The organism is Acidithrix sp. C25, from assembly GCF_904848545.2.
This window is the reverse complement of record NZ_CAJHCI020000001.1, coordinates 346030-403700: the sequence shown is the minus strand read 5'-3', so window position 1 is coordinate 403700 and position 57671 is coordinate 346030. Positions and strand designations below refer to the sequence as shown.

General features: G+C 49.2%; 53 protein-coding genes and 1 pseudogene (2 of these 54 only partly in view). 33 read left to right on the top strand and 21 right to left on the bottom strand.

From position 1 onward, the window contains the following. From ACIDITHRIX25_RS88325 to ACIDITHRIX25_RS88285, 9 genes and pseudogenes are all read left to right on the top strand, one after another. Positions 1-27, top strand: a pseudogene (locus ACIDITHRIX25_RS88325) (transposase) (its annotated part extends 171 nt beyond the left edge of the window); the annotation flags it as partial. Between the two features lie 1100 nt (positions 28-1127). Then, on the top strand, positions 1128-2081 hold the full coding sequence (locus ACIDITHRIX25_RS88320) for a class I SAM-dependent methyltransferase (protein ID WP_201732380.1): 954 nt from the start codon (positions 1128-1130) through the stop codon (positions 2079-2081). Positions 2082-2694: 613 nt separating this feature from the next. After that, on the top strand, positions 2695-2919 hold the full coding sequence (locus tag ACIDITHRIX25_RS88315; RefSeq protein WP_201732379.1) for a hypothetical protein: 225 nt from the start codon (positions 2695-2697) through the stop codon (positions 2917-2919). Positions 2920-3502: 583 nt separating this feature from the next. Beyond that, positions 3503-4096 (top strand): hypothetical protein, encoded by a 594-nt coding sequence (locus ACIDITHRIX25_RS88310; protein WP_201732376.1) that lies wholly within the window; start codon positions 3503-3505, stop codon positions 4094-4096. Positions 4097-4101: 5 nt separating this feature from the next. Then, a complete protein-coding gene (locus ACIDITHRIX25_RS88305; protein ID WP_213333392.1) occupies positions 4102-4593 on the top strand; it encodes a hypothetical protein in 492 nt (163 codons plus the stop codon). Positions 4594-5118: 525 nt separating this feature from the next. Next, a complete protein-coding gene (locus ACIDITHRIX25_RS88300) occupies positions 5119-5436 on the top strand; it encodes a hypothetical protein (protein WP_213333390.1) in 318 nt (105 codons plus the stop codon). A 455-nt stretch (positions 5437-5891) separates the two neighbouring features. Continuing rightward, positions 5892-6485 (top strand): hypothetical protein, encoded by a 594-nt coding sequence (locus ACIDITHRIX25_RS88295; protein ID WP_201732376.1) that lies wholly within the window; start codon positions 5892-5894, stop codon positions 6483-6485. Positions 6486-6642: 157 nt separating this feature from the next. After that, positions 6643-7497, top strand: a complete 855-nt coding sequence (locus tag ACIDITHRIX25_RS88290) for a transposase (RefSeq protein WP_201732375.1) — start codon at positions 6643-6645, stop codon at positions 7495-7497. A gap of 281 nt (positions 7498-7778) precedes the next feature. Continuing rightward, positions 7779-8084: a hypothetical protein gene (locus ACIDITHRIX25_RS88285; RefSeq protein ID WP_201732374.1), complete on the top strand. Its 306-nt coding sequence runs from the start codon at positions 7779-7781 to the stop codon at positions 8082-8084. A gap of 335 nt (positions 8085-8419) precedes the next feature. Here ACIDITHRIX25_RS88285 and ACIDITHRIX25_RS88280 read toward each other — a convergent pair whose 3' ends face one another. The 5 genes from ACIDITHRIX25_RS88280 to ACIDITHRIX25_RS88260 form a co-directional block, all read right to left on the bottom strand. Next, the gene (locus ACIDITHRIX25_RS88280) at positions 8420-8893 is read right to left on the bottom strand and encodes a relaxase domain-containing protein (protein WP_201732941.1); all 474 of its coding nucleotides are present in this window, start codon (positions 8891-8893) and stop codon (positions 8420-8422) included. Positions 8894-9049: 156 nt separating this feature from the next. Beyond that, complete coding sequence (locus tag ACIDITHRIX25_RS88275) at positions 9050-10000, bottom strand: hypothetical protein (protein WP_201732373.1); 951 nt, start codon at positions 9998-10000, stop codon at positions 9050-9052. Between the two features lie 86 nt (positions 10001-10086). Further along, positions 10087-10389, bottom strand: a complete 303-nt coding sequence (locus ACIDITHRIX25_RS88270; protein ID WP_152626215.1) for a hypothetical protein — start codon at positions 10387-10389, stop codon at positions 10087-10089. A 480-nt stretch (positions 10390-10869) separates the two neighbouring features. Further along, on the bottom strand, positions 10870-11460 hold the full coding sequence (locus ACIDITHRIX25_RS88265; RefSeq protein ID WP_201732372.1) for a hypothetical protein: 591 nt from the start codon (positions 11458-11460) through the stop codon (positions 10870-10872). 111 nt (positions 11461-11571) lie between these two features. Further along, positions 11572-12144, bottom strand: coding sequence for a hypothetical protein (locus ACIDITHRIX25_RS88260; RefSeq protein ID WP_201732371.1), 573 nt, complete (start codon positions 12142-12144; stop codon positions 11572-11574). Positions 12145-12627: 483 nt separating this feature from the next. Here ACIDITHRIX25_RS88260 and ACIDITHRIX25_RS88255 point away from each other — a divergent pair, with 483 nt between their 5' ends. From ACIDITHRIX25_RS88255 to ACIDITHRIX25_RS88245, 3 genes are all read left to right on the top strand, one after another. After that, the gene (locus ACIDITHRIX25_RS88255; protein WP_201732370.1) at positions 12628-13158 is read left to right on the top strand and encodes a response regulator; all 531 of its coding nucleotides are present in this window, start codon (positions 12628-12630) and stop codon (positions 13156-13158) included. After that, the gene (locus tag ACIDITHRIX25_RS88250) at positions 13136-13273 is read left to right on the top strand and encodes a LuxR C-terminal-related transcriptional regulator (RefSeq protein WP_201732940.1); all 138 of its coding nucleotides are present in this window, start codon (positions 13136-13138) and stop codon (positions 13271-13273) included. The genes ACIDITHRIX25_RS88255 and ACIDITHRIX25_RS88250 overlap by 23 nt, the downstream gene beginning before the upstream one ends. A 408-nt stretch (positions 13274-13681) precedes the next feature. Further along, entirely contained in the window at positions 13682-13930 is a 249-nt protein-coding gene (locus ACIDITHRIX25_RS88245) for a hypothetical protein (RefSeq protein ID WP_152625949.1), read from the top strand. On the opposite strand, the gene ACIDITHRIX25_RS88240 is transcribed toward ACIDITHRIX25_RS88245, so the two are convergent. Both ACIDITHRIX25_RS88240 and ACIDITHRIX25_RS88235 read right to left on the bottom strand, forming a co-directional pair. Next, positions 13920-14738, bottom strand: coding sequence for a thioesterase family protein (locus ACIDITHRIX25_RS88240; RefSeq protein WP_201732369.1), 819 nt, complete (start codon positions 14736-14738; stop codon positions 13920-13922). The two genes, ACIDITHRIX25_RS88245 and ACIDITHRIX25_RS88240, sit on opposite strands and share 11 nt — an antisense overlap. A gap of 159 nt (positions 14739-14897) precedes the next feature. Next, positions 14898-15719 carry a class I SAM-dependent methyltransferase gene (locus tag ACIDITHRIX25_RS88235; RefSeq protein WP_201732368.1) on the bottom strand — a complete coding sequence of 274 codons (822 nt, stop codon included), beginning with the start codon at positions 15717-15719 and terminating at the stop codon, positions 14898-14900. A 1312-nt stretch (positions 15720-17031) separates the two neighbouring features. Between ACIDITHRIX25_RS88235 and ACIDITHRIX25_RS88230 the strand changes: the two genes are divergently transcribed. The 3 genes from ACIDITHRIX25_RS88230 to ACIDITHRIX25_RS88220 all read left to right on the top strand — a co-directional run bounded on the left by ACIDITHRIX25_RS88230 (position 17032) and on the right by ACIDITHRIX25_RS88220 (position 21383). Next, positions 17032-17337 (top strand): antibiotic biosynthesis monooxygenase family protein, encoded by a 306-nt coding sequence (locus tag ACIDITHRIX25_RS88230; RefSeq protein ID WP_052605373.1) that lies wholly within the window; start codon positions 17032-17034, stop codon positions 17335-17337. A gap of 317 nt (positions 17338-17654) precedes the next feature. Beyond that, entirely contained in the window at positions 17655-20849 is a 3195-nt protein-coding gene (icmF, locus tag ACIDITHRIX25_RS88225) for a fused isobutyryl-CoA mutase/GTPase IcmF (protein WP_201732367.1), read from the top strand. A gap of 48 nt (positions 20850-20897) precedes the next feature. Next, the gene (locus ACIDITHRIX25_RS88220) at positions 20898-21383 is read left to right on the top strand and encodes a MarR family winged helix-turn-helix transcriptional regulator (protein WP_052605375.1); all 486 of its coding nucleotides are present in this window, start codon (positions 20898-20900) and stop codon (positions 21381-21383) included. Positions 21384-21841: 458 nt separating this feature from the next. On the opposite strand, the gene tnpA is transcribed toward ACIDITHRIX25_RS88220, so the two are convergent. Beyond that, positions 21842-22090, bottom strand: coding sequence for an IS200/IS605 family transposase (gene tnpA / locus ACIDITHRIX25_RS88215; RefSeq protein ID WP_502756196.1), 249 nt, complete (start codon positions 22088-22090; stop codon positions 21842-21844). 119 nt (positions 22091-22209) lie between these two features. On the opposite strand from tnpA, the gene ACIDITHRIX25_RS88210 reads away from it, so the two are divergent. Beyond that, positions 22210-22413, top strand: a complete 204-nt coding sequence (locus ACIDITHRIX25_RS88210) for a transposase (RefSeq protein ID WP_502756205.1) — start codon at positions 22210-22212, stop codon at positions 22411-22413. A 360-nt stretch (positions 22414-22773) separates the two neighbouring features. Here ACIDITHRIX25_RS88210 and ACIDITHRIX25_RS88205 read toward each other — a convergent pair whose 3' ends face one another. The 3 genes from ACIDITHRIX25_RS88205 to ACIDITHRIX25_RS88195 are packed head-to-tail and all read right to left on the bottom strand — an operon-like array spanning position 22774 to position 23559. Beyond that, complete coding sequence (locus tag ACIDITHRIX25_RS88205) at positions 22774-23016, bottom strand: hypothetical protein (protein WP_201732363.1); 243 nt, start codon at positions 23014-23016, stop codon at positions 22774-22776. Continuing rightward, positions 23013-23267 carry a hypothetical protein gene (locus ACIDITHRIX25_RS88200; RefSeq protein ID WP_201732362.1) on the bottom strand — a complete coding sequence of 85 codons (255 nt, stop codon included), beginning with the start codon at positions 23265-23267 and terminating at the stop codon, positions 23013-23015. Before ACIDITHRIX25_RS88200 ends, ACIDITHRIX25_RS88205 begins: the two co-directional genes overlap by 4 nt. Beyond that, entirely contained in the window at positions 23260-23559 is a 300-nt protein-coding gene (locus tag ACIDITHRIX25_RS88195) for a hypothetical protein (protein ID WP_201732361.1), read from the bottom strand. Before ACIDITHRIX25_RS88195 ends, ACIDITHRIX25_RS88200 begins: the two co-directional genes overlap by 8 nt. A 763-nt stretch (positions 23560-24322) precedes the next feature. On the opposite strand from ACIDITHRIX25_RS88195, the gene ACIDITHRIX25_RS88190 reads away from it, so the two are divergent. From ACIDITHRIX25_RS88190 to ACIDITHRIX25_RS88175, 4 genes are read left to right on the top strand one after another with little or no spacing between them, the layout of a single operon-like run. After that, a complete protein-coding gene (locus ACIDITHRIX25_RS88190) occupies positions 24323-26314 on the top strand; it encodes an oxidoreductase (RefSeq protein ID WP_201732360.1) in 1992 nt (663 codons plus the stop codon). 2 nt (positions 26315-26316) lie between these two features. Further along, positions 26317-28347: a mycofactocin system FadH/OYE family oxidoreductase 2 gene (locus ACIDITHRIX25_RS88185; RefSeq protein ID WP_201732359.1), complete on the top strand. Its 2031-nt coding sequence runs from the start codon at positions 26317-26319 to the stop codon at positions 28345-28347. Continuing rightward, positions 28344-29660: an electron transfer flavoprotein subunit alpha/FixB family protein gene (locus ACIDITHRIX25_RS88180; RefSeq protein ID WP_201732358.1), complete on the top strand. Its 1317-nt coding sequence runs from the start codon at positions 28344-28346 to the stop codon at positions 29658-29660. Before ACIDITHRIX25_RS88185 ends, ACIDITHRIX25_RS88180 begins: the two co-directional genes overlap by 4 nt. 13 nt (positions 29661-29673) lie before the next feature. Next, a complete protein-coding gene (locus tag ACIDITHRIX25_RS88175; protein ID WP_201732357.1) occupies positions 29674-31002 on the top strand; it encodes an FAD-dependent oxidoreductase in 1329 nt (442 codons plus the stop codon). An 18-nt stretch (positions 31003-31020) separates the two neighbouring features. Here ACIDITHRIX25_RS88175 and ACIDITHRIX25_RS88170 read toward each other — a convergent pair whose 3' ends face one another. Next, entirely contained in the window at positions 31021-31272 is a 252-nt protein-coding gene (locus ACIDITHRIX25_RS88170) for a hypothetical protein (protein WP_249685623.1), read from the bottom strand. On the opposite strand from ACIDITHRIX25_RS88170, the gene ACIDITHRIX25_RS88165 reads away from it, so the two are divergent. Then, positions 31166-31384: a ferredoxin family protein gene (locus ACIDITHRIX25_RS88165; protein ID WP_349632142.1), complete on the top strand. Its 219-nt coding sequence runs from the start codon at positions 31166-31168 to the stop codon at positions 31382-31384. The two genes, ACIDITHRIX25_RS88170 and ACIDITHRIX25_RS88165, sit on opposite strands and share 107 nt — an antisense overlap. An 823-nt stretch (positions 31385-32207) precedes the next feature. Here ACIDITHRIX25_RS88165 and ACIDITHRIX25_RS88160 read toward each other — a convergent pair. Next, positions 32208-33857 (bottom strand): AMP-binding protein, encoded by a 1650-nt coding sequence (locus ACIDITHRIX25_RS88160; RefSeq protein ID WP_052606226.1) that lies wholly within the window; start codon positions 33855-33857, stop codon positions 32208-32210. A 200-nt stretch (positions 33858-34057) separates the two neighbouring features. Between ACIDITHRIX25_RS88160 and ACIDITHRIX25_RS88155 the strand changes: the two genes are divergently transcribed. The 9 genes from ACIDITHRIX25_RS88155 to ACIDITHRIX25_RS88115 all read left to right on the top strand — a co-directional run bounded on the left by ACIDITHRIX25_RS88155 (position 34058) and on the right by ACIDITHRIX25_RS88115 (position 46089). After that, positions 34058-35656: an acyl-CoA carboxylase subunit beta gene (locus ACIDITHRIX25_RS88155; protein WP_052606225.1), complete on the top strand. Its 1599-nt coding sequence runs from the start codon at positions 34058-34060 to the stop codon at positions 35654-35656. An 11-nt stretch (positions 35657-35667) separates the two neighbouring features. Beyond that, positions 35668-37659, top strand: coding sequence for an acetyl/propionyl/methylcrotonyl-CoA carboxylase subunit alpha (locus ACIDITHRIX25_RS88150; protein WP_201732355.1), 1992 nt, complete (start codon positions 35668-35670; stop codon positions 37657-37659). After that, entirely contained in the window at positions 37656-38420 is a 765-nt protein-coding gene (locus tag ACIDITHRIX25_RS88145; RefSeq protein ID WP_052606223.1) for an enoyl-CoA hydratase/isomerase family protein, read from the top strand. Before ACIDITHRIX25_RS88150 ends, ACIDITHRIX25_RS88145 begins: the two co-directional genes overlap by 4 nt. Next, the gene (locus tag ACIDITHRIX25_RS88140; RefSeq protein ID WP_052606222.1) at positions 38420-39235 is read left to right on the top strand and encodes a TIGR03084 family metal-binding protein; all 816 of its coding nucleotides are present in this window, start codon (positions 38420-38422) and stop codon (positions 39233-39235) included. The genes ACIDITHRIX25_RS88145 and ACIDITHRIX25_RS88140 overlap by 1 nt, the downstream gene beginning before the upstream one ends. Further along, entirely contained in the window at positions 39232-41022 is a 1791-nt protein-coding gene (locus ACIDITHRIX25_RS88135) for an acyclic terpene utilization AtuA family protein (protein ID WP_201732354.1), read from the top strand. Before ACIDITHRIX25_RS88140 ends, ACIDITHRIX25_RS88135 begins: the two co-directional genes overlap by 4 nt. Then, the gene (locus ACIDITHRIX25_RS88130) at positions 41015-42568 is read left to right on the top strand and encodes a class I adenylate-forming enzyme family protein (protein ID WP_201732353.1); all 1554 of its coding nucleotides are present in this window, start codon (positions 41015-41017) and stop codon (positions 42566-42568) included. The genes ACIDITHRIX25_RS88135 and ACIDITHRIX25_RS88130 overlap by 8 nt, the downstream gene beginning before the upstream one ends. Before the next feature lie 137 nt (positions 42569-42705). Then, entirely contained in the window at positions 42706-43860 is a 1155-nt protein-coding gene (locus ACIDITHRIX25_RS88125; protein WP_201732352.1) for an acyl-CoA dehydrogenase family protein, read from the top strand. 15 nt (positions 43861-43875) lie between these two features. Then, positions 43876-45480, top strand: a complete 1605-nt coding sequence (locus tag ACIDITHRIX25_RS88120) for an AMP-binding protein (protein WP_201732351.1) — start codon at positions 43876-43878, stop codon at positions 45478-45480. Positions 45481-45498: 18 nt separating this feature from the next. Continuing rightward, positions 45499-46089 (top strand): TetR/AcrR family transcriptional regulator, encoded by a 591-nt coding sequence (locus ACIDITHRIX25_RS88115; protein WP_052606217.1) that lies wholly within the window; start codon positions 45499-45501, stop codon positions 46087-46089. A 2038-nt stretch (positions 46090-48127) separates the two neighbouring features. On the opposite strand, the gene ACIDITHRIX25_RS88110 is transcribed toward ACIDITHRIX25_RS88115, so the two are convergent. The 5 genes from ACIDITHRIX25_RS88110 to ACIDITHRIX25_RS88090 all read right to left on the bottom strand — a co-directional run bounded on the left by ACIDITHRIX25_RS88110 (position 48128) and on the right by ACIDITHRIX25_RS88090 (position 52556). After that, positions 48128-48556, bottom strand: coding sequence for a hypothetical protein (locus tag ACIDITHRIX25_RS88110; RefSeq protein ID WP_201732350.1), 429 nt, complete (start codon positions 48554-48556; stop codon positions 48128-48130). A gap of 162 nt (positions 48557-48718) precedes the next feature. Beyond that, positions 48719-49561 carry a hypothetical protein gene (locus tag ACIDITHRIX25_RS88105; RefSeq protein ID WP_201732349.1) on the bottom strand — a complete coding sequence of 281 codons (843 nt, stop codon included), beginning with the start codon at positions 49559-49561 and terminating at the stop codon, positions 48719-48721. A gap of 904 nt (positions 49562-50465) precedes the next feature. Continuing rightward, positions 50466-51185, bottom strand: coding sequence for a helix-turn-helix transcriptional regulator (locus ACIDITHRIX25_RS88100; protein ID WP_201732348.1), 720 nt, complete (start codon positions 51183-51185; stop codon positions 50466-50468). A gap of 92 nt (positions 51186-51277) precedes the next feature. Continuing rightward, positions 51278-51805, bottom strand: a complete 528-nt coding sequence (locus tag ACIDITHRIX25_RS88095; RefSeq protein ID WP_249685622.1) for a DUF2249 domain-containing protein — start codon at positions 51803-51805, stop codon at positions 51278-51280. Continuing rightward, complete coding sequence (locus ACIDITHRIX25_RS88090) at positions 51798-52556, bottom strand: DUF2249 domain-containing protein (protein ID WP_052606212.1); 759 nt, start codon at positions 52554-52556, stop codon at positions 51798-51800. The genes ACIDITHRIX25_RS88095 and ACIDITHRIX25_RS88090 overlap by 8 nt, the downstream gene beginning before the upstream one ends. A 70-nt stretch (positions 52557-52626) precedes the next feature. On the opposite strand from ACIDITHRIX25_RS88090, the gene ACIDITHRIX25_RS88085 reads away from it, so the two are divergent. After that, positions 52627-53979 carry a hypothetical protein gene (locus tag ACIDITHRIX25_RS88085; RefSeq protein ID WP_201732347.1) on the top strand — a complete coding sequence of 451 codons (1353 nt, stop codon included), beginning with the start codon at positions 52627-52629 and terminating at the stop codon, positions 53977-53979. Between the two features lie 36 nt (positions 53980-54015). On the opposite strand, the gene ACIDITHRIX25_RS88080 is transcribed toward ACIDITHRIX25_RS88085, so the two are convergent. Together ACIDITHRIX25_RS88080 and ACIDITHRIX25_RS88075 are read right to left on the bottom strand one after the other, a co-directional pair. Next, positions 54016-54336 (bottom strand): metal-sulfur cluster assembly factor, encoded by a 321-nt coding sequence (locus ACIDITHRIX25_RS88080; protein ID WP_201732346.1) that lies wholly within the window; start codon positions 54334-54336, stop codon positions 54016-54018. Between the two features lie 75 nt (positions 54337-54411). Further along, positions 54412-54675, bottom strand: a complete 264-nt coding sequence (locus ACIDITHRIX25_RS88075; protein ID WP_201732345.1) for a DUF2249 domain-containing protein — start codon at positions 54673-54675, stop codon at positions 54412-54414. 355 nt (positions 54676-55030) lie between these two features. Here ACIDITHRIX25_RS88075 and ACIDITHRIX25_RS88070 point away from each other — a divergent pair, with 355 nt between their 5' ends. After that, positions 55031-55234 (top strand): IS1634 family transposase N-terminal domain-related protein, encoded by a 204-nt coding sequence (locus ACIDITHRIX25_RS88070; RefSeq protein ID WP_201732276.1) that lies wholly within the window; start codon positions 55031-55033, stop codon positions 55232-55234. Then, positions 55177-57225: an IS1634 family transposase gene (locus ACIDITHRIX25_RS88065; RefSeq protein ID WP_201732344.1), complete on the top strand. Its 2049-nt coding sequence runs from the start codon at positions 55177-55179 to the stop codon at positions 57223-57225. Before ACIDITHRIX25_RS88070 ends, ACIDITHRIX25_RS88065 begins: the two co-directional genes overlap by 58 nt. Positions 57226-57338: 113 nt before the next feature. On the opposite strand, the gene ltrA is transcribed toward ACIDITHRIX25_RS88065, so the two are convergent. Next, on the bottom strand, positions 57339-57671 hold the final stretch of the coding sequence (gene ltrA, locus ACIDITHRIX25_RS88060) for a group II intron reverse transcriptase/maturase (RefSeq protein ID WP_201732343.1). It continues 936 nt past the right edge of the window; only the last 333 of its 1269 coding nucleotides appear in the window; its start codon lies beyond the right edge, outside the window; it ends in the stop codon at positions 57339-57341.

Genomic DNA, 57671 nt, shown 5'->3' with positions numbered 1-57671 from the left:
GTCGGTGAGACTAAAGGAACAACTACTCAACGAGATAGAGCGCACCCGTATTGGAACGGGTCGTCTTTGTCCTCATTGTGACGAACCAGTCGCCCACGTCGATCTCGATAACTAACCTTCCATCGTTAAATCCAGAGCTCCATCAAAGTTCCCGTAAGTATTTTGATGTACCCAGCATTTTAAGTCAACAATCACCACAAATGCTTCTGTTGTGATTGTGGATTTGTTTGTTACAAAGTTGGTGGTAGTGAGAGATGTCCTAAATAGTAAAGAACCAGCCATATTTTAAAGATTTAATCTAAACAACTAGTTGGCCAGACAGCTCAAATTCCATCAAATATCGTGCTTTTAGGGGTATTGACATCCGTCTCTGCTACGCTAATGCGTACCCAAGAGAACCGATTGGTTCTGCGATAATGGAGTCTCCATTAAACCCGGGGCGTATCAATTTTTGAGCGCTCTTTGTTTTACGGACGCCAAGTGGGGTTGGTCCGCCAAACCATTTTTCATCGGAGATGTCTTTGTTTGTGAACCAAACACACTTGCGAGAAGGATTGCCGAAGGTGAAATCCTTTCTGGCGAGGAGATTCAAGAGATTGCACTTCGGCTCTCACGACTCCTTCCTCCTAAACCCGGCTGGACAGAAAATTCAGGCGATCGAGCGTGACTTGCCAATAAAAAGTGTCCGCAAACGACCAGGAGAGTTTCGAGGGTGCTGCTATCTCCCATTTGACGAAAATCTTTTTGAAACAAGCACCCGGTTCTACTTTGGAGCGACTGCGAATTGCTTTCCAGGATTCAAAGGCATCTTCTAACGGGTGGATCAATGCCTCCTTCAAGACTAATCAAGACTAATAGAGAAGCTGGGTAGGAAGTTATAATCAAAAATCGATTTACCCATATTCCTCGATCACGACAAAGAAGACCTCGGAAAAAAAACCGCCTGGAAGCACTTTTAGAACAAGATCGTCCAGAACTCCAAAAGATTCCGGCGAGCTTCCGACCGATCAAGGCATGGAGACTAACTCTAAAGCGGACTTAAACATCCTTGCTTCTCATTGTCTAAAGTTGATCCAGCCACTGTAGTTTTGTGGCTGGCCATTTCTTGACTCTGCTAGGATTGGGGAATGCATTTGACCAGCTCACTTCGTCGATTACGCTCCGTCTACGAGAAAGGTCTGCTTTTTCTTCCAGACGAACTCTATGACCGCCTTACACCTAAGCGCGAGTTGACTACAATAAACTCTGTTGCGGACCTCGACTGGGTCTTCGACCGTGCAGCCACTCTCTTCGAGCGCTCCGAAGACGAGGCTAGGCTTTTTCTTGACGGAATCCAACTTGCTGCGCCGCCAATGCCAGATGATCCATTCTCCAATGCCTACAAAAATGCTCAGTGGAAGCTTTACGAACAGGTATCTGGTAAGGAGAGATACGGTGTCGAAAATGAACATTCGGACTTTGATCTAGGTATTGCGCTCAGGCGCCCCTTCCCCTACTCAACAGGGTCATCAGGATTGATAGGAGATCAACTAATTGCCTATGGCTTCATAATCAAGACACTCGGAATAAAGCCTGGTGACCGCGTAGTGGAATTCGGTGCAGGCTGGGGGAACCTTTCGCAACAGCTCGCTCTGCTCGGTTGCGACGTGACCGTAGTTGAGATAGACCCGTCCTTTGTCAAGTTGATAGAAGCTTCCTGTCGCGCTGGGTCACCAATTCGAGTTCTTCAAGGAGATATGCTGACGTGCGATCCCGGAAATGACTATGATATCGCTATCTTCTTTGAGTCCTTTCATCACTGTTCGGACCATCTGGATATGCTGCGTCGTTTGCACAATGTCATTCGCCCGGGAGGCCGCGTCGCTTTCGCCAGTGAGCCGATAGGTGCTCTATCGTATCCTTGGGGTCTTCGTCTTGATGGTCTATCGCTTTGGAGTACTCGAAAATACGGATGGCTCGAGCTTGGCTTCACCAGAGATTATTTCTTCGAAGCACTCCGAAAAACGAGGTGGACACCACAAAGAGCAAGAAGTAGAACTATATCGCCAATGGCGGACATCATCATTGCAACCCAGGGCTGAGCCAAGTTAAATCAATTTAATGTGGTTTTGATGAACTCTCCTAGCCAACAGATTCGGGCGACTAGGAGAGTGGTCTGTTGTAACGTCTCGAATTTCAGAGCTTTTGCTGATCGCTCCGCTCCAGTGCAATCCAGTTCGAGACAGTCGATTTTGATAAACCGCCTTAGACCATCTCCTATAGCTCGGATGTGATAAACAATCACAGCGAGCTTTCAGGTAGCAAATAACTGATCCACTAAATCGTCAATTGAATCGATACGGAGTCTGTGGAGGATTTTCTAGACGGAGGATATGAAACAGCTCAAGTGAAAAGGATGCCAAATATTGGACCTGCAACGGCACCTTCGCTGACCTGACACGAACCAAGAAAATCTTTGAATTGCCGGAGGCCCTTATTGGCGACCTCGAGCAACGTTGTGTCGATGAGCGCCGAGAAAAGCGGAGATGCGTCACATAAACCGAGATTGTGGAGAAGGCCATCTCAAATTATCTGTATGAAAACCAATATTTCGATATTACAAGCTGTTTAGATGTAAACGTTCGGTGAACCCATACCACCCCTGACGAAAACAGGGGCTGAACACGAAGCGCTAGATAGTGTTAACTGGTAGTCATGGACAGTTTGCATACAACCGAGTCAGCGTACTGGAAGGCGGAGGCAGAACGCCTCGCTGGCGATAATGCCCGTCTTCAGGCTGAGAACGCCGAGCTTCAAGCACGGGTTAGTGAACTCGAAGGCCAGATTGGCGCGCTCACCGAGAAGGTGACGACTCTCGCAAAGCTCGTCTTTCTGAAAGCGCAACAGAATATCAGATTGGCCCGGGAGGTCACTCTCTAACGGGTTGGCCGAATGTTTACGATTAGATGGCCGCTTTTGTATGGTCTACTGTAAGCGCATGCTTTCTATAGAGAAAGCGATTTACAGGAAGATAGACCGCTAGACATCCAATCAGTTTATGTATGTGAATCAACTAAGTGATGTTTGACGTGAATCGGATTTGATCTGTTGCCGGGTCGCACTGTCGGATCCTACGGGTTTACATTCGAATGGAAACCTGAGATAGCTGCTCTAGGGGCTTTTAGATCCGCCAACCCTAGAATATGTCAGTTTGTTTCAACTTGCTTTGCAAGCCAGAAAAACCACGGCCTAGGTATCTTTTGAGGGTAATCCGCCAGGAATTTAAACCCGAAAAACCCAAAATCATCTTTTAAGCAGATGCGACGCGCAAAATAAATAGTTAGCGTTACTACCAGTGTTCTATGACTACGGAGGTTGGCTTCGAATGTAGTAATGGCCATGGAATTATTTATAGCAGAACCAATAAATCAAGGCCTTATCCACGATAGGCGAACTCGTTTAACGCGCCGTATCGACGAACGCTATCAGCGTGATAGCTAATAAGCAAGAGGGGATGTTCACGGTGGATATTAGAAGAATAACAGGAAGGATCGCAGTTGGATTGGGGGCATTGGCTGTTAGTGCGGCAGCCATTGGCGTTAGTGCAACCACTGCATCTGCGCAAAGCGCGAATATCTCGACAGTCTCTGGGAAGAGTGTGATTTCCAAAAAACCCATACCTATGAATGAGAATTATTATTACCAATATCGAAGTATTGAAAATGTTTACCAGGGAATGCACGCTGGCGACTGGGGGACCTGTAATTACGTCCAACCTGAACCGTTCCCAGCTAGTTATCAATGTAACAAAATTATTACGACTAGCGCGAGCATTGGCGGAGGCATAGGCAATATCCCCGTCGGGGAGATCTCGGCGTTAATTGGGTTTAACATCAATTGGTCATATACGGAGGGGCTTGGAAGCGGCTTCAGTCTCACACTACCCGCAGGCGGCTACGGACCTATCTTGGCGGGGTCAGAGTACTCGCAATATTACGTAGTCAGCCAATTCCGTTTGTGCACTGCACAGGGAAATTGCAACGCATGGGGCGGCAACCAAGCAAATAACGTACAGCGTTACGATTCGCCCACCTATAAATTTGCAGGAGTCTACTGAGTCTGATGGGAGCTAATAATTTGCAGCTTTTGTTTAAGCATCGTCTTTCGAAAAAATTAACGAATCTTGCGATTTGTGTTATGGCAGCTGGCTTGCTGGCGAGCTGTGGAAATACATCGGACGTGTCAAGCGTAAAATTGATCCCTGCTGTTGCTGACAAGGTGGTGTTTTATGTTGGAACTGGTACCGGACCAAAGATAATCAACCTTAATCAGGTTTACCTTGGCCCTAAGAATCCTAAGAATCTCCCTGGCGGCCTACTTGCTATTGTTGCGAACTGCAAGGGGAAGGGGTCCCTGCTCGTTAGAGTGCTACCTGGCGGAGAAGCTGACGATCCAACGTGTAATTGGCCCAATGGAGGTGGAGGGTCAATGGAAACCCTTCCCGCCAAACAGCCATGGCCAACCAAGATTGTGATCAAAGCAGCCAAGAGGACACGTTGGAGCATAGCCGTAGTGGACCCACAGGGTTCAACCGGCGTGGCAGAACCTGGATGACTTGGATCTAGTTTCGACTAAAGACATTGGGGCGTCAGTCGCTTCAGTTTTTAACTCATCGGAGGACACATGTTAGTTCGCCGGCTTATGATCTCACAACTTGTGCAGCGATGGGTGCTGGCGTCCTTCTGATAGCTTGGGGTCGAAGTCCGGGCCAAAGAACACTTGTGGGGGCACCCCTCCGCCACTGTCGTGGCGCAAGCGTCCCACAAGTGTTCACGCGATCCGGATAAAGGAGCCACCTGTTCAAACGCCCGTTGTCTTGGTTGATGGCCTTGGTGTCGCCCCCGAACTCTCCAAGGAGTGGTAATCCACATTTTCACGCTCGATCCAAAGACACTGTCCAGCCAACTAGAACCTTATCAAGAGTCTTGTATCCGTCGCAATTAGCGGTCGCGCAATACCGGTATCGGTCCGTACTTCTGTGAAGTCTAGTGAAGGTGAGCTACCATAGCATGAAACACAATCTACTGCGCGCATTCCCAGTGATCCTTATTTGGAGCACTGGGTGCGGTCGACTTATATTTGAATAGGGATCAATTGGGATTCGGAGCTTCAGGTTCCACTTCTCTCCTAGTGAAGCTCCTGATTTTGGGGGCCGTAACTTTCGTGGCCCTCCCGACGGTATTGTCGGTAGGCTTGAGGCGACTCGGCGAGGATCCAGAGTTTCGGCGACTCCTTAAGTATTCGATGGTCCTGGTAAGCCTTTTGACCGTCGGTCAGATGTTTATACACCGTAATCCACTTTCCTCCGGCATTTTGGTTCCGTCCTTGTTATTTGCGCTTCTATTGGTCGAACTGTGGTCCAGTAGAGCGTTTCGAAGGAGAAGTGTAGGTGTGTGAATCAACTAAGTGATGTTTGACGTGAATCGGATTTGATCTGTTGCCGGGTCGCACTGTCGGATCCTACGGGTTTACATTCGAATGGAAACCTGAGATAGCTGCTCTAGGGGCTTTTAGATCCGCCAACCCTAGAATATGTCAGTTTGTTTCAACTTGCTTTGCAAGCCAGAAAAACCACGGCCTAGGTATCTTTTGAGGGTAATCCGCCAGGAATTTAAACCCGAAAAACCCAAAATCATCTTTTAAGCAGATGCGACGCGCAAAATAAATAGTTAGCGTTACTACCAGTGTTCTATGACTACGGAGGTTGGCTTCGAATGTAGTAATGGCCATGGAATTATTTATAGCAGAACCAATAAATCAAGGCCTTATCCACGATAGGCGAACTCGTTTAACGCGCCGTATCGACGAACGCTATCAGCGTGATAGCTAATAAGCAAGAGGGGATGTTCACGGTGGATATTAGAAGAATAACAGGAAGGATCGCAGTTGGATTGGGGGCATTGGCTGTTAGTGCGGCAGCCATTGGCGTTAGTGCAACCACTGCATCTGCGCAAAGCGCGAATATCTCGACAGTCTCTGGGAAGAGTGTGATTTCCAAAAAACCCATACCTATGAATGAGAATTATTATTACCAATATCGAAGTATTGAAAATGTTTACCAGGGAATGCACGCTGGCGACTGGGGGACCTGTAATTACGTCCAACCTGAACCGTTCCCAGCTAGTTATCAATGTAACAAAATTATTACGACTAGCGCGAGCATTGGCGGAGGCATAGGCAATATCCCCGTCGGGGAGATCTCGGCGTTAATTGGGTTTAACATCAATTGGTCATATACGGAGGGGCTTGGAAGCGGCTTCAGTCTCACACTACCCGCAGGCGGCTACGGACCTATCTTGGCGGGGTCAGAGTACTCGCAATATTACGTAGTCAGCCAATTCCGTTTGTGCACTGCACAGGGAAATTGCAACGCATGGGGCGGCAACCAAGCAAATAACGTACAGCGTTACGATTCGCCCACCTATAAATTTGCAGGAGTCTACTGAGTCTGATGGGAGCTAATAATTTGCAGCTTTTGTTTAACCTGGATCCACCGAAAATTTAGCCGCTCAACTTTGATTTTGGCATAGAAAAGGTGCTCTGAACTGGTAGAATGATGTTTGAACACACTTCAAATCTATCAGTTCAAGGAGCACCTTTTAGATGCGAGCATCTACTAGTGCTTTAGAGTGTTTGATAGTCACCTTTGACGATTCGAACGCAGTTTCCAACAGTGGGTTAATACTCCCTATCACCCTTGCTGAGAGACTTGGCCTTAGGGATCTCTTTGATTTACACATTGACCTAGAGGATCGTCCTGGACGAGCAAATGTTGGCAGAAAAGCTATGGCTATCGTCGCATCTATCTTGGCCGGTGGTGATTGCATTGATGACACTGCAATCCTTGAAAGCCCAAATGCGCAAGTTATCCTTGGTCAGATAATGCCAGCACCATCCACTCTTGGTGTCTTCTTGCGTAGTTTTGAGACCAGTGACATCGCAGATGTTGAACGAGTTGCAGCTTTGTTGCTAGAACGAGCCTGGCTAGCTGGAGCAGGTCCAGGTGATGAGCCGTTCACCATTGATGTTGATTCCACAATATGTCAGGCATATGGAAACAAAAAAGAAGGAGCTGGATTTGGTTATACCAACCTAAGGGGGTATCACCCACACCTAGCAGCAGTTGGTAAAACAGGTGACATTCTTGGAATAGTGACTCGTGAAGGCAACGCCAATACCGCCCGTGGTGCCGGGGAGTTTGTAACCCAGGTAATCAACAATGCCAGAGCCGCTGGAGCAACTGGTGAAATAACCATGCGTTTTGACTCTGGGTTCTTCTCAAGAGCCGTTAGAGACGCAGCTAGTGCGGGTGATGCTCGCTTTTCTATTACAACACGGATGTCCAAGAGACTAAAAGGTATCATCTCCGATATACAAGAGGATGCCTGGACTTCAATTCCTTATTGGCTTGAAGGTGGAGCTGATGTAGCAGAAGTGAAATACCGTCAAATACAGTAAATATTGCGCATTTGCAAGAGATAGACAAGACGTTCGTCTTATCGTAGGAAGGGTCAAGCCTACTCCAGGGTCTCAGCTGGCACTATTTAGTGACTATGACTATCACGCATTTATTACCGATCGACAAGGCGAAACGCTTTTCCTTGAGGCTGATCACCGAGCACATGCCCAGATCGAACTAGTCATCAAGGATCTCAAAGGAGGTTCTAGGTGGAATCATGTTCCATCCCGATACAAGAACGCTAATGCCGTTTGGTTGGCTCTGGTCTGGTTAGCCATTGGTGCAATTGCACACAACCTGGCACGGTGCAACTGCACACAACCTGGCGCGGTGCAACTGCACAACCTGGCGCGGTGCAACTGCACAACCTGGCGCGGTGCAACTGCACAACCTGGCGCGAATAGGTGCTATTACAGAAACTGTTATCACCACACCAAAGCTTCGACGGTGTTACTTTCAGATCGCAGGACATATCACTCGTTCAGCTAGAAAAGTAATACTGCATCTTGAAGAACACTGGCACTATAAGGATAAGTTCTTAGAGGCTCTTGATCGGATCAGAAAGTTTGAGATCGCCATCACCTGAACATCTGGTTACCTAACACACTGAATATTACTTGAAGGAACTGCTCTAGAAGACAAGGGATTAGGTCACTATACCCAAAATGAGATTTCAGAATCTCAAAAATGACCAAACAGGCTCAACCACAAAGGGAATAGGTTATATTTGGCACTCTGAAACCAGATTTAAACCATAGACCCTCCGTCAAACCTAAATCAGTTCCAAAAAACCGACTCAGAGTCACACCGAAGGGCTCAAGCTGGTCCAATTCTGTGGATTCAGGTTAATCCACGCCAAGTACCATCCATTGCGCGTACTCTACAGTTGACCATGAGGTGTAGATGGCGATGAGGATCACCCTAACGACTTGTCATATGTCGTGCACGGGCTACCGATAAGACCAGACCTCCTACTTGTTCTTGTGCTCCTCGTTTGCCTATACGAGTTACTGAAGTACGCGAGAGATAGCTAGAGATTGCATCGGCTTGGCGATCCAAGACTTCATCAAGAGCATCGGCGATCTCGCGATTCTGAGATGCAACAATAGATAGAGATTTGGGATTGTTCACGTTGAATTCGACAAAGCGCACACCTTGTCGCTCTTGGCCTCCACCTCTTCCTCCGCGGTGCTCACCTGTTATTGGATCGATCCCCTCAACCCAAGCTTTGAAGGCGGCTTCATCTAGACCAAGGCTTGATACGATTTTGCCGTTTTGCCAAGTGTGTTCGGCAATTAATTGCGATCCGCCTTCGGAGTAATAGCCACCTGTCGTCTCTATGCCTAGCCCATCTGAAAAATAGGTGGCAGCACCTCTCCCGTCGCCTTGATAGATGTGTGCTGTCTTGTTTTTCGGGGGTTGGAGTAGGTGGCTCGCAACAGATTGGGTTGGAACAGGTGGTTAGCACAACTCGAACCTGCCATCGTCAACGCCAAATCAAGCGACTCATAGTGAAATGTGTGGAAGCTGGACCCACAAGAGATAAAGGTTTTACTCCCCTCGAAAGTTAGCCCAAATATGGCGCATGTCCTCACTCCTTACATACAGATATCGAGGCATCGCGTGACTTTTATTCGGAAGAGATTGATAGAGCATTCCACGGCGACTGAGTAGATTCGACAGACGTAAAATCTCCGCTGAATCATCACTAAGAACTACTGGACGCCATTTCCCAGGCTCCCAACCCCCAGGAGCCAAACCCTGTTCAACCAATAACCTTGACAAGGGGATAAAGCCAGTCGGAAATTGAAACTCCGGTATGGATCCGTCGAACAAAGCGCTTACAATTGCTTCCACATCGGTCGCATACCGAGCCGACAATGGGGTCTCAGAAGCGAGAAACTCTTCCAAGGGAACTTGGCAAAATCTTCGTTGAAAATCGTCGTAAGTGCTATTCGTCGAAAATAATCTGCCCTCATCAATCACTAGGGCACGTTGTCCTAGGCGATTGACCATGGATGATGACAAGGCTAACGTTAGGAAAAAGAGGGCCGACGGCACAACCTCCAGCTCCTCGTATGCTGCAAGCAGGGTCGCTTGATAGAGAGCAGAACGACAAGCAGAACTCATAACCGCTTGCCCATCGCGATGGGACTGTACCAAAGCTTTAGGCTCTCCTATGGTCAACTCCCATGCTCCACTCCGCTCACCAATAAAACCAAGTTCGTCGACTACTGACAGTCCCAACTCATGGAGTCCGAGAGCACCGTCCAGCTGAAAGTAGGAGAGCGCCTCTTTGACCGAGGGTCCGAGATTTAGCTGATAAGCCCAGTCTGCACAGATGAGTACCTCGCCCCCAAACAATGCGCCAGCGCCTAATCGTCTCGGAAGCCAACGTACGGTGTCGGAAAAGTCACGAACCAGAAGGCTACTTAGGTATTCGACAAGCTCGGCGGAGGGAAGAGGCGAAGTTTCAACTTTGATCGATCGCAATGCATGCACCTTTCCCTATGAGCACCATACTGAATTGAGGGCTATAGTACATGTCCCAGTCGAAGCTGAGTTTCAAGTTATTCCCAGACATATCCTCAAGCCTCAACCCAGATAAAGATCGGACTGCCATACGCGTCAGTCCCGACGTAATGACACTCAAGCGGTGTGCCATAAGGGTCGAGCGCATAATCACCGGGATTATCGCATTCCTCGCCTGCCCAGTATGCTACAGATCCGCAGGTACCTCCTGGCTTGCATATTAATGCGGGTTTGGGGGTTTGGGGGCGAGGTGCGCCACTCGCCCATGCTGCAGACCCAGTTAATCCGACCGCCACACTCGATAACGCCAATGCCCCCAATCCAACTCCGATCCTTTCTGTTATTCTTTTAATTCCCATTGTGAACATCCCCTCTTATTAATGGTTATCATGCTGATAGCGTTCGTCGATACGGCTCGTTAAACGAGTTCGCCTATCGTGGATAAGACCTTGATTTATTGATTCTGCTATAAAGCATCCCCATGGCCACCACCACATTCGAAGCCAACCTCCGTAGTCATAGAACACTGGTAGTAACGCTAACTATTTATTTTGCGCGTCGCATCTGCTTAAAAGATGATTTTGGGTTTTTCGGGTTTAAATTCCTGGCGGATTACCCTCAAAAGATACCTAGGCCGTGGTTTTTCTGGCTTGCAAAGCAAGTTGAAACGGCTTTGCATAATGAATTGTTGAAACCAGCTGCTTTTTTCTGGAATAGGTAGATCTAAAAGCAGGCAAGTGCGATAGCTATTCTGATATTCACTGGAAAAGTATTTCAAATTTATCAACTAATCGATAATAAAGTTAAATATTGATTTTGGATTGGCTTGAAACGCTCGATCAAATACGTCCTCCAGCCCAAAAGGCTGAGGAGATCCCAATCATTATGTATATTGCGACCGGGAGACTAAGTGTCAATGAGATAACCAACCGTTCTAGCTTTAAGCTTCGACGAATTACGACTACCACCGGGAGCACGACCGCCGCAATAATATCAATGCTGGTAACCACAGTTTGCACCGACAGACTCGAAATTGACCATCCGAGAAGCGATGCGTTCAACAGCAAGTCCAGAAAGAGCCCTGCCAAACTAGCGTATACAATCCAGCCGTTTCGATCTAATGCAAGTCGCACTGCGAAAAACGGCACAACAACGGCGACCAAGAAGATGAGAACAACTGTCATGGCGCCGCCGATTTCCCTAGATGCAGAGGCGGAGAACAGCATCGATGAAAGCAAGCCAAGATTAGCCAGCAGCGAGATCGCTGCTCCTACCGCCGCGGCCACAATCAATTCAAAACGACGCCACGGGCGAGTTGCAATTCCAACACACGCCGATAAGACGGGAACTGCCGAAGCAACGAAAGTGAAGGTTGCTCCGAGCACCCCTCCTCTAAATAGGCTGTGGGCCCCTTGAATCTCTGCGTACACACTGTTCCTCCTTGTAATTCCTGCCCTAATTTAAGTATCGCCACTCAAGGATTGAATACGGAGCCCTATCGATTACCTATAACCAAATAGCAATAGCTACGACTGTAGCTTTCAGCCAATGGTCTCGCACGACATGGGCGTAGATGAGCCGCCATTCCATTGGAACGGAGTGGTACCATCCTCCCCAACATAGCGAACGCACAACTTATCGCCTACGTGGAACCAAGAGTTGCTGTAAAAGCTGAACGTTACGCAAAGCATGGTTCCAGCTTGTCCACAACCGTATCCGAAGCAGTATGTATTCGGATTGCCGTAACACACAATTGGCGCCTGCTTTATAACCGCTCCATTGCGGATGAGCTGCGCAGCACTGCAGCCACTGTAGCTCGCATAGGCACTTTTTACCACGTTCGATACGTAGGTGCCGTAACCGGTTACTCTGATGAACACTCCAAACTGACCCAACCCTGGAGGTGCTCCTGTGCATCCGCTGGCCGTCAGTGGCGTGAGCAAACTATTGTGCGTTAGCTGGGGAGGAATTTGAATCGCAACATTTTCGCTTACAACGATGTTCGACAAATATACGTGCGTAACGGCAACTAGATCAGCACCTTGAGCTGCTGTAGCAGATGCGCCGGTCGCACTAACGCCAATGGCGGCCGCGCTAACAGCCAATGCCCCCAAACCAACTGCGATCCTTCCTGTTATTCTTTAATACCCACTGTGAACACCCCCTCTTGCTTATTAGCTATCATGCTGATAGCGTTCGTCGATACGGCTCGTTAAACAAGTTCGCCTATCGTGGATAAGGCCTTGATTTATTGGTTCTGCTATAAATAATTCCATGGCCATCACCACATTCGAAGCCAACCTCCGTAGTCATAGAACACTGGTAGTAACGCTAACTATTTATTTTGCGCGTCGCATCTGCTTAAAAGATGATTTTTGGGTTCTTCGGCCTTTATTTTCTTGATGAAAGCTTTTCAATAAACACTTGGATAATGGTCCTATTGATGATCGTAACCAAAGAAGCCGCCATGGGACTGGACTTATTAATTGTCAAACAAGAGCCCAATTTCTAGGTGGGTGCGCCGGCTAAGCATTAGTTACGGGTTCGAATAGAGGTAGCTTCACAGCCTTTATTCCTTGGAACAATACGAAAATTCAATGATTCGTATCCTAATTATCGATGACGAGCGTGAGGTCATAGAGTCGATTGAGGTTCTAATTTCCTCAAGAGATGATATGAAAGTTGTGGGCAGCTTACAAAATGGTCATGGAGTGATCTCATATATTGAAACTTTGCGGCGTGACGTAGTCCTTATGAATATTTCAATGCCCGGACTCTCTGGAGTAGAGACGACAAAACAAATCAAGGATCATTTTGTTGGGGCTCCAGAGATTGTGATCCTAACTACCTTCGATCTCAATCAAATGGTACTTTCAGCCCTTCACGCTGGAGCCCAAGGTTTTATCCTTAAGTCCGACCCACCCCAAGATCTCTATAGCGCGATCATTACTACGCACAGAGGAGATGCTCTTATTTCTCCAAAGATGTTGCGAAACCTTGTCACCAGTCTTACTGCGAAACAGCCTCAAAAACTGCACGTCGAAGTGCTGAGTTCTAAGTGCTCATCTAGAGAGCTTGATATATTGAAATTAGTAGTACAGCAGGCTGGCGAACGCAGATATAGCTAGCCTGCTGTACATCTCAGAAAACACTATCCGGTCACACGTCGCTCATCTTCACGATAGGTTAACTGTAAGGTCAAGGGCAGCCCTAGTTGCAAAAGGTGGGGAATTGGTAGAATAACTTGTGATCTCATATTGCACAGGGAGAAGCGTTGACGTTGCTCTTTAGGTGGATAGCTAGAAATCTCGATACCAAGATCAAGCAAGGATACTTTCATACCGAGGCAACACCTAGCGGTGAGTTTCAGGATAGTTCTCGAATTTGCCCGCGTTAATATCTACCATTTCCAGAATATGGCAGCTTCTTTTAGAAATATATTACACAAATCCGTTTGAACTGATTCGCTAACCAGGAAGAGCAGAGCCTAGGCATTTTTTAAGTTAATCGCCGAGAAATCTACAGCCCAAAAGATGATTTCGAGGTTTTTTGAGCTTTAAATTCCTGGAAGATTACCCTCAAAAGACACCTAGGGTATGGTCTTTCTGGCTTGCAAAGCAAGTTGGAACAAACTGCCATACTCTAGAGTCAATGGATCTAAAAGTAGGCAAATGCAACAACTGTCCTGAAACTCACCGCTTACCTTACAGGAAGATTGACAACCTATCTGCAACCGTTGTTGGACCATCTCTCACAATCGCCGATGGACTAGCCACTGCTGTCTTCATCGCAGGTTTAGAGATCTTTGATGCAGTTGCGGCACTCGATGGAAACGAGTGTGCTCTTACAAAAGGAGATAGAAGGCTATATGCCACTAAGAACTTTCCATTTATCCGATAGCGTACTCGCCCAGGCGAACTCCTGCTATTTGAGTAGCTTGGCCAACTAATGCCCCACTAGAGTCCCATGCGTAACATCTTTCGTCGACCAATTGACCCTGAATTAGGTTGGCACGCTGCATTATCCACAGCGACCCAGGTGCTGGCCTCGTACGAACGTAGGTATTTAGCGCTAGTGTCGGCACCCAGCCAGACCGTTCGATCTCAAAGGTTGCTGGCGGAAAAGAGTCCAGGGCATACTGAAGCGAAACCGAGTCAAAGTCTTCACCCTCTGGAAGTCTCAACCATCCCCGTAACTCGCCACTGCCCGATGGAAAGTTTTCGCTATATATCTTGACGTTGGGATCAAGTCGAATATCAACCTGTTCCATAATCGCAGCTTTGAAACCTCCAGGGGATTGAACTGGAATGCTAAGACACTGATCCCATGGAGTAACCGATTGGAATTGCTCATCTCGCTCCCAATAAGGCTTTGCCAATGGATCAAAAGTGGTGACAACTGTTGTCACCACAAGACAAAGTTGGCCCCCTTGAGTCATTTGCCCACCGAGTTGAGCAAAGTTGCGCCCGCTGCGATATAAAGTAACATCTATCTCGACGGGTCCTGGATCAGGAGATATCAGATATGTGCAGTTTGAGGATAAGACATCGCCAAAGCTTGTCTCGCTAAGGATTGCTCGGTCGACCAAAGCCAAGAGGTAACCGCCATTTGGCTTACCAGCGATGGTGAAATCCTCATCTATGATCGCACCATAATGACCCTCACCTATCTTTTCCAACTTAGATACACCCGAAAATAACTTCTTCAAAACCACTCCCTGCACCGCATCTCAACTAAGAGATAGATCCTAACTTCCTAGAGCCAACTACTACTTAGATGAAAAACATGTGGAAGATTTGGCCTTAGCTCGCCAACAAATTCCACTCCGAGCACCAGCCCAGGAATATAGAATAAATTTGCTCGAGCGCTAGCGCTTCGTAGCCATAAGGGTAAAGCTCAAAGGCAATTGGACCCAGCCATCGGGTTGGACGAAGTGTTCATTTGTGCTCTTGGTCATTCCTTCAGCATTCAAAAACGAGGTCCAAGAATGTTCTTCAAGATGCGTGATAACAAAGCCCCGAGACGTTAGCGCCGTGACTATCTCGCCGATGGAATGATTCCAGATGTAGGTTTTAAATGTGCCTAGATCATCTGAACCATCCACATAGCTTCCTTCGGACTCGTCTATCATTGGTGAATCCTTCTCGAAGTAGTCACCCGAGAGGGACCAATTTCCATCCACCCGCTCAACCATTTGCGCCAAAGGGTGGACCTCATGCATAAAAAGCACTCCGCCCTGCCTTAGAAGATGATCGACAGCCTTAGCCCAAGAATCAATCTTTGCTATCCAGCAGATAGCACCTAAGCTCAAATAGACAAGATCAGCCAAATCTTTAACGAAGGTTACTGCAACCTCTTCAACTGAACATATTTCAAAGCTGCATCGCTCAAAAAGGCCAACTCTACGAGCTAACTCTCTCGCCTTTTCAATTGCAGTCTGCGAATAGTCGATTCCGATCACCCTCGCGCCTGCTGCAGCGATCGACAAAGAGTCCTTGCCGAAGTGGCATTGCAAATGCACAACGTCTTTATCGGTTAGATCCCCAAGAAGATCTTCTTCTCGCTCTCGCATCGAAAGACCAGTCGAGAGCCACTTGTCGACCTCGTAAAAGTCAGAGTCAAAGTGCGACTCAACCACCGCCTCCCAATAACCTCTATTGGCGGCAATCATCTCATCTTCACCCAGCACGTCTACCCCTATTCTCAAATCGCCTCGAGATCTTATATCCGCGCCAGAAAGCCATGACACACAAATGCTAGATACAACTAGCCAATAGCCCCTGTACTTGCAAGGCCAAAGAGCCACATCCAACACCAACTACCAAGATAATCCTAGCCAGGGTTACTTCTTCGACATTGTTTGACTGCGTCAATCAAATTTCATATCTAAATTCAGCCCATGGAAGCTCCAGCTCCAACCGGTGAATCGAAAGTTGATTCAAAGCAGCAATCGTCGCATCTCTGACACAATGCATTTCGGAACGGAAAAATCCAATTTTACAAATTGCAATTTACTAAATATGCAACTCTACGCGCAAGAAAGAGTGACCGTGCCCTGGTGAATTTCAATTGAGCCACAAAATCACTACTACCCTGTTCAGCTCTATATTGGCGTAGCTTCTGACACCTGAAGTTAGTAGTCTATTATTGCTGCCCATGCGTAGGTTCGACAAACCTAATCCTTCGATTTCATCTTTATGGAGCCAGATCTACATTGATTCATTTCTGTGATCAGATACGTTCGCGAGCCTCTTGGTCCACTTCACCTAGAGAAGACCTTTTGTAAAGGCTGGAGTTGTCAAGGCTGGGGCATCCTAAGTTTTCTCAGCTACCCCATCGAAAAACGCTCGCTCTGCGGCAATAGAAAACCGTCCCATTTTGAGGCTATCCGGTTCATGATCCTAGATTAATGCCAGGTTTGGCGAAGTTGTCCTAAAAGCTAGTCAATAGCTAAACGAGATTCACCAAGGCAATCAAACACTCTTTCTTGGGTAATAATGGCTTCAAACGTCTAGGCAAATTACCATTTATAGATGAGAGGTTCTAACGGGCCGAGCTTGTCTGAATAAGGCAACCTCTACTAGAAAAAAGCGACAGAAAAGGCCAACCCGACCACACAACTAGCTGGGGTATCTCCTTGTTTTGTACCATCTGGAGAAGAGATAAGAGCAGTAGGACAACTTCATTGGCTAATGGCAAGGAGTTCCGTCTTCCATTGTTGAACAGGGTATAACAGAGGCCTCACTCCTATGTAATCTTGTAATCTGGTGTCATCTTCGACGACGATCAAACGATTACCACCCAGCCCAAGCGAGATCTAAACGATGGGTTTTAAATCTATCTCCAAAGATTCCCTCCATGGCTGCTTAATCTATAATATTCCACTCCGATACAACCTCGCTAGCACCACCAAGATGACTTCCACTCCCCGGATGACTTCATAAAAAAGATCTCGTGATCCTTGCCAGCGTTAAAGCCTTAGCGGCTCTAAAATCGCATCCATGTTTGCTCAAACTCCCCAACCACCATATACCGCTGTGATATTTACCTCGATTCTCTCTCGGGACACCGAAGGCTACATGGAGGCTGCCAAGGAAATGGAACACCTAGCCAAAATCCAAGATGGATATTTAGGGATTGAAAGTGCTCGCGACGACCTTGGTATTACGGTTTCATATTGGCGCGACGAAGATTGTGCACAAAGGTGGAAGCATGTGATGGAACATGAGGCGGTGCAGCAGATAGGAAGGCAAAGGTGGTATCAGGCCTATAAGGTTCGCATTGCAACAGTTAACCGCGCTTATTGAGTTCTATTTTGAGTTGATTCCGAACTGATCGAGGCAACTTTTACCTATCAGAAAGAGATCTGTTCTACCCTGAATACGCCACATTGAAACGACAGGCCTTAGCTTGGATCAATGCAGACCCAAAACTGATTTCTATCTGCGCCGCCAAATCGAAACGACTGCAAGGAATAAACCTTCACCTTCATCAAAAAGAGCGACCTACAGGTCCGAGTTCACTTATCGAATAACTTAACAGAGTCAATTAAATAGTTAACTCGACTGTTGACTCGTTTGACTTGCAAATAGTAGGAAGTCCGACTATCTTATATCATATGAATATGAATGACCTACATCTCCCAGATGGTCCAATAAGGTTCGTAACTGCCGCTTCACTCTTTGATGGCCACGATGCTTCGATAAACATAATGCGCAGACTTTTGATGTCCCAGGGCGCCGAGGTCATTCATCTAGGTCACAATCGTTCAGTCAAGGAGATAGTCGAGACTGCTATCGAAGAGGACGTTCAAGGCATCGCCCTTAGCTCATACCAGGGCGGACACGTAGAGTTTTTCAAATATCTTGTAGATCGTCTCAAGGAAGAGGGCTCCGACATCAAGGTCTTTGGTGGTGGAGGTGGCGTTATCGTCCCTCATGAAATCGCCGAACTGGAGCAATATGGGGTAGCAAAGATATTCTCACCAGAAGATGGACAAAAATTAGGCTTAGTAAAGATGATCAACCTGCTGATAAAAGCCGCCGATCACCGAATTCCCATCATAACCTCAGATAATGTCGCACGAATTCCACTTCGCGACCCCAGGGCAATCGCGAGGGCGATAACAAATATCGAAGATGGGACTCTTGATGAATCATCCAAAAACGCGATCAGCCAATACGCCAGCGCCGGGCACAAAGGCGTCATCCTTGGAATAACCGGAACTGGAGGTGCCGGTAAGTCATCACTCACCGATGAACTTATTCGTCGCTTTAGAATTGATCACTCGGACAAGATCTCAATCGCAGTACTTGCTATCGATCCAACGAGGCGCCGTGGTGGTGGCGCTCTGCTTGGAGATCGTATCCGGATGAATGCGATCGATTCCCCAAATATCTTCTTTAGGTCAATTGCAACCCGCGGTGCTTCTAGTGAAATTCCAAGTTACACCGCGCAGATACTCGAAGTACTCCAAGCGGGAGGCTTCGACGTAATTATCGTAGAGACCCCTGGAATCGGACAAGGAGACACTGCAATAACTGCGATTGCGGATCTTTCACTCTATGTAATGACACCCGAGTTTGGAGCTGCATCCCAACTCGAAAAGATCGACATGATCGACTTCGCAGATGTCATCGCCATCAACAAATTTGATCGCCGCGGTGGCGAAGATGCACTTCGCCTAGTCGCACGTCAGTGGGTTAGAGAGCACTTTTCAAGTGGCCTAAATGTTAGCGACGCCCCGGTCTTTGGCACGATTGCATCAAGGTTTAACGACGACGGCACAACCGCCCTCTATAAATACATTTCAAGTCTCATTGCACAAAGAAGAAGCGATCTAGTTGGAACACAGATCAAGGGGACCCAAACCCGTCATTCAACCCACGAGCGACAGATAATTCCAAACGATCGTGTTCGTTACCTCTTTGATGTAGCTTCGACAATTCGTGGATATCACCAATTCACCCTCAAAACTGCGGAACTGATCAGGAAACTAGAAGCACTTCAATATACACAAACGCTACTTGAAATCCCCCAACTCGCTAACGAGATATCGTCGCTGGAAGATGCGATCGGCCAAAACGAACTTCAAGTCGTAAAGCATTATCAAGAGACCAAAGAGCAAATTTTAGCCAAGAACCATAGTGAAAGCTACAACAGAATTTCGCTATCCGGCAATGAAATTCCTGCTATCAGCTTTCCCCGATATAGCTCAAAGGCTGATATCTATCGCTTTGTCAAGAGCGAAAATCTCCCTGGCCACTTTCCTTATGTAGCGGGAGTATTTGCCTATCGTCGTCGCAATGAAGACCCAGCCAGAATGTTTGCAGGAGAAGGTGACGCCTTTCGAACAAACCGCCGCTTTCACCTCTTGGCAAAGGGGCAAAGTGCAACTCGTCTCTCAACCGCCTTCGACTCTGTCACCCTCTATGGCCGTGACCCAGATCTGCCCCCAGACATCTATGGCAAAATTGGCACCTCTGGAGTGTCAATAGCAACCCTTGACGATATGAAAGTTCTCTATAGCGGCTTCGACCTCTGCGACCCCAAGACCTCAGTCTCGATGACCATCAATGGCCCCGCCCCAACGATCCTTGCCATGTTCTTCAATACGGCAATCGATCAGCAGTTAGAGATCTTTGAAGCAAATCTGGGACGAAAACCAACCACCGCGGAACAAAGCGAGATCGAAGCCCATGTTCTATCGACAGTCCGAGGAACAGTTCAAGCCGATATCCTAAAGGAAGACCAAGGCCAAAATACCTGCATTTTTTCAACAGAATTCTCGCTCAAGGTAATGGGTGATATACAAGAGTTCTTCGTTGAGAACGCCGTGTCCAACTTCTACTCAGTCTCTATATCTGGATATCACATCGCTGAAGCAGGTGCCAACCCCATAACGCAGTTAGCTTTTACCCTTGCTAACGCCTTCACTTACGTGGAGGCATACCTTGCGCGTGGTATGAACATAGATGCATTCGCTCCCAACCTCTCATTCTTCTTCTCGAATGGAATGGACCCTGAGTACAACGTCATTGGTAGGGTGGCCAGACGAATTTGGGCGATAGCGATCAAGAACATCTACGGCGGAAACGACCGTTCACAACGCCTCAAATATCATATTCAAACGTCAGGTCGATCTCTTCACGCCCAAGAGATCTCATTCAACGACATTAGAACGACGCTTCAAGCACTTTGTGCAATCTACGATAACGCCAACTCGCTCCATACAAATGCCTACGACGAAGCGATTACGACGCCAACCGATGAATCCGTACGGCGTGCCCTAGCTATTCAGATGATCATCAATCGAGAGTGGGGGCTGACAATGAATGAAAATCCGCTGCAGGGAAGCTTTGTCATCGACGAATTGACTGATCTTGTAGAGGAGGCAGTCCTCAAGGAATTAGAGCGGATCTCGGAACGCGGTGGCGTGCTAGGTGCCATGGAAATGGGCTACCAACGAAGCAAAATCCAAGACGACTCAATGTATTACGAGGAGCGAAAGCACTCAGGTGAGCTACCAATCATCGGGGTCAATACCTTTTTAGCTCCTGAAGACTCCAATCAACCACAGATTGAACTCAAGCTAGCCCGTGCTACCGAGGAAGAAAAGATGGGACAAGTTCAAAGAGTCGCCCAATTCAAAGAAAAAAACAAATCCGAAGCAGAATTAGCTCTAGAGCGGCTCCAAGCCGTAGCATTGGAACACGGGAATATCTTTGGGGAGCTGATGAAGACGACTCGAGTAGCTACCTTGGGTCAAATCACAAATGCGCTCTTTGAAGTTGGCGGGATCTACCGCCGTAATGTGTAGCTTAAAATGATGTAGATTCCATGCAACTGAAAGTGAATCTGAATACACATGGACGATGACTTCGATCCGATCGCCGAGGCTAAGGCTAATTGGGACAAACGATGGCCCGAACATTCTACCTACATGGCTGCAGCAACTTCAATCATGAGAGCCCAGCAGCTGATACTGAAGGCTGCCGACGACTCCCTAAAGCCCTATGGACTCACCTTTGCTAGGTACGAGGCGTTGATGCTTCTCTCTTTCACCAAGAAAGGGGAACTTCCGCTAAGCAAATTAGGACAGCGCCTCATGATCCACCCAACATCTGTCACCAATATCATTGACAAACTTACAAGTGATGGACTGGTAGAGCGAATATCTCACCCTACCGACAGGCGAACGACGCTAGCCCGCATTACAGATCTTGGAACGAAATTGGCGCAAGAAGCAACAAAAGCAATTCATGACGTAGATTTTGGAATAGGACATCTCAAAGAAAATCAAAATCTCGAACTCATCAAACTGATTAACGCTGTTAGGGGTTTAAGCAAATAATCCGCAAGATCACCTGCAAAGAAATCCCCCACACCTCTCGACCACAATACAACTAAGCGACAGGGTTCAGTCAGCACTTGTTGCCGAAGAGGTTTTTTGACAAACTTCCCCTAATTCAGCCGCCATTACCGTGGGAAACCCAGTCCAAGTCGCTCAACTATCGCAATTACCCGTTGATATCGCCCAGTCAAATTATTTGACTAAGTTATTAGGATCATTTTTTAGCCAAGCTATCTCGCTAAGCGATCTAGTTGAAGTATCCAGTCAAGGCCTATGGGATTCAAATTCGTTGATGAAATGGAGCCATTGAACCAACGGGAGCGCAATCGGTTTCCGTAAGGGAGGGGTCAAGCGACCTCATCCTTTCTTGGTCTCCCTGATTTACGTCTAGGGAGTTTCTGATTTTCTATGTACTTCTTCACCGTCTCTAATGGTGCTCCACCACAAAACACTATCGGCTATGAGGGCGACCAGAAGCGACTTCCCCACAAAGCATCTTGGATCTCCGGCCAGTTCTTTGCCCTCACCCTCATGGCGGAGAGCGTCTTCATAGACATCACCAGCCTTGATAAAGCAACTTTCGGTGGATAGGTAATTAGCAGGTGTACATGATCACCGTCTGTCTCAAAAGCATCAAGGGTGACATCAAAACGAGTACACACCTCAAGAATCGCAGACTTTATCTCGTCACTTACTGTGTGCGTCATCACATTACGTCGATATTTAGGTGCTAATACGATGTGTGCATGTAATTAATAGACAACATGCCTTTCATTGCGCCAATCATCATTCATGTAATGGAATATAGTGCTTAGTAAATAATGCTATAAGAGGTATATCCGGTAGTGGATTATCCAATGACGAAGTAGCTGAGTTCTTGGATTCCTGGTGTGCTCGTGCTTCACGATCACAGATACCTAGCTTTGTCAGATTGTCAAAGACAATTCGAACCCATAAAGATGGAATTATGGCTGCTATTGAGCCCCCTAGCTTGAAAAGGGTGTCTCCAACGGAAGAGTGGAGTGTCTAAACAATAAAATTAGATCCGCCATTGCTAGATGCTATGGTCTTCACTCTGCAAAATCAACACTTGCTTTGGTGATGCTTTCATGCGGTCCGATTGATCTCAAGCTCCCCTACGAAGGGGTTGCTTGATCCACATATATGTTAGGAGAGCCGACAAATCTACGGTAATCACAAATTGATTAAATTACCTTTTGAGCCTCAATTAAAGTCTGACAACAACCGATGCCAGTGTCACGAAAACGATTAAACCGAACGCCGCGGTTGCAAAGAGAATCACGTCATTTGTATTTCCCTCATATTCTCTCACTATCACACAATTTGCAACGGGTTCCAATCTTACTTATGCGCGACCATCGTTTGACCATCAAACGGGGGCAACACCTTCTATGAGTCCCGTAACATTATCCGGAGGAGGTTTGGAAAGGCCGAAGACTACTTGATCCCAGCTGACCGCCTTCGATGTAGGTTTATCAACAAAATTTGCATCTGGGAAGTACGCATTAAGGCAAAAGGTGACAATAGCGAAGTACGCTTTGTCGGAGAAGATGACGTCTTCGAATGACGCCTTACCACGAAACTTTGCGCCTTCAAGTTGAATATCTATCAAAGCAGCTTCCGACAGGTCAAAGTCACGATTATTCCAGATGAGAGCGTCATTTTCATCTTCACGAACGTGGTTTGCAATAAGACTGCTAATGTTTCGCTGACCTGTATCTCTTCAGAATAAGATGCATCAAATGGCATAAGAAGATAGGCACAAAGGACGTCGACGCACATCTGGCGTTGGGTCCCCCAGTCATGGGCAAGGCGTGCCATCGCTGTCACACCAGCAAGGCGAACCGCCGCCTTTTCATGCACCCATATGCTCGGCTGCCCTAGAATAGCGGTCAGTTAAAGCAACTTCCACCGCTGACTTTTGTCCCCGATAGTTCGCTACCAAGCCGACCGCGGCACCGACACCAGCGGTTAACCCGAATGCGTCTCGCGCAAAAGATTCCCCAATAGTCAATGTAGGAAGAAGACCAGTTCTGACCCAGAAGACAAGTACGGCCAAACCCGCCAAAGCCACCGTTCCACCTAGCAGCCAGAAAATAACTCGGGACGCAGAGTGAAACAGTCCATAACTCGGGAACGACTTCCACCGTTTCAAGAAATTTCACCACTAAGTTGGATTGCCTTGCTCCCGTTTCGCATTTGTCACTCCAGTATCGCTTATCTAAAATCATCCTTAGAGGGAGTCGCTGGCCCAACAGTAGTTAAACTCGGGACGCAGAGTGAAACAGTCCATAACTCGGGAACGACTTCCACCGTTTCAAGAAATTCCACCACTAAGTTGGATTGCCTTGCTCCCGTTTCGCATTTGTCACTCCAGTATCGCTTATCTAAAATCATCCTTAGAGGAAGTCGCTGGCCCAACAGTAGTCAAACTCATGAAACCATACTGAGAGCCATCAACTCGACTTTACGAGCTTCGGTTTCAGCTTCAGATCGATCTAAAAGCTATCGCCCAAAGACAATTGGGATCACTTCTCCACTTAAAAACACCACAGGGCATACCTTCATTCAAGAAGACACCCTCTTTCCTCAACGACAATGGATCGATCGACCAAAAGGAACTTTCGTGTAATCTCTTGGGAAGCCAGTGTAAAATTCTCAATTCGTAGCGGTTTAGCGCGGTGCTACTTCTATTAGATATCCAACCTATACAGAGACTCCCTAGATATGCGAAACCATTGTCAAAGACCCCTCCACTCATAAAGGGAGTGAACGCCCACCAAATTGTGAGACCCTGAATTTGGATTCGTATTACAAAAAAGCAAGTTTTACTCTGGCAATTCAAATAGTGTCTGATCTAGCCATCAGCTTTGGACTATAAATATAAAGACGCACATTCCGAACTTGGGACCAGATAGTTGAAGAGCCTTTTTGATAAATATGAAATTTCAAGTTATGAACTTTCAAGCAGATCATATCACGCCCCACATGTAACAAACCTAAATCGAAGAGACCGCTTCAGCCAACGCTACATAAGCTACCTAAAAGAGCGAGCGATAAACCAAGTTGGAATAATCGTCACAGAATACGCCAGTGTTACAAGTGATGACTGGCCCTATGAGTATGCTCCACTTGCTCCTCTGCTTGGGCCATCTCTTCGTGGCCTCGTCGACCAAATCCATGAAACTAACGCCAAGGTAATCTTTGGATTAAGCCATAGCGGTGGCCAAGGCTCAAGTGCGTATTCTCAACAAGTCCTCTTGGGACCTAGCCCATTTCCAGAGACAAATTCACGAGAGCTTTGTACCGGTGCGTCGAAAGATCAAATCAAAGAGATAATCAATGGCTTTTGCAATGCCTGCAAAATCGGACTCGAGGCTGGTTGTGACGGTATTGAGATCAATGGAGGACAGTTTTCTCTAATTCGCCAATTTCTCTCGTCGCTAACCAACGTCCGAGACGACGAGTATGGTTCTGATAGGCTTCGGCTTCTGAACGAGCTCACCGAAGCGACTCGCAAAATTATGGGTAATCGCCTAATAGGCCTTCGCCTATCGATCGACGAATTAGCCCCTTGGGGAGGAATCAGCCCCGAAAATGCTCACGAAATTACCGATCAATTTCGAGATCGCTTTGACTACATCGCGATCGAGCGCGGTGGAATTTACAGTCAAAGCGAGACCGACCCAGACTTTCACGCTGGCATCCTCTTCATGGCTGATGCCATAAAGAGGATGCCGCCAAAGGTCGAATCACGCCCCCGAATCGTCTTTGGTGGTGGAATCTACACGATCGAAGATGCCAACTTCGCTCTAAATGAGCTAGGTGCGGACCTGGTCGATCTAACAAAAGTCTTGATCGCCGATTCCATGTTCGTAACCAAATCAGCCAAAGATCTTGCACCAACCCCATGTATTGCATGCAATCGCGGATGCTGCGTGAGAGATTCCAGAAACCCTCCGATCTATTGCACTGTAAACCCACGCGTCGGAAATGAGGACACCCAGCCAAAGACCCAGATAAAGTCTGTGACGCATCGAAATTTAATGGACAAGCCCAAGCCACGTCTATCTATAGTCGGCGGTGGAATAGCCGGCATGCACGCGGCTCTTGAGGCTGTTGGTCACTTCGACCAAGTCACCATCTATGAAGCTAGCTCGCATCTAGGTGGCCTATTGGCAAAATACTCCCCATTTCACCCTAACTATCACATGCAGGCGCTTCTCAGCTACTACATCAAACAGATCAATGAGAGCCCCATAAAATTGCTCTTAGAATACGAGGTGGATCCAGATGAATTGATGGAGCGACAGTCGTCCCTAAACCCAATCATCATTGCATCAGGCTCTCAATTCAATACCACCATTCCAATCCATTGCGACCTTGGACAATTCGATTTAGGGCCAAGGGTAATCTCGCCAATTGAGCTCTTTAGTACGGCAGAAGAGCTCGCCGGAAAATCGATAGTTATCTATGATCCAATTGGAGCCGAGACCGCGGTTGCACTAGCTGACTTTTTGATCCTTCAAAATATCTCCTTTCACTTTGTCACCACTGATTCAATCATTGGCACAGGCCTCTCTCTTACCAATGACTTAGTTGGCGCAAATCATCGACTACTTAGAAGTGGGAACGAAGTCACCTACGAGGCCGTCTCCCCAATAGTCCAACACGACGGACTCCACCTGATAAGCTCCTTTAGTTCTGAATTAATCAAGATTCCTTGTGACATTATCGTCGATGCTTCGCCTTATAGGGCAAATGACATACGATGGCGCGATCTTAATTTTGAATTAATCGGTGACGCACAAGCTCCACGAACGCTGGCCCATGCAACCTATGACGCAAAAGTCGCGATCGAGGGAGTCATCGAAAAACTCTATGCATCTACAAATCAAGGGGGCCACTAGAGGTGTACGACTACCTATTTTCACCCCTCAAACTTGGGCCAATCACGCTTTCTAATCGAATAATCTTCTCGGCGCATTTAACCAACTATGCCGTTGATCAGCTTCCGACTGACCAACACGTAAAGTACTATCAAGCCCGTGCAAATGGTGGAGCAGGTCTGATCATCACCGAGGAACACTCGGTCCATCCCACCGATTGGCCCTATGAAAAGCTGATCCACGGCTTCGACAAAAAAGTAATCGAGGGATACAGGGCTATTACTAACGCAGTTCACGCTCATGGAACGCCAATCTTCGCACAGATCAACCACAACGGCTCTCAAGCATCGGGTATGTACTCAAGAAGAGCGGTCTGGGGAGCATCGCCAATCTATGACCCCTTATTTAGAGAAGTTCCCCACGAAGTAACCGAAGATGAGATCTTCGAAGTGATCGATGGATACGCCAACGTAGCCAAAAATGCCATCGAGGGAGGTTTCGACGGGATCGAGCTTCAATGCTCTCACTCTTCGATCGTGCGGTGTTTTCTATCGGGCGCGACCAACCATCGCTCAGATAGGTGGGGCGGGGATCTTCAAAATCGTTCGAGATTAATGCTCGAGATTATCGATCGTGTTCGCGCTACTATTGGCCCCGACAAGGCACTGGGTGTTCGGATCTGTGGAGATGAGCTAATCGAAGGAGGGATGCGAATCGACGAAGCGGTTGAAGTCGCCAAAGCGGTCGATGCCACAAAGTCAGTCGACTACATAAATAGCTCCATTGGCGTTGCAACCGCCTCTCTCTTTGCCATCGAAGCCTCGATGGCGATACCACCTGGATACAGCCTCTTTATCCCAAGCGCCATTCGAAAAGAGGTCTCGATACCAGTTGTTGGAGTTGGAAGATTCAAAGATCCACTTCAAGCTGATAAGGCAATCGCCTTAGGCCACTGCGATCTAGTCGGAGTCGTTAGAGGACAGATCGCTGATCCAGACTTCGCCAATAAAGCAAAGGGTAAGGATCTTCAAGCTATTAGGTACTGCCTCTCTTGCAATCAAGAGTGTGTTGGTCGCATGGGACTCAATCGATGGCTTGGCTGTATTGAAAATCCAAATACTGGACGAGAGGCAACTCCCGAAGAAAAGGTGAACTTTCGATCCAAAGCAAAGGGCCAAGACTATCCAAAGGTCGCAATTATCGGGGCGGGACCCGCTGGCCTACAGGCTGCTATCTCTCTTAGTCAAGCCGGCGCAATAGTTGCCCTAATTGAGGCGAGCCCAAATCCCGGAGGCCAAATCCTTCTTGGCGCTAGTCTCCCCGCTCGAAACGAGATTGGCGACCTGGTTAGAAATCAGCTAAATGCACTTCGAGAACTTGGAGTTGAGATAACCACCAACACCAAGATAACTGAAGACGATTTAGCGGAGCTCAATGCGGATGCAATAGTTGTGGCATCTGGCTCATCACACAACAAACCATATTGGATCTCTGACTATCAGGGGTCGGACGAAGATCAAATGAGCATCAGCGACGTCAACTGGCTCTTTGAGAAAAGGGTCCAGCCCAAGGCAGGTGAGACCGCAATCATCTTTGATGAATTAGGCTTTCACCAAGCCACCTCGGCTGCGACCTATCTCTTGGACCGGGGGGTAAATGTCGTCTTTATCACCCCCTCGATGGTTATTGCTCAAGACCTTGGAGTTACCTTGGACTTGGAGCTGTGGAGGGCGTCGATGGCGGGACGAAATATTACCTTCTTGCGAAATACCCTTGGAACCCATGTCGCTCAAAAAACCCTTGGAACCCTAAATCATATAATCGGTAAGACCGATTCAATCTATGGAGATCATCTCTTTTTAGCCACCCATAGACGCTCCAACAACGAGCTCTACCATCACGCGCTCCAAGCCAAAATTCCAGCCATTGCCATTGGTGACGCATTGTCGCCTCGGCGCGCACATAGCGCGATCTTAGAGGGCCAAAGAGCACCCCAAAGTCTTGCTTTGTTACTAGGGGAATCTCGCTCATCTCGCCTTGGAGCCCTTAGGTGATCAAAAACAAACTATCGCCTAACTCGAGACCGTCAAATAACCCCTCAACTTCAAATCCACAAATAATCGTAGTGATAGATGGGCCATATGTACCGGGTCCACTAAATGCGATCTCTTCAAGATCGATCTCAATCAATCTTGCGATCATGGTCCATCGCTCAGCCCTAAAAGAGGCGCTCTTGTCACTTTCCAAAGCCCAAGAAAAAGCACGCGTCAATCTCCTTATCCTAGAAGACGACTCCTGTGAGGCCAAAGCAACGGCCCTTGGCGAATTGATCCAAAGACACGCCAATCAAAATGTCGTAATCGTCGGAACTGCTCAGATAATCGCATTAGCCGGTCGTCTAAGCGCAACATTGAATCGACTCGCTATCGGACCCTTAGAAGAGGTACGAGCTCAAGCCTTTAGAGTCAGAGAGAGATCGAAAAAAATCCGCTGCTACCCCATCGCTCAAAACAACCTGATCGCTTACTACCTCCATAACGACCACAGAGGAGCCAAATCTAATCAATCCCAAGAGCTCAGCATCGCCGCTAACCACGCAATGAGATGGATTGAAGATCATCTCTCAAGCCAAGTGCCATCGATGCAATCCTCCACAGACTCCCCCGATATTCCCGGCGAAATCGAAGACAATCTCGCCAATGACTTAGCATACGAACTGGCAAATGCCATGGGAAATAAACTGGCAAAAGGCCAAGCCAACGACAATAATAATGACAATGACGACAACAACGAATCTTGTGCACCCGGGCAACTACCACTTCTTACTAGCACTCATCTCATCTATAAAGACGGAGAATGCCTTGGGCATTTGATTGGGGAGTTAGCAACATCAAAAACCTGGCAACTTACAAATGATAAGGGTGACCCTATAATTTCGACCACCGTCATCGAAGTTGCCAAGGATCAAAGTGCTGGATTATTCGATGCTCCAATTGTCTTTGGAATCGGAGCCGGAGTTGGATCCAAAGCTGCCTTTGCCAAAGTGGTAGAAGCAGCCAAACTCCTTGAGGTTCAATACGGGGCCACAAGGGTAGCCTTTGACTTTGGTTGGTGTGGCCACGATAGGCAAATTGGAACTACTGGCATCTCGATAGAGCCAAAACTCTATGTGGCCTTTGGAGTTTCTGGGGCGCCTCAACACATGGGTGGAATCGCTCGAGCCCAGGAGATGATCTCAATCAATATAGATGAGGGTGCGCCAATTACAAATTCGGCCGACCTATCCATAAAAGCAGATGCAACAGCGGTGATCGAGGCAATAATAGCTCGAGTAACATCTAATGCCACTTCCACCACTTCGAACTAACAAAGGGCCATAGTTGACAAAAGACCATAACCCAAATGTCGAATGGGACGTAATCGTGGTAGGTGCCGGCCCCGCGGGCTCAAGCGCTGCAATTAGCGCTGCCAGGTTGGGCCTTTCGGTATGTCTAATAGAACGAGGAAGAGCTCCTGGCTCAAAGAACCTCTTTGGCGGGGTCGTCTACCCTGCTATCTTATCGGAGCTAATTCCTAACTTTTTAGAAGATGCCCCGATAGAACGAGCCATCTCACGAAGAGTTACGATGGCAATAGATGGCAATAGATCCACCTCACTGGTGGTTGACAACCCCAACTGGGTAGATGAGATTCCAAATGGATTTACCGTAAAGCGCTCCCTCTTTGACTCTTGGTTGGCCGACCAAGCGGTAAAAGAAGGCGCCACTCTGCTAAATGCAACGACAGTTACCTCCCTAGATCGCTCCCTTGCAAAAAACGCAAAGACGCTTGTCTATACGGATCGGGGCGATATTCCACTTAGCGCCAAGGTGGTGATCGCAGCCGATGGTGCGAACTCGTTCATAGCTAAAGAGGCTGGCCTCTTTAGCGAGCTCAGCTCGCACCACTACACCCTTGGGGTCAAAAGAGTAATTGAACTAGACGAGACCACAATAAACGAACGCTTCAATCAGCCAAATAGCTTCCAGGGCACCGATATTGAGATCCTTGGGTGCACCATGGGAGTAAGCGGAGGGGGGTTCTTATACACCAATCGGTCATCGATCTCAATTGGTGTCGTCCTCTCGCTCGATTCTTTTTCAAAATCTAAAGTTCGTCCTGAGGAGATCCTCTCTGGGTTGTGCAACCACCCATCGATCAAAGACCTCATAAAAGGTGGAACTGACTTAGAATATGGCGCTCATTTGATTCCTGAAGCAGGAAAAAAAGGTTGGCCCGAGCTCTATAGCGATGGCCTTTTAATCGCTGGTGACAGTGGATTTATGTGCCTAGCGGCTGGCATATGGCTCGAAGGTGTCAACTATGCAATAGCATCAGGAGATCTAGCCGGTAGGGCTAGCGCACAAGCTATTAGAAAAGGCGACGTTACAAAAGAGGGCCTCTCGATCTACAAGAGACAGATAGATGAGAGCTTTGTGGGTAAGAATCACTCTAGATTTCAATCAGCCCCAGAGCTGGTGATGTCTCCAATCGTACAAAACAAGATGCCCAAACTCGCTTGCGACATCTTTGACGAACTCTTCAAAGTGCGAGACCCCCTCCCAAAGGTTGGTATTCCAAAGGCGATATTCTCGGCGATAAAGGCAAACAAGATCTCAAAGAAAGAGTTGATTCAACTAGGAATCAGAGGGTTTCGATCGTTCAAATGAATAAATTTACCAATGAAACTACAAGGTGAAGATGACGCCCGACAACTCCCCAAAGATCGTATTCAACCGCCCAAAAACCACAGTTGCTCCAAAGAAAAATGACCAAATCATCGTCGATGATGTTCTTGAGAGTGTGAACTTTAGGATCTCACCTAAAGCCCACATAGTCTTAAATTCAACGATCTGTGAAAGCTGCTCAGATCGTCGATGTCTCATAGCCTGTCCAGCCTCATTATTTGTTGAAACTTCAAATGGTTCGATGATCTTCAACTACGAGAACTGCTTTGAATGTGGGACTTGCTATTTGGTCTGCAACCAAGAGGGCGCAATCACATGGAACTACCCAACTGGCGGCTATGGGGTAGACTTTTTGCACTCCTAGTCACGCAGACAACCTAGCTAAGTCGCAACTTTGTGCAGCGCCTTGCCTATTTCTTTGACTTTTCGTTGGCCCATCTTTCGCAGAATTCCCGAAGAATCGCGCCAATTGGCCCCTTTCGAGGCGATTCTGGACGATTTTCCACTGAGGTGATTTACATAAGCCCTCGCAGATGGCTATTAGGTCTTTTTGGGTTGCGAATGTAGTGTCCTAATTTTTGGCTAGTTTTAATGATAACTTGCATTACCCCTGAAATGGTGCTATTATCTTGTTGTGTTTATCCGTGAAACTCCAACAATTAACAAAAAAAAACCGGCGTGAGCTAGTCAGATAAGCGCGACCCATTGCCGAGCCGTGCTTATCCCATTTTATGTGGCTAATAATTAGTATCAGCAGTTGTTGGGGCGGAAGACGTCAGTGCATTTGCTGAAAGGGACCACTATCGATCCTCGCCCTATTTTTGGCTACAGTAGATCTTCCATCAAGGACTCGGGATGGCTAGGAATCCTCAAGTGAGCGAACTGGCCAGTAAAGCCGCGGAATATCAAAACTGTCATTTAGAAATGGCTTAGTTGATAAGAAAAACGTATTGGCATAGAATTACACAAACCACTTATAAAGAGCTTTGGAATGCCGAAATGACCATTTGGGTATTTAGCTGGCCAAGCGGGCTTGGCCTTGGATTACCAAAGTCGCAAATGTAATGCCTGATTGTAATGCCTGATTGTAATGCAAAGAAAACGATAACATGAGGCAGGGCCTAGGTGATTGGGTCAGTGTGCCGCTCGCCAATCACGAAGGGCTGTTTTTTATTGGTCAAGCAATTTTAGCGAAACTGCTGGCGGAGTTTGTATTTCAAGACCTTGCCACCCACCGTCTCTGGCAATTCTTCGACAAAGATTACCGATTTCGGAGTTTCAAAGCCTGCGAGGCGCTCGCGACAAAAAGCTATGATCTCGCCTTCGCTTGTGCCTCCGAGTTCGAGGGGAACCACCACTGCAGTAACCGCCTCGCCCCAACGTTCATCTGGGACTCCAATAACCGCAGCCTTTGTCACCCCGGGGTGCTGGTGCAAAATCGCTTCCACACGAATCGTAGAGACATTTTCACCACCAGATTTCACTATATCCTTGAAGCGATCGACCATAATGCGAAGACCTTGCTCGTCATAGACACAGCTATCCCCTGAATGAAACCATCCGTCACGAAAGGCTTCTCCGGTGGCGGCGGCATCGAGATAGTATCCTGCCGTAACAGCTGGCGATCGATAGATCGCCTCACCGGCCACCCAGGGCTGGCCCTCGAGTGACTCGCCCATAGCGTCAACGACCACCGATGCCAGCATGGGGTTTGGCACCCCCACGTAGTTGTGCTCCGGTGCAGTTCTCTCATAAACTTCAGGCCATTTATCTGGCCAAAAGCGATGGCAGGATATGCACTCAGTTTGACCAAAGATCTCTACTGCAACAAGATCGGTGCCGGCGCGTTCTTTGAGAATTTGAAGGGTCGCAGGCGACAATGCCGCCCAGCCATAGACGATCACACTGAGACTAGAAATATCATGTTCGCCACTATCGGTCGCGACCACTTTGGCAAGAGCATTTACCATCGCTGGTGATCCACCCCAGAGTGCGGTAATCTTCTCTTGGGTGATTGCCGCTACGATCGATTCCGCTACCGGGCGCCTTCCGATAATAAGGGTCCCACCGCTGAAAAAGGCTGGAAAAGTAAAGACCTGGTCAGCTACGTGATAGATGATTGGAAGAAAGGTCGCCAACTTTAGGTCACATTCGATGTGAATACCCCGAGTTAGGGTAAGGGCAAAGCTATAGGCACCCATAACCGAGCCGGAGTGGCTTATCATCGCCCCCTTGGGAAGCGCGGTAGTGCCAGAGGTAAACAGTATCTCCCAGATGTCATCGCCGTGAATGACCACCTTGGGCTCGCTAGAGGGATAGCCCGCCACGAAGTCGCCAAAGGTGAGGCTTGAATCTATCGCGCCGCCGCCGATGGGAATAGTTACATCCACACCTAAGCCCGCAGCCCTAAAAGCCTCCTTTGCACGCACCCAAAGTTCGGAGTCAACCACGCTAAAACGTGGTTGTGTTCGAGCAATTAGCTCTGCCACTACATCAGGTGCTAGCGAGGGATTAAGCGGAACCCCCACTCCACCAGCTTTGGCGATAGCAATCTTAGCCACAAAGGCTTCAACTGAGTTCTCACAAAAGAGCAGCACTCGATCGCTTTGGGTAAGACCCCGAGCAATCAGCGCATTGGCGAAGCGGTTGGCGAGCTCGTCTGCCTGGCGATAGGTAAGGCGGGCAAACTCGGGGTGGCCATAGGCTCCCTCCCACCCGATAATCGCCTCCTTGTTAGGGTAGCTCCAAGTGACGCGCTCAATAACATCACCAATGCTGGTGCGCTCCCATCTATTGATCGCGCGCCGACCACTTAGGCTCGTCACATCGATGTCCATCGCCGGCTCCCCGCTAAAAATAGCTACTACTAGTGAATTCTAATTTCCTTGATGCTAGCAAATCTGGCATCGGTCATCGTGAAATAGCCATATTTTTTCAATAAATGAGCCAAATTATTGCAAGAATCTACTTTAGCGTCATCTAAAGTACTTCTTAGTGAATCACCAGTAACATTCGTCTGGTCTGAGAGAGGTTACACTTGCCAGTTCTAAAATCCACTATCGACCCCTCTAGTGAGACTTATCTCCAAAATCGACGTGACCAGCTCGCGGCGGTCGCCGCCTTGGATGAGCAACTCGAAGCGGTCCGCGCTGGAGGTGGTCCGAAGTATGCCCAGCGCCATCACAATCGCGGGCGACTTTTGGCACGCGAACGCGTCGAACTCCTAATTGATCAAGACTCACCTTTTTTGGAGCTCTCCGCTCTCGCGGCCTGGGGTAGCGAATTTGCAGTTGGCGCGAGTATCTTGACCGGCATCGGGATAGTAGAGGGCGTAGAGTGCGTCATCATTGCTCATGACCCCACACTTCGAGGCGGCGCAATGAATCCCATCAGTCTAAAAAAGAACCTGCGCGCCCTGGAAATTGCACGATGTAACCGCCTTCCGGTTATCAATCTCGTGGAGTCCGGGGGAGCGGATCTTCCCACCCAATCAGAACTCTTCGTTCCCGCAGGACGGTTATTTCATGATCTCACCGCACTATCTGCGATGGGTATCGCCACTATTGCCCTAGTCTTTGGAAACTCCACTGCCGGCGGCGCCTATGTTCCAGGGATGTGCGACTACGCGGTATTAGTCGATCGTCACGCCAAGGTCTTTCTCGGAGGACCCCCATTGGTCAAGATGGCCACAGGGGAAGACGCTGACGACGAAGCTCTCGGCGGTGCCGAGATGCACTCACGTGTCTCTGGCCTTTCGGACTACTTTGCCCTCGATGAGCTCGACTGCATCCGTATCGGACGCCAGATCATTAGCGATCTCCACTGGCGCAAGCTCGGCCCACCTCCGTCGCCGAAGGTTGATCCACCTCTATATGATCCCGAAGAGCTTCTTGGTATCGCTTCAGGCGACTTTCGCATTCCTATGGACCCCAAAGATGTTATTGCCAGAGTCGTGGATGGCTCGCGTTTCGACGAATACAAGGCACTTTATGGCACAAGCCTTATTACGGGCTGGGCTTGGATCCATGGTTATCCAGTGGGGATTTTAGCGAACGCTCGCGGCGTCCTCTTTGGCGATGAGGCAAAGAAGGCAACCGAGTTCATTCTTTTAGCCAATCAGAGCGACACCTCGCTGATCTTCTTGCAGAACACAACGGGATATATGGTGGGAACCACCTATGAACAAGATGGGATCATAAAAGACGGCGCGAAGATGATCAACGCTGTCGCCAATTCCACCGTACCCCACATCACCATCAACATCGGAGCTTCATTTGGGGCCGGAAACTACGGAATGTCGGGTCGAGCCTTTGATCCGCGCTTCATGTTCGCATGGACCAATGCCAAACTCGCAGTGATGGGAGCACAACAACTCGCCGGGGTGCTCTCCATCGTGGCGCGCCAAGGGGCAGAGGCGGCGGGGCGTGACTTCGATTTAGAGGCCGATGCGACCCGAACCCTCGCAATCAAAGAGCAGATAGAGCGCGAATCGCACGCTTTTTACATCACCTCACGCCTCTATGACGATGGTGTCATCGACCCCCGTGATACCCGTACGGTCCTTGGGATCGCACTTTCAGCAGCACACTCAAATCAAGTACAAGGACGCCAGGGCTTTGGCGTCTTTCGGATGTAAGGAGCAACGATATGGCGCCAATTCGAAAACTTCTCATCGCAAACCGCGGCGAAATCGCCTCCCGTATTATTGCCACCGCACGACGGATGGACATCGCCACCGTAGCGATCTATTCCGACTCAGACGCCGATGCGCCCTATGTCAAAGAGGCCGACGAGGCGGTTGCCCTGGCGGGCAACGCACCATCGCAGACCTACTTACGCGACGATCTCATTATCGCTGCGGCATTAAGAACCGGCTGCGACGCAATTCACCCTGGCTATGGCTTTCTCTCAGAAAATGCCCCATTTGCATCGGCCTGCGCCAAAGCAGGGTTGATCTTTGTCGGTCCTGCGCCTAATGTCATTGCCTCGATGGGATCTAAGATTCTCGCCAAAGAACTCATGGCTGCAGCTGGAGTTCCGGTCCTAAGTGGAATCACCATCGCCGACGACGAAGAGCTCAAAAGTGATATTGGAGACGAAGCTGGCCGAACAGTTGGCTATCCCCTCTTGGTAAAAGCAGCTTTTGGTGGGGGTGGACGTGGGATGCGCGCGGTCAATAACCCCAACGAACTCATCCATGCCATCGCCTCGGCACGGCGTGAAGCAGAATCCGCATTTGGCAATGGTACGGTATTTCTGGAACATTACGTGGAGTCTCCTCGCCACATCGAAGTACAGATCTTTGCTGATACCCATGGCAATGCTGTGCACCTCTTCGAGCGAGAGTGCTCGATCCAGAGGCGATATCAAAAGATCATTGAGGAGGCACCATCGATGGCGGTAACCGATGATCTTCGCGCTGAATTAGGTGCCGCCGCAGTAAAAGCAGCGCAAGCAATTGGATATGTCGGTGCGGGGACGGTTGAGTTCGTTATGGGCACCGATGGAAAGTTCTTCTTCCTCGAGGTGAACACCCGCCTTCAGGTGGAGCACCCCGTAACCGAAGCAATAACCAGCCTTGACCTCGTGGCGTTGCAACTCGGCGTAGCAGAGGGCATCGCCCTGCCCCCAGCGGTCCTCAATGCCTCTATTCGTGGCTGGGCCATAGAAGCCCGCCTCTATGCCGAGGACGTCACCGCCGGATTCCTCCCTTCCAGCGGGACACTGGTGAAATTTGAAATTCCCACCTTCGCAGGGTTGAGGGTAGACTCCGGGGTGGCCGAGGGATCCAAAGTGGATATCCACTACGACCCGATGCTCGCTAAGGTTATCGCCTATGGGTCAACCAGAGATGAGGCACGTCGCCTTCTTGCCCGAGCGCTATCTAAAGCCAAAATTCACGGCGTAATCAGCAACCGCGACCTCCTAGTGGCCATCCTACGCGAAGATGACTTTGCTGGCGGGGCTATTGACACCGGATATTTGGTACGCCACAATCCGATCGAGCTCATCGCCTCCACCCATAGCCCCGAGATAATCGCAATACATTGTCTAGCGGCATCTTTGGCTGACCAAGCTACAAGACGAAGGGATGCCAAAGTCCAAATAAGCCTCCCCTCGGGTTGGCGCAACGTTCAAAATGGCCCTCAGCGACAGCGCTGGGCGATCGGAAACCAAGAACTCGAGGTCTCATATCGCTTTGGCCGAAACGGTCTCCAAGCTCAAGTAGACGACTCCTCCTTTGGCGAAATAGTCCTCTTTTGCGCCAGCGCGACCCAGGTGGATCTGGCAATCGCAGGAGTGCGCCACCGCATCGAGATCCATCGAGTCGGACAAACCTGCTACGTCGATAGCGCATTAGGTACTTGTGCCCTAGTGGAAGTACCTCGCTTTCCCGAGCCCGATTCGCGGGACGCTCCGGGATCCTTGTTGGCACCGATGCCTGGAGTTGTACTTCGGGTTCTGGCCGCCATTGGACAAGAGGTCCCCGCTGGAGCCCCAATCGTAGTGCTCGAAGCGATGAAGATGGAACACACCGTGCGTGCACCAGCCGCCGGCACCATCCAGGCCCTGCACATAAAAAGCGGACAAGCCGTTGATGTAGGTTTCGTGCTCGCGGTAATGGAGGGGGGCCAGTGAACGATACAGTCACCTATCAACTTAGGGGCGAAGTCGCCTGGCTTACCATCAACCGCCCCCAAGCGCGCAATGCTCTAAATAAAGCGGTCCGCGAGGGCCTATTCGAGGGGTTCCACCACTTCAACGACGATAAGAGCGCCCGCGTGTTGGTACTCACCGGCGCCGGCGACAAGGCCTTTTGTGCTGGCGGAGACCTAGTGGAGATGGCCCAGACCGCACTTGAGATTCCACCGGTCGACTTCGTCCCCCAGCTAGGGCGAAATATCCATACCGACAAAGTCACCATTGCAGCGGTAAATGGCATCGCTTATGCGGGAGGATTTCTACTCGCTCAAAACTGCGATCTGATCGTTGCAGCCAAAACCGCTAGGTTCGCCATCACTGAAGTCAAAGTGGGACGCGGTTCGCCTTGGGCGGCGCCGCTATCAGGGATAATACCTCAAAAGGTAGCGATGGAGATCCTGGTTACAGGAGAGCCCATCGACGCACTCCGAGCTTATCAACTCGGCCTCATCAACAAAGTCGTCCCCGCTAAAGATCTAGTCGAGGCCACCCAGAGGCTCGCTGAAACTATCGCCGCCAATGCTCCGCTATCGGTAATCGCAGCAAAGAAGACAGCGCGGCTAATTTCCGAGATGCCCCTAACACAAGCGTTCGCGGAGGCTGAACGCATCTGGGCTCCCGTCTATCTCAGTAGCGATGCGCAAGAGGGACCTCGCGCATTCCAAGAAAAGCGCCAACCGAATTGGAGTGGAAAATAATGGCTATTGACATGAGCAACCTACTTGATGATCTCGTCGCCGAAACTAAAGTGGTAGTAGCGATGCTCGCTCCACTGGAGGATTCCGCCTGGGAGTTACCGACCCCTGCTTCTGGTTGGGCAATCCGAGACCAGGTGAGCCACCTCGCCTACTTCGACGAGGCAGCGCTATTGTCGTTAGATGACCCTGAGAAGTTTCAAAGTGACGCTGGTGCGCTTAGCGCCTACGGAGACTCCTTTCCCGATGAGGTGGCAAAGAAATACCACGACGTCACTCCAGCCAAGCTCCTAGAATGGCTAAAGCAAGCCCGTTCCGACCTTGTTAGCGCTTTCACTGGAATCGATGCTCGCCAGCGTCTAAAGTGGTACGGTCCGGATATGAGCGCCGCAAGTTCTCTCACCGCTCGCCTCATGGAGACTTGGGCCCATGGCGTCGACATTGCCGATACGTTGGCGCTTCAGATCGTTCCAACAAATCGTTTGCGCCACATCGCCCATCTCGGCTTTAACACCCGAGAGTTTTCCTACACGCTTCGAAACCTCCAAATACCAAAAGAAGCCGTGCGAGTAGAACTTGGCGCTCCTGATGGTTCCATTTGGAACTTCGGCCCGCAAGAGGCAAAAGAAGTGGTGGTAGCAAGTGCTCTGGATTTTTGTCTCGTGGTCACCCAGCGCCGCAACATTAGTGAAACCAAGATCACCACCAGTGGCCCAATCTCCTCGGAGTGGATGCACATCGCCCAGGCCTATGCCGGTGCTGTGGGACCAGGGCGAGAGACTCAAGCATCCCTCGCAGACCAAGGAGGATCCAAATGACCCAAAAGCGCGCAGTTCGCATCGGAAACTGCTCAGGCTTCTACGGAGATCGCCTCATAGCTGCCAAGGAGATGGTCGAAGGTGGCCCGATTGACTTTCTCACCGGAGACTATCTCGCGGAACTCACCATGGCAATTCTATGGAAGGCGCGCCAGAAAGATCCGCGCGCCGGCTACGCCAGAACCTTTCTCACACAAATGGAACAGGTCCTTGGTAGCTGTGTCGATCGCGGCATCAAGGTGGTAAGCAATGCAGGTGGCCTCAATCCGGCGGCATTGGCCGAAGAGATTCGCACACTTTCTGAGCGTCTCGGAATCAGCGTCAATGTCGCCTATATCACCGGAGACGACATCATCGCTTCGATCCCTCACTTTCTCGAATCGGGATACGACCTTGCCAACTTAGACGCCGGACTTACCCTAAAAGAGGCCAATGTCGCTCCGATCACCGCAAATGCCTATCTCGGGGCTTGGGGAATCGTCGAGGCGCTAAAGGGCGGTGCCGAAATAGTGATCTGCGGGAGAGTCACGGATGCATCCTTAGTGGTGGGACCCGCCGCCTACTGGCATGGTTGGCGCCGCGACGACTATGACGCACTTAGCGGTGCGGTTGTAGCTGGCCACATTATCGAATGCGGACCTCAGGCTACAGGAGGCAACTATGCATTCATGGACGAAATCACTGATCGTCGCTATCCTGGTTTTCCAATCGCTCAAGTCGCCCACGATGGCACCTCGGTGATCACCAAGCACCAAGATACCGGGGGATTGGTCTCGGTGGGAACGATCACCGCACAACTGCTCTATGAGATCGCAGAACCCCAGTATCTCAATCCCGATGTCATCGCCCATTTTGACACCATCAACCTCGCGCAACTCGACACTAACCAAGTGCTCGTCACTGGGACCCGCGGAAGTGCCCCCACACAAAACCTCAAAGTAGCTCTTAATTATTTTGGTGGCTACCGCAACACCATGACCATGGTACTCACCGGCCTTCACATAGAAGAAAAGGCCGCCTGGGCCACCGAAGAGCTCTTTGGAATCCTCGGTGGCCCAGAGCAATTCGACGAAGTGGATGTACAGCTGATTCGATTTGAACGAGAAGACGCCCTTTTCAATGAGCTGGCCACAGCGCACCTACGCATCACCCTCAAAGACCCAGACCCCACAAAAGTTGGCCGGTCATTTTCTAATGGGGTACTTGAACTAGCTCTAGGTGGCTATCCAGGATTTCATACCACTTCCCCACCCACGTCAGAGAGTGCATATGTTATCTATTGGCCAACTTTGATCCCAGCATCATTGGTTACCCACACCGCGGTGCTCCAAGATGGCTCTAGCCTCACCATAGCGGGGCCACCACAATCAAACCAACCTAAGGCCGACCTTATTCACACGGCCACCTTTGACTTTCCCAAAGTTGCCCCAAAGCCAGCGCGCCTCGTCCCCTTGGGTTGCCTCTGCGGAGCACGCTCGGGAGATAAAGGGGGCAATGCCAACGTGGGAATCTGGGCGCGCGACGCTCAGGCCTTTGGGTGGCTCTTTGACTACCTAGATGTAGATCAATTTAGAAAGCTCCTTCCCGAAGCCAAAGATTTAGAAATCCGCCGCTTCGATTTACCCAATCTCTATGCCATCAACTTCGTGGTGATCGGTCTCCTCGGTGAAGGCGTTGCCTCTTCAACACGCCTTGATCCCCAAGCCAAAGGGCTCGGCGAGTACATTCGATCACGATATGTCGAGGTTCCCATCCAACTCTTAGCAAAAGAGTCCAGCGATGGATGACCAATCTTCAATTGCATGCCAGATCACACTAAATAGCCTCTTTAGTCGAAGCTTTCGCATCTTTTCGAAACGACGGGCAATTACCTCTGAAAGTGCGGCTTATACCTATGGCGAACTCGCTGAGCGGTCCCATAGACTGGCTAGCTCTCTCTATTGTCTTGGAATATCAAAAGGTGATAAGGTAGCGATACTTTCTGAGACCCGGAGCGAATACGTCGAGACCTATTGCGCACTTTCGTCCCTTGGCGTCATCGCCTTGACGATCAATATCCGCTTTCACCCCGACGAGATCGCCTACTGCTTGTCAACTGGCGCTCCCAAGGCGATAATCGTCTCTGGCGCACTAATCCCTTCACTTTTAGGGTTTATTGATTCAAATGAAACCACCTTGGTGATCACTTACGACGGGCCAACAAAGGGATATCTTGACTATGAAAGCATGATTGCGCAAGAGAATCCCCCACCGCCGGCAATTGAGATTACGTCATCTGATATTTACAACGTTCTCTATACCAGTGGTACCACCGGACGGCCCAAAGGAGCCATGATCAGCCAGGGGGCAGCCGCAATACGAGCGATGCGCTTGGCACAGTGGTTTTCTCTGACCCCAGACGATGGCTTTGTAGGTTGGCTACCTCTCTTTCATTGCGGTGGAGACGAATCTCTATATGCCACCCTCCAAAGTGGTGGAACCTATGCCACCTTAAGAAAAGCAGACGCCCGAATGATGTTTAAGGTAATAGAGCGCGACCGGCTCACCTGGACCTTGCTCCTACCCGGGGTGATCACCGACTTTTTACACGACCCTTCCCGTAGTGACTTCGATCTATCGAGTTTGCGCTTTGCGATCGGCTATGCCAATATGATGCCCAACATCGTCACCGAATTAACCGCCTCAGCGAATATAGACTTCTACGATGCCTTCGGGCAGACCGAAGCGAGCTATCTCATTGCGCATGGACTATCTGGTCCTGGCGAAACACCTAGCATGAACAAGATTCCCGCTCCTCTTATGGAGATTCGAATCGCAAATGACGATCTAAGCGAAACACCAGTGGGAGTCCCCGGAGAGTGCCTAGTGCGAGGACCCTCGGTTATGAGCGGGTATATGAATGACCCTGTGGCCACCGCCGAAGCTTTCTCTGGTGGCTGGCTCCACACCGGCGATATTCTGGTTCGAAATGGTGACGGCAGCCTTACCTTTGTGGATCGCAAAAAATACTTGATCAAGAGCGGTGGGGAAAACATCTACCCTGCCGAAGTCGAGCAGGTCATTGCTTCAATGGTTGAGGTAGAGGAGGTGTGCGTCTTTGGAATTACCAACGAACATTGGGGCGAGGCCGTCAGCGCAGTTGTGGTACTTAGGCCCGGCGCGTCACTCACCAAGGAGGAGATCACAAACTGGTGCAAAGAACGTCTCGGGGGATACAAGCGTCCGCGTGAGATAACTTTCATGCGCGCCGAGGATCTTCCTCGCTCCACCACCGGCAAACTTCAACGCCACCTCCTTAGCGAACTCACCAAAAGAGATGAAACCCTAAAGTGACCATGGTCGGAAATAACAATAACAACTCAAGGGTGAATTTTGCCCACATATATCGCCTCCAAATGGCCTACCTGGGGAAATTAAAGCTCAACAATTAAGGCTGTGTGGACAAGAGGATGACTAAAAGAGGAAACCAGATGGATTTTACCGAAAATGAAGAACACGTAGCGCTCAGGGTCGCGGTCGCCGCGATCTGTGACGACTTTGGAGCGGAATACTACCAGAGTCACGCGGAATCGCGCACCCCAACTACCGAACTATGGCGAGCCCTTGGGGACCACGGTTATATTGGCATCAATCTCCCCGAACAATACGGCGGGGGCGGTGCTGGACTCGTCGAACTAACCATGGTCTGTCAAGAAAGCGCTGCGCGCGGAACTCCACTGCTACTTCTCCTTGTTTCAAGCGCAATATCCGGCGAGGTGATCGCCACTTACGGCACCCAAAGCCAGCGCGAGAGATGGCTTCCTAAGCTCGCCTCGGGTGAATCCAAGATCGTCTTTGCCATAACTGAGCCATCAGCAGGTTCCAATACCCATCGACTCTCGACCTTCGCCCACCGTGTTGGTGATAGTGATAGCTGGAGTATTAGCGGTGAAAAATACTACATCTCTGGCGTCGACGAAGCGGATGCGATTTTAGTAGTTGCACGAACCTCACCTCCGAACGAAAAGGCACGCCTCTCGCTCTTTATCGTCGACAGCGATGCGCCTGGACTTTCAAAAATTCCACTGCCAGTCTCGGTTACGTTGCCAGAACGCCAATTCACTTTGCACTTTGACAATGTCAAAGTATCTGCCGACCGTCTTGTCGGAACCGAGGGCGACGGCTTCAAGCAAGTCTTTCAGGGTCTCAACCCCGAGCGAATTACCGGCGCTGGGCTCTGTGTCGGGATCGGGCGCTATTGCCTAGAACGCGCCGCGCAATACGCTAACGTTCGGGTGGTATGGGATACCCCGATTGGTGCACACCAAGGAGTATCCCACGCCCTCGCCAAGGCCAAGATCGAAGTAGAACTAGCTGCCCTGATGACGACAAAGGCGGCCTGGCTTCACGACAACCACCTTCCCGCAGGAGAGGCCGCCAATATGGCAAAGTATGCCGCAGCAGAGGCGGCACTTTCGGCCATCGATGCCGCAATACAGACCCATGGTGGCAATGGTTTAGCCACCGAGTACGGCCTCGTTCCTTACTGGGGATTGGCCCGTCTCCTTCGCATCGCCCCGGTCAATCGAGAGATGATTCTCAATTTCGTCGCTCAGCATTCTCTCGGGCTTCCCCGCTCATATTAGAAAGAAGGCACCAACATGACAACCTCTCCACTCTTTGACAACTTAATCCATCGCATCAATATCGGCGACAGCCTCACCCGAAGCGCTTATCGCTATCCCAATGCCTTAGCAGTCGTCGATCGCAATCTACGACTTAATTACCAAGACTTCAACGCCTGGGTGAACCGCATGGCAAATGCACTGATGGCCAAGGGTTACCAAGGTGGTGACGCCCTGGCACTGGCATCTGCAAATAGCGTGGAGTTCTTAGTCACTTATTATGCATGTGCCAAGGTAGGAATCGTCTGCGTGCCAATCAACCTCGGGTGGCGGCCCGAAGAGGTTGCATATGTGCTCGATCACTCAGGTGCGCGGGGGATTGTTATAGAAACCCAGCTTATGAAAGCCATTGCTCCAGCGATTGCAACCTCGGCCAAGATCCAAGATCTTATCATTGCTCAAGGAACTCATGCCGCCCATAGCGATTCCATTTCAGGATTGACAGGAATAGACTTTGTGGCTTTTTCAGCCGACACAAACCCAAGCGAGCCCGAAGCACTCATAGCCGACCGCGACGCTCTCACATATCTATACACAAGCGGGACAACCTCTTTTCCCAAAGGTGTGATCGGAAACCATGCCGCCATCTACTTAGAGTCGATGACGATGGCCTTAGAAGGACGCTTCGCAGCCGATGACCGTTTCGTGGCCATGATGCCGATGTTTCATACCGCACAGCTCAATTGTCACTGCACCCCAGCGATAATGGTGGGCGCCACGATCTACATCGAGAGAGGATTTGATGCAAAGGGGCTTCTCGATCTTATCGAAACTGACCATATCACTCAGATCTTTGGCCTTCCGATGATGTATCGAGCGATGCTTGACCAAGCCGATATCGCCACCCGCGATCTCTCCAGCTTACGCCGCGCCCTCTACGCCATGGCTCCAATGCCCGAGGCACAACTGAAAAAGTGTATCGAAGTATTTGGCTGTGGCTTCTATCTACTCTTTGGACAGACGGAGATGAGCCCCACTACGACGATCTTTCGTCCCGAACACCAACTCACCCATAATGGCGCAGTGGGAACCCCAGTAGTTAACGTCTGGGTGAGAATCATGGACGAAGCCGGCAATTTCCTCCCCCAAGGCTCCCAAGGTGAGATCGTCTATCGAGGGCCTCATACCATGACTGGATACCTACACAACACAGAGGCTACCGACGCAGCTTTTAAAGGCGGCTGGTTCCACTCCGGCGATGTCGGCCACTTTGATAGCGATGGAATCTTATGGTTTGCTGACCGCAACAAGGACGTGATAAAGACTGGAGGTGAAAACGTCGCCTCGATAGAGGTGGAAAAAGCTATCTATGCTGCCGATCCTAACATCGCTGAAGCCGTTGTAGTAGGTCTCAGCCACCAGCGCTGGAGCGAAGCGGTAACGGCAGTGGTAGTGCCCCTTCCAGGGACCACTATCGACAAAGACGCCGTGATTGCCAAGGTCAAGACGATCATCGATCCCTACAAAGCGCCTAAAGCGATAATCGTGGTTGATGCATTACCTAAGACCTCGACCGGCAAGATCCAAAAGAACCTCGTCCGCCAAGAGTTCAGCCACTTCTATAATCCACCCCAAGATTAAATACCCAAGGAGAAAACCATGACTGTCCCCGGCGAGACTCCCTTGCGTACCAGGGATCCCGCGCGCAAGGAAAAGATCCTCGAAGCTGCTGCAGAACTGGTCTCAGCCAGCGGCTTTCACGCAGTATCAATGGCCGATATCGGTCTTGAGGCAGGCATCACCGGTTCAGGTATTTACCGCCACTTTGAGAGCAAGTCGGCGATCCTAGTGGCTCTCTTCGATCGCTTTATCGACCGCCTCCTTCGAGACGAGCAACGCACTCTTGAGGAAGCTTCTGACATCAAAGTCGCCCTCGCAGGTCTCATAGAAGGGCAGGTCGAATTCGTAGTGCGAGACCGCGCAATCGCGCAGGTCTATCACAACGAAATTCGTAGCCTTCCTGACGACGATCAAATAAGGCTACGCCGAAAACAGCGATTATATGTTGAAGAATGGGTGCACCTGCTCCGTGAAGTGCGAAGTGAGCTTGATGATGCCACCGCTCGTACACTGACGCACGCTGCTATCGCTGCTATCCAGTCGCCCTTATTTCACAACGTCGGGCTACCGAAAGATCGTCTAAAAGAAACACTGACAACCGCAGCGATGGCCGTCCTTGACCTTACCTAGCCTTCGTAGCTATGGAAAAGTCTGCTGTGTTGTTCTCTGGATAATTCGCCTGGCAGTAGCAAATATTCATGCTCCACGACATCTTTCTCGACGCCTCTGGGTCAATTTTCAATTCTTGCAGAGTCACAAATCTCCGATTCAAAAGTCGCTGAATCTAATTGTTGAAACACCATGGAAATCGTATTGATAAATCAATCCAAAATGAATGAAGTGGAGGCAAAAAGGGCACTAGTTCAGCGTCTCTAGCGGGTCTTGATAATAAAACATCAAAGCGTACAACTTTGACTCTCTGAACAGGGTCTCAAGCTCAGCCTTAAAGCCCAACCACTTTCGAGTCGGCCCGTCTACCTTCGATATTTTAAGAATCCGATGATTCCGCCTATAACCAACACGGCTGCGACGATAAGCCAAATCCACGGATTCCATTCTTGAATGCGCCGGGCTAGATGTCGAAGTGGCTTTGCACACCATTTCTGGTCCCTGACGATTTAGCCACGCAATATATACAAGCACACCACCCGCCCCGCTTAAAGCTCCAAAGGCAGCACCACCTCGACCAGCCGGCCAGATAGCCAGGGCGATAGTTCCAATAGCTGCACCAAAAAGGGCCACGGTCGCAAAGATGGTAAAGGTGCAACCAAGGCGCCGAGCGCAAGCACACCGACTACTACCCATCCCACAAAGGAAACCGCGCGCGACTTTTCGTATGACGTAAACGCCAAAGTCACTATATACCCAAGTGGACAGGGCTCGGTGTATTGCGATTCTCTTTTGCCGGGAGGGTGCAAGAACTCCAACCGAGATTGTGAAAGTAGCTAACCAAAGGGTAGCTGTTCGTGGGTCAGCGAGATGAGAAAAGTAGCTAACACATCACTAAAATCTCAAATCATGCACCATCTAGCCCTGAGCCAGATAACGCCTAAGCCCACAAAGCTATCCTCTCCGGCTAACTCCACGGATCTGCCCAGCCTATCCATATCAGTTCACATTTCGGTTCCGAACTGTCGGCGGTAATTGCCATCGTCAACTGGGTTCCCTAGTCGCGATGTAGTCGCGGGCCGCACGTTATGGGCCGTATTGAAAGTGTAAAAGAGCAAGCTCACCACCTCGCTGGTAGGAAGTACCGCAGCGGTCCTAGTTATTACAACCCCTAACCAGTAGGATACAATTCGCCAAAAGGGTCGACTTCAAAATACTGTGCGCTGGTTAGGGATCATCATCGATAAATGAGCAGCCGGCGCAGTCAATCAACTCGGCTCGCATGCCCTTTGGGTAATCTTTTACCTGGCCCTACAGCTTCAATTTAGCCCTCCTTGTATACGAACTTGTTTTTCCAACGTCAAAGATCCTAAAAACCCGAGAGATTCTAAAAATTCTAAAGACAGAATGCGACAATCACTAGAAACCAAAATTTGCCGGCACTTGAAATTCCCGTCAAACTACCACATCAAATGGCCATCCAACCTCCTTTTGAACCCATCAAACTAGCAAAGCGGCCCTGTGCACAAGTGCCCAGTTTCCCTGCTTTGCGAACTCTTTTTAGTCCGAGATAACGCTCCTTATTAAAGTTGGAATAGAAGCTACAAGACACCAGTCCGGTATGAAAGAAAAACAAACACCCAAGAAACACTTGCGCCAATAGGTTTGCTAGATAGAGTTATTCCAGGCTCCAATCTTGAGTCTTACCCCTACCAAACACATCCAAACAAAGGCATCACGGCCCTGAATCCCAAAGGATCGGTCTCCGATCTTTAGCTGAAATTTAATTAATTCCTGTTTCTAAAAAGGACAAATAAACATGAAACATAGCCCTTAGGTTGAATCACCGCTTACACAACCTACTGACTGTGAAATGGGGACCTTTGATTGACTCAAAAAGCATCTCAAATCTACTTTAACGAGCTCTCTATCATTCGATAAACATAGAAAGACAACGACTTGGAGAGACACTATTACGCACAGATAGAGCGCCATAACCAACTATCGCCCGGTCGTGAATTTAGCATTTAAGATACAGTCACCTCTGTTTGAGGTTCGATTATCTTCTAGCGCTGACCGCTACGGCGATTTGAGAGATTGTAGAGACGACGGCGATAAGTTGAGCAAATGCAATGACACCGACAATACCTAGAATCTCAAGAAAAATGGGTAGCGCTAAGTAGACGTGCTCAGGGGTTGCTGGTGATAGAGGTGCTTCGGAAAGATATAGACCGATGGCAGCTCCTACGACGCCAAGTTGACATATCGCCGACCAAGTGAACACGAACATAAGATCACTGAAATGGGAAAATGAACCATTTGTTAGCCCACGTGACGCCCAATCTTCCCTTGCTTTCTCAGATGGAACGGTGAGAGCCACAACTGCTCCGGTTAGGCAAGCTCCGAAGGATATGGAGGCGAAAATTAATGCGGTTGCGGCAAGATTGGAGGTTATGTCTCGCATGTCAGCCATGTGTGGAATTTCCATCGCAGCCGAACCCCCTACGATTATCGCGATGATAAACGCGGGAAACGATATCAATCTATGGCGTCTTTGCCATACTTGACAAGACCAAAAATTGTTTTGATTGCTCGTCCGTTTATTTATACTTCTCATAAAGCGCGTTTCAGAATATCTCGGGATGAATCGCTATCTAGCAACGGGCTCAAAGCTAACTAGAAAATGTTTGACTTCCCGGACGAGATTACTTCGTCGCTCCTCTTGGCTGGAATCTTCCTCAATAGATATTGCCTTGCGCTCATGATAGCTATTTGAAGATAAAGTACTTTCACGGCCGTCGACCGCCTTAAAGCCAACGACTCTCGCACTCTTAAGTGGCCCAATCTTATTGAGTAAGAGCTCCTTGATATCGTAGACGATTCCTCTATCCATTGATAACCACCTACCACGGGGTGCCGACATCTTTATTTCCACGGAATGAGCGTTCGAAAGCTCGGCCAAGTCGGTTATCTCATTGGCATTATCAGTCCAATTAAAGTTCGGGCGTGACATCATTAACGACACTGCCCGAATTCGAACATAGCGCTGTAGTTCCTGGTAGAAAGATTCCGAAATAACCGGATTAAGGTCAATAATAAGGTCGGAATCAAATCCACTTACCCTACCCAAAGTCTGGAGAAAAGAACTAATTTGGAGAGAATCAAGACCATTACGATGTTTTTCAATGGCAACAAACCTACTGTCTGGATCAACAAAAAGAGATGATTCTTTTATGAGGGATCTAAAGGGCGATTGGAGATCTGCTCGATCGAGCAGAATCTCCTGGTGGAATCGTAACTCCCAGATATTGTCCCTTGGGTAGATGTCGCCACTAACGGCTAAGGTTTCGTTAGGATTACCGTCGAAAAAATATTGAAATGAGGAAGAATTTAGCCCAAGGCCCCTTATTAGCGCGGAATAGTCAATAACGTCACCGCTGTGATTCCGTCCATGGATAGAGTAAGCGTAAAGAACGTGATCATCAATCGGCATTCCGGAACCTCCTACGACAATTCCTTGAATGAAAAGGTAACACAACTAAGACATTGCCTAAAATGCAAAGAGAACTACCAAACAATATTTATATCAGGTCATGTTGCTCTATTTCCATAAAGGTTCATATTTAATTGATCTCTTCCCCAAGTTTTTACAGACCGGCCACTCTAAACAATTAGCTCTATTGACATATACACGGATCAACTAACCCTCTCATAGGCAAGCTTTAGCTCAATCGGACCGCATGAAAGCATTACCGAGCCAAGCGTTGATTTTGCCGCGTAAAGACCTTAGCTTCTAACAATGGCCGATCGAGTTTTATTATTTCGACCCTCGACCCCTTTTTCGGCGACAGCCTTTTTCAAGATATAGGGTTCAATTCCAACCATAACTTCCTCTTTGTATGTTCGAATTGTCTTTGACAATGAGACAAAGCTAGCTATTTCTGATCGTGGAGTATGAGCACTCTATTACTAGTAGTACATCCCAGCGATCCAAGAACTCGAGCTATATCATCCATTGATAGTGCGTTGGCGAATATCCCTTTTGGGGACTTCTTCATCTCGTAGGACTTTAGGAGTATTGCAGCGGTTCACTTTACATGAAGAAAGAGTCTCATTTTGGCGTTATCTTAAGTCTCATAGGATTTTTCTAGCAATGCCACGTCGCCTGGCAACAAGCTAGCGCGGTCAGAGCCTTGATTCGTATCAACAAAGCAGTCGCTGAACCCACTTAGGGCATCCTGTTAGCGCGATGGGCGTCTTTATGCAAAGCTTGATAGAAGAAGCACGATGGAAGAAGCGCTCACTTCGGGTCTGGCTAAATTGCTTAGGTCAAAGAGAACTACTTTACGACCGCTGCAGATCGAAACAAATAACTCGCCACGTCGTAGTCCCGATAGCTATTCCGCAGATTCGGTGTGACGTCGTAGTTCGATCTTACACGCGGCGACTTTCGGGAGATGAATCTCGAAATCGGTCAGCTCAAGGCCCTGTAATTTGGATAGGATTCCTTCTATAATTCCTATATGCAGCCCACATACTGTCTTGCCGGCGAGATTGACCGCTGATTCAAGTGGGCACTTATTGAGGACGACGGCAGCAAAATCTCGATTATTTACGAGAGTTACCGAAAACTCCCACCCAATCATCGCCTCATGGATTACCCGAACAGGGTCGGAATACTTCGGCGCTAATTCGGTCGCAAGTCGGACGCCTTCCTTTCTCCCGATAGTCCTAACGGAACTTTGTGTAGTCATGGCTTCAATTAGAAGTAATGACAGACGCTCGTACGCCTTCGTCGGGCCCCTTTTGGCTTCCGCCGACGCTTCGTATAGCAGGCGAGGTCTGCCACGCCCCTTGGGCGGTTCACGATATTCGTCGATGAGTCCCGATCGACGGAGAATCTCAAGGTGATGGCGAATTCCGGTGTGGTTGAGTCGGGTGAATTCGGTCAGTTCGGAAACTGAGACAGGTTCGGCCGATTTAAGCAGGTGCTCGAAGATCCGATACCGGGTCGGGTCTCCTAGGGCCACCGCCCTACTCCGCAACTCATCACCGGGCCCGAAGACCGGTGAAAGTGCCAATTTTCCCCCGGGAAGCTCAGAAACAGTATCTGCCATTTGTTACTCCACCTAGCGTGCACACCATATTAAACCCACCCCACCAAGACAACTTAGTCCGGAACCATAGCTGTTTTTAAAGCCGTGCGGGATCAACACTGATCCTCTTGATCTCGAGATTGTTGACCAGGCGAAATGGTGATCTTCACTATCCATTCTTCGGGGCCACCTTTTAGATAATCCCAATCGAAAACCTTGTCATACTCCGCCTTGAGCTGGTAGTAGAGCGGCTTGGGATCGTGGTCGTTTACGAGGACAAACTCATCGCCATCCGCCAAGGCTTCAAAGCGGGAAATTACCTCTGCATGTCTATCGATCGGAGCGAGGGGTCGTAAGTCGACCGGCTGCGAGTCCGCTTCATGGCCGTCGGGCCTCTTGAGGTCCAGGCCTCCTCGATCAACGTCGGAATGATCAAGACGAGATATTGAGTGCATCGTAGCCTCCATCGCTTTGGCCTGCTTTGCAAATTCGCCGCTTCGATAGAGCTCAACCCATGCCCGAGACAGAAGGGTCGCCGCTAATCGTGGCTCGCCAGACTTGGCTAAGGCCTTGGAAAGGTCAATGACAACACCACTCAACGAAGGGACCAAGAGATCAAGGTTTGGGTCACCATTAGCCAAGCTTTGTAATCTCCATCGTGAATGTCCTATCGTCAACCCGGGCGATTGTGCACCTATAGCTGTTGGGCCAAAGAGCGTCGATCTGATAGAAGAGTGGTTTGGGGTTGTGGTCGTTTAATACCGTAATTGCGTCACCGCTCTTTATGGATTGTATCTTCGAAAAGACGACGTCGTGGCGGGCTCTTGGTGGCAGTGGCCGCAGATCGATCGTTGAGATAACTGGAGTGCTCTTTGACTTGACGAACTCCCGCTGGATCTCAGAGAGTACCTGGGAAACCTCGTCATCTGCGACCGAAGATAGAACCTGCGGCAAGATAAAGAGGTTCTCTTTCTGGGCATGTATCGAAAATACCTCGCTGATCACCAGCGCGACAGCTGCCTGTTCCGATCCAGAAAGGGTCTCGAACTCATCGATCTTTGCCCGTAGGTAGCGGTGTTCGAAAAGCATCGTCTCAACCACATCCGCCAGGCCAACTTTTTGCGCTCGAAGGTAGACGCTGGTCTCTTCTGCTTGTGCGTGGGGAAGGATATCGCTTCTCAAATAACTGGAGAAGTCATTCGCCAACAGCGAGTGGGCCTCGGGCGATGCCCCTTTTGCCATGGAATTCGCTAATGCTGAGAGCCTCTGTGCCATCTCGGCGTGGTGAGCTTCGATAGCGCTCAGCACTCGTTGTGCTTCGGTCGGCTTGTTCCCCAATGCCACTGGAATATATGCACCATTGGACTCTAAATTCTCAACATGGTCGCTCACTTCGTCTCCTTTTTATTATACTCTGCAATAGAAATATAATAGGCTTCGGCATAAGTGAGGTAACACAATCGTGAATGGCGTTCCAATTGATTCTCCGGGTCCGGCTAGCAACTACTCCCATTCAAACCTTGGCATGCCTAAGAGCGTCCCACCACCACGGCTGCCCCTTGGTTTCTTTTCTATTGCCGCACTTGCGCTTTTCACAGATGGAATCCTCGGGATCTTTCTCGGCTCAAGGGTAGTTGACAATCCAATGGGTCACTTGGCAATAGGAATGACCCACATGTTCATGCTGGGCGTGGCGTCGATGGCGGTCCTTGGTGCGATGCACCAGTTCATCCCGGTCATTTCGGGACAGAAGCTCAGACACCCCCAACTCTCCTACTGGGGCGGCGGACTCTTCGCAGCGGGTTCGATCGGTCTTGCAACCAGCTTCCTCCTCGAGATAAACCCAATGGTCGTCGCCTCAGGCATACTTGCGGTGATTGGTGTCATTTTGCTCGTGATCAACCTCTCCAAACCACTTATGGTAAGAGGGAAGGGAATCTCGATTACCGGCGCCCGGATATCTTCGATAATGCTCGTCGCTGTGGCCTGCTTTGGCATCACCTACGCAGTGGACCGCAATGCTCACGAGAGCTTTTTCGCTTTGTCTCCGAATTTGGTCATTGCGCATGCCCATATCGGCATCCTGGGCTGGCTAGGCATAAGCTACGTTGCCGTATCTGAAAAGCTCTGGCCGATGTTTATGCTCTCTCATCGAAAGTCAAACAGATCGAGCCAGATAGCGATTTGGGGGCTTGCAATTGGAGTGACCATCTTCGTGATTGGAATGCTCGCATCGAGTACTTTGATCGCAACAGCCGCGGGGGTAATTATCGTAATTGCCCTTTGTTCACACCTATATACCCTGGCGAGAGTAGTATCCGGGAGACGGCGCAAGTTGGAGCTACTTCAGGGATACGTCGTCGTCTCGGCGATATTCCTAGTTGGAGCCATCGGCTTCGCTATCGCTTCCGTTCTGTCTAAGCCGGGCTCACAGTTGCGGACGCAACTTGCAGCTGCTGAGATAGTATCCCTCGGCGCCTGGATCGCACTTGCGGTTATCGGTCACGCTCACAAGGTCGTACCATTTATCACCTGGGGGACTCTGCGTGCTTCGGGGGTAAAGTTCACCCGCAATAACAAACCCTTGGTCTTCTCCGACCTGCTAAATCCATCGGTGGCCAGGGCCAGCTTTGTCATAGTGACATCGGGTTTCACATTTATCATCGTCGGCTTGGCGACTATGACTGGGGTGTTATTCTCCATCGGGTCTGCGGCGCTAGCCCTGGCCGCTATATCGGTATCATTGAACCTAGCGATTAGGCCGTCTCGAATGCTCTCACACTTCGGTGATGCGAGTCAATCAGAAGCCGGTTGACGTCGAAGATCCATCAGCATCAACCTCGAGTTATTCTTATCGGCGAAGGCCAAGTGCCTTGGCGCTTACCGGGTCGATCATCTCTACACCCCATGGAGGACTCCACACCAACTTGACTTCTACTTCAGTACTACAGCAACGCTCTAGTACCTCCTGAACTTGGATCGGCATCGATTCGGAGACCGGGCAGCCCACTGTTGTCAAGGTCATGTCGCACTCGAGCCGGTCTTCTACGAACTCCATCCTGTAGATCAAACCCAATGCAACAATATCTAACGCTAATTCTGGATCGATAACCCCTCGAAGCGCCGACCATGCCAGATCAAGGATCTCTTTTTTAGCCGTTTCCTCCACCATTCTCTACCCCACATTTCCAGTTTGAGTGCCCAAAACTGTTTCTTTGTATCTTCCCAATTTCATCATTGCGTACTACTAGTCCCGATGAAAAGTGACGGAGAAGTGTTCCGGAGAGAATTCCGTAACTTGGTAGGTGAATCCCTGGCCGGAAAGTACGCCTTCTAAGGGGACAGGTTCAAACGGCGCGATTACCACGAGGTCCTGACCTTCTTCTAAGGCGGCGACGCCCTGCATAATCGCGTCGAACGGTTCTTGCCCTCCAGCCAGCATTGCCCTGACGTCGAGTACCAAATCGGCCTTTCCACATCCATTGTCAGTCACCACTTCCTCACCTTCCAATCAATCACCAGTAGTCTCGGCTACTATTTATTCTATTCTAAGCTAGATATAATAGTGGCCGGGCGACCAAGGCCGAGGCAAAGTCCTTAAATATCCATCAAAGCTGCCCCGGCTTAACCAGACTGGCACTCGCACTCCCGCGTCGGAATCTTAGCCCATCTTTCGCAGAATTCCCGAAAAATCGCCCCAATTGGCCCCTTTTGAGTTGATTTTTGAGGATTTTCGGCTTGGGTGATTTATAGATTTCCTGGTAGATGGGTATTAGGTCTTTTTGGGTCGCGAATGTAGTGTCCTAATTTTTGAGTAGTTTTGATTATGACTTGCATTAGCTCTGACATGGTGCTATTGTCTTGTTGTGTTTATCCGTGAAACTCCAACAGTTAATAAAAAGACCGGCGTTAGCTACAGTAAGTACCAACTCGTTGAGTCCTACCGCTGTGAAAAAGGTCCCCGTCAACGTATAGTAATGACCTTGACCGAACTGGACCTGGATAAGTCATTGTGGCCAGCTCTGGCCAATGCAATTGCCAATGCTATTACCTGGGACTCTCTGGAGTAACCTCACTCTTTGAATCAGATCCTATTATTGCCAGATACGCAGATCTAGCAATCACTAAGTATGCAATTCGTTCCGAAGTTGCAGCCGCTAAAGAAACAAGAGCTACTGAGGCTGACCTTGAGATGGTAGATCTCTCTAGTGCTAAGACTATCAATAGTAGAAGTATCGGTCCAGAACTCATAGGAAACTCATTCTATGAAGCTCTTAGCTTCGATAAGATCCTAGAGAGTGCAGGTCTATCGGGTGAATCTCTTGGCATTGCCAAGGCAACGATAATAGCTCGTCTTATTCATCCTGGATCTGATCGAAAGACCTATTCGTATATCAACTCCAACTCTTCACTACCTGAGATATGTGGTATCGATCTCTCTAAGTTTCACAAGGATAAGGTCTATGCAATTGCAGATAAGCTCTATGACGCTAAAGGCGTCATAGAGCCAGCACTCTATAGAGCTAGCTCTGATCTCTTTAGGACGAATACCAGGCTCTTTCTCTTTGATCTAACTAACACCTACTTCGAAGGTTCTACTAAGGGGAACTCCCTAGCTAAACATGGACATTCCAAAGAGAAGCGTTTTGATTGCACATTAGTTTCTCTGGCACTACTTGTTGATCACCGGGGACTACCCATCTACTCAGAGATACATGAGGGCAATACCTCTGAGCCTAGAACTCTCATTAGCGTACTTGATGCCTTGGAGTCTCTATCGGATGGATCTCTCTTTGGGGATGTTGTTCCTACCATTGTGATGGATAGGGGAATTGCTACCAAGGCAAACCTAGAACTTCTCATTAAGCGCAATCTCAACTACGTAGTAATTGAGAGAGCTAACAAAAAGAGTCTCTATCGAAGCCATTTCATGGAGATGGAAGGCTTCACCGAGATCTACGATGCCCAAGGATCCCCAGTACTGGTGAAAAAGCTCCAAGTGGAACCACAAAAGCCACAAGGGCGAGTGAGAACACAAGTACAAGGACAAGTGCAAACGCTAGAAGAAGACACCGGCACTGACGACAATAGCAGTAATGGTGCCACCAGCAAGAATACCGGCGACAGCAGCAGCAAGGGCGACAGCAGCACCGACACCAAAATCATCAAGAGCGACAGCAGCACCGACACTGACGACTATATCCGTAATGGTGCCACCGGCAACAATATCAGCGACAGCACCGACACTGATACTAACGCCACCTCCATCTCCTCCTCTTCCACCTCCATCTCCTCCTCTTCCTCCAACAACAACACCACAACCGTGGTGTTGTGTCGTTCTTTGGGGAGATCCAAGAAGGAATCAGCGATCTCTAGTCAAGCTAACGAGAGATTCTTAGTAGATATCACTTCGTTGAATACCTCAATCACAAAGGGTTCTATATCTAAGACCACAGTTGTCTCAGAGCGTATCGGACGCATCAAGGCCAAGTACCCAAGTATTGCTTCCAAATACGAGATATCCCTTGAATATCATCAAGACCATGGCAAGATCATCAAAAAGAGACGCTTTGACAAAGTAATCAATCTCACTATTACAGAAAAACCCACTAAAGCCAAAGATGATAATCTCCAAGGAGCCTACGTCATAGACACCAGCCATAGCGAGCTAGATGCAGGTGAGATCTGGAATATCTATACGACTCTCACTAAAGTAGAAGATGCCTTTAGATCCCTCAAGAGTGATCTTGGACTTCGACCGGTCTATCATCAACTAGCTAGCCGAACTGCTGCTCACCTCTTCATCTCAGTACTTGCCTATCACCTCCTTAGTGCTATTGAGCTGACCTTGAGGCAAAATAACGATAAGAGAAGATGGTCAACCATTAAAGAGCAACTCAACAGTCACCGCCGAGCCACCATAGTTCTTACATCAGATAAAGGCGTTGTCTATCACATCCGCACTAGTGGTGTTTCTGAGCCGGTTCACAAAGAGATCTACCGTCTCTTAGGAGTTAGTGATCCCCTTAAACGGATAAAGACCATTGCGACGCATTTGTAGTGTCCCAACGTAAGACCACATACTCAACTAGCTGGGAGAATAGGTTGATTGTCGAGTGGCGGGGAGGAACTTCCCCTCCCCGCTCTCACAGAACCGTGCGTGAACCTCTCAATTCACACGGCTCCTAGCGAACCGACTTTTGGTATTACCCCAAATGACCAGTGAGCCCAAAGATTGGGTTCACGTTCGGCTATTTGAGATAGGTATTTCCAAGCATTTGCTCGTATGCTAAGTCGCCTGTACTTTTTGCGTGCCCATCTAATCAAATAGATATTGATACGTCGGAGGAGTTGGCCTAATCTGGATTTGTAGAAGCGTCCATAGTAGTTGATCCAGCCTAAGATCACCGGGTTGTAAAGCCTGGCGAGTTCGGCTATGGTTTGGCCTGTTTGGAGGTGAATACGAAACCGCCTAAGTTCTCTGCCCATTTCTTCTACCGCTTTATC

Bases quoted from the DNA above. Each gene is read 5' to 3' on its own strand.
- ACIDITHRIX25_RS88320 (WP_201732380.1), top strand. From the start codon at position 1,128: ATGCATTTGACCAGCTCACTTCGTCGATTACGCTCCGTCTACGAGAAA.
- ACIDITHRIX25_RS88315 (WP_201732379.1), top strand. From the start codon at position 2,695: ATGGACAGTTTGCATACAACCGAGTCAGCGTACTGGAAGGCGGAGGCA.
- ACIDITHRIX25_RS88305 (WP_213333392.1), top strand. From the start codon at position 4,102: ATGGGAGCTAATAATTTGCAGCTTTTGTTTAAGCATCGTCTTTCGAAA.
- ACIDITHRIX25_RS88290 (WP_201732375.1), top strand. From the start codon at position 6,643: ATGCGAGCATCTACTAGTGCTTTAGAGTGTTTGATAGTCACCTTTGAC.
- ACIDITHRIX25_RS88270 (WP_152626215.1), bottom strand. From the start codon at position 10,389: ATGGGAATTAAAAGAATAACAGAAAGGATCGGAGTTGGATTGGGGGCA.
- ACIDITHRIX25_RS88255 (WP_201732370.1), top strand. From the start codon at position 12,628: ATGATTCGTATCCTAATTATCGATGACGAGCGTGAGGTCATAGAGTCG.
- ACIDITHRIX25_RS88245 (WP_152625949.1), top strand. From the start codon at position 13,682: ATGGATCTAAAAGTAGGCAAATGCAACAACTGTCCTGAAACTCACCGC.
- ACIDITHRIX25_RS88230 (WP_052605373.1), top strand. From the start codon at position 17,032: ATGTTTGCTCAAACTCCCCAACCACCATATACCGCTGTGATATTTACC.
- icmF (WP_201732367.1), top strand. From the start codon at position 17,655: ATGAATGACCTACATCTCCCAGATGGTCCAATAAGGTTCGTAACTGCC.
- ACIDITHRIX25_RS88220 (WP_052605375.1), top strand. From the start codon at position 20,898: ATGGACGATGACTTCGATCCGATCGCCGAGGCTAAGGCTAATTGGGAC.
- tnpA (WP_502756196.1), bottom strand. From the start codon at position 22,090: ATGACGCACACAGTAAGTGACGAGATAAAGTCTGCGATTCTTGAGGTG.
- ACIDITHRIX25_RS88160 (WP_052606226.1), bottom strand. From the start codon at position 33,857: ATGGACATCGATGTGACGAGCCTAAGTGGTCGGCGCGCGATCAATAGA.
- ACIDITHRIX25_RS88150 (WP_201732355.1), top strand. From the start codon at position 35,668: ATGGCGCCAATTCGAAAACTTCTCATCGCAAACCGCGGCGAAATCGCC.
- ACIDITHRIX25_RS88140 (WP_052606222.1), top strand. From the start codon at position 38,420: ATGGCTATTGACATGAGCAACCTACTTGATGATCTCGTCGCCGAAACT.
- ACIDITHRIX25_RS88135 (WP_201732354.1), top strand. From the start codon at position 39,232: ATGACCCAAAAGCGCGCAGTTCGCATCGGAAACTGCTCAGGCTTCTAC.
- ACIDITHRIX25_RS88130 (WP_201732353.1), top strand. From the start codon at position 41,015: ATGGATGACCAATCTTCAATTGCATGCCAGATCACACTAAATAGCCTC.
- ACIDITHRIX25_RS88125 (WP_201732352.1), top strand. From the start codon at position 42,706: ATGGATTTTACCGAAAATGAAGAACACGTAGCGCTCAGGGTCGCGGTC.
- ACIDITHRIX25_RS88120 (WP_201732351.1), top strand. From the start codon at position 43,876: ATGACAACCTCTCCACTCTTTGACAACTTAATCCATCGCATCAATATC.
- ACIDITHRIX25_RS88115 (WP_052606217.1), top strand. From the start codon at position 45,499: ATGACTGTCCCCGGCGAGACTCCCTTGCGTACCAGGGATCCCGCGCGC.
- ACIDITHRIX25_RS88110 (WP_201732350.1), bottom strand. From the start codon at position 48,556: ATGGAAATTCCACACATGGCTGACATGCGAGACATAACCTCCAATCTT.
- ACIDITHRIX25_RS88105 (WP_201732349.1), bottom strand. From the start codon at position 49,561: ATGCCGATTGATGATCACGTTCTTTACGCTTACTCTATCCATGGACGG.
- ACIDITHRIX25_RS88100 (WP_201732348.1), bottom strand. From the start codon at position 51,185: ATGGCAGATACTGTTTCTGAGCTTCCCGGGGGAAAATTGGCACTTTCA.
- ACIDITHRIX25_RS88080 (WP_201732346.1), bottom strand. From the start codon at position 54,336: ATGGTGGAGGAAACGGCTAAAAAAGAGATCCTTGATCTGGCATGGTCG.